Here is a 56,423-nt window from a genome sequence, read left to right as displayed (position 1 = left end):
CTGCGGGACAGTTGGCCTTCCCGATCCGCCGATTGGTCTACAGCTTCAACAACAACCAATTGCTGCTGGGCAGCGGCACCGGCAATCCGCCGACCCTGTCGGTGCTGGTGGACAATGTGCGGGCGTTCGACGTGACGTTCGGCGTGGCCGCCAGCGCAACGGACATCGCGGCCACCAGCTACACCGGCAACCCGAGCGACCCGGCGCTGATCCGCAGCGTGCGCCTGACGCTGACGCTGTTCGATCCCAAGAACGCCGTGCGCGAGCAGACCTTCAACGTGGTTGCCGCCTTGCGCAACCGGCTGCTATGAGGAGGCGATCGATGACTTCGACAGGTCTCAAGCACCGCCAGGGCGGCATGGCATTGCTGGTGAGCCTGGTGTTCTTGCTGTTGCTGACGCTGATCGGCCTGTCGTCGATGCAGAGCGCCACCCTCCAGGAAAAAATGACCAGCAGCGTCATGCAGCGCAACCAGTCGTTCCAGATGGCCGAGGCTGCGCTGAGGGTCGGTGAAAGCGCGGTACAGGCCGAGAGCTACTCGCTGCCGGTGTGCAACACCACGGCCCAGTGCGCGCCGCCGGCCGAGTCGGCGACGGTGGCGGCGGCCGGGCGCAATTCATCATCAGGAGTGCTCTGGGTGGCCGCCGCCGGAGGGTTTTATGGTGTGCAGAACATTGGCACCACGTTGGCGGCGGTCAATGTACCCGTCAATACCTCGGCGACGCTGTATCGGATCACGGCGGTGGCGGTAGTGGGCAATAACCAGCGCAGCGTGGTGGAGAGCATCTATGCGAAGTACTAACTGGCTAGGGGGCTGGCGACAGGCGTTTTGCGGGGTGTTGCTGAGCCTGTACCTGGCGGCCCCGGTCTACGGCTTCACCCCTTCGGAGTCGCCGCTGTTGAGCGCGGCGGCGGTGACGCCCAACGTGATGCTGCTGATTGATGATTCTGGGAGTATGAACAACATTATCTGGGCGGCGGGGTTTGATCCGGCGGTCTCGCAGCCTACCGTTTATACGTGTGAATCCACCACCAGCTGCAACAGCATTGCTAGGCTGAATATGGAGGACGGCAATGTTCTATTGGCAAGTCTGTCCCGTGGCGGCTGTTCCAGGGCTGGCAACTGGTATGGCTTTTATCGAAGCGACCTAGGGGAGGTTTGCCTGAGGTTGCCCGACCCCGTGGGCAACGGGAATACGCGCTACACGGCCAAATACCTGTCTTATTTGCTGACTTTGTCCAACGGTTCAAGCCGCGACTTCACCACCGGCTCAATCCCCACCGATTACCGAATCAACGTGGCTCGCGATGTTTCGGCCGACCTGGTCGCCAATAACCGCGCCCTGCGCATCGGCCTCGCCACGTTCAACCCGCCCAACAGCGGCAACTCCGGTCCAGGCGGTTACATCGCTCGGGCCATCACTGACCTGTCACCGGTCAGCGGCAGCGTCACCCAGACCCAGGCCAACACCAACTACAGCGCCCTGATCAGCGCCATCAACGGCTTGGGCGCCGTCGCCAATACGCCGTTGGCCGAGAGCTACTACGAAGTCACCCGCTACTTCCGGGGCATGGCGCCGTACTACAACGGCACACCCAGCACCTACACCAGTCCGATCCAATACCGATGCCAGAAAAATTTTGGCGTGGTGATCACTGATGGTTTACCCACCTTTGACCGAACGTTTCCTACCAATGACCCGCTAGGCGGAAACCGTCTTCCTAATTGGGATGGTATCAGCACCAACGATGGCGCCAATCCCGTTGGCGATGCGGAGGGTGACACGCTTTATCTGGACGACATCGCCAAGTTTGCCTTCGACATCGACATGCGCTCCACAGGCACTGACGTCACGGGGAAAAGCTGGGACGGCGCTGAGTTTCGTCGTCAGTACCTCAATACCTACACCGTAGGTTTTGCCGTCACGAACCAGATGCTTTCCGACGCTGCCCGCTACGGTGCAGGCAGGTATTATCCGGCGACCGACAGCGAAGGCCTGAACTCAGCCCTGTCGTCGGCCCTCAGCGACATCACCTCCAAGGCCGGCTCCGGGGGCGGCGGCACCAGCAATGGCGCCACGCTGTCCAGCACCTCCAGTTATTACCAGACGACGTACGATCCCAAGGACTGGCGCGGCACCATCAAGGCGTTCGGTTTCACCTCGACCGGAACGGTCAATACAGCGGCGCTGCAATGGACTACCGATACCGCCATCGTGCCCGGCGCCACTGCGCCGACCTACCAGTCGTGGAACACCGCAACCAACGTGCCGGTGACCCTGGCCTTTGGCAACTTTTCACCGGCCCAGCAAACCAGCCTGAGCCAGGGCTTGCCCACAGGGATTACTGGCATCGATCTGGTGCAGTGGAGCAAGGGCGTCAACAAGACCGGGCTGAAGGTGCGCAGCGTCTTGCTCGGGGACATCATCAACTCGCCGCTGGCCCTGGCTTCGCCCAACGACCAGACTGCCTCGGACCTGTTGAACGACACCAGCTACAGCACGTACCTGACCACCAAGGCGGCGAACATGAGCAGCAGCCTGGTGGTGAATGGCAATGACGGTTTTTTCAGCGTCATCAACAGCACGAATGGCACCCGGCGCTACGCCTATATGCCGTCGAGCGTGCTGCCCTCGTTGCAGCTCATCGCCGATCCCAGCTACATCAATGGCGTGAGCCACAAGTTCTTGGTGGACGGGCAGGTCGGCGTATTTGATGCGCAAATGGGTAGCGCCTGGAAAACCCTCGCCTTGGGCGGTACCGGGGCGGGCGGGCGGGCGTTTTATGCGGTGCAATTGTTCGACGCATCGGCCGGTAACGCGATCCGCGCGCTGTGGGAAATCAGCGCGCCGACGGTTGCCAACACGGCCAATGCCTTCAACGACCTGGGCTACGCCTACGCGCGCCCCGAAGTCGCGCGTTTGTCGGATGGTCGCTGGGCGGCGTTCATTTCCAATGGCTACGGCAGCAACACCGGCGTGGCGGCGTTGTACGTGGTGGACATTCGCGACGGCTCGCTGATTCGCAAGATTGTCATCAACAGCAGCGAGACCGATAACGGCCTCTCGTCGGTCAAGCTGCGGGTCAACTCGCAGAACGTGGTGCAAGCGGCCTATGGCGGAGACTTGAAAGGACGGATGTGGAAATTCGACCTCAGCGGCGCGTCTCCCAACACCTGGGGCCTGGCGTTTGCCGGCCAGCCGTTGTTCACCGCCCCAGGCGGAGCGACCCAGCCGATCACCGCCCAGCCCCTGCTGGCGGAAAATCCTCAAGGCGGCATCCAGGTATTTTTCGGCACGGGCAAGTTCAACGAATCGGTGGACAAGCTCAACAAGGACCTGCAGGGGTTCTATTCAATCTGGGATGCCACCGGTGGCGCCGGACAAATCACCGTGTCGAGCTTGCAGGCGCAATCGATCACCGGCATTTTTTCAGGCGCCACGGGTCAGTTCGTGACCACCAGCCAGAACGACGTGGCTTATCCCGCGCAGAAGGGCTGGTATTTGCCACTGATCTACAATAACGCGCTGACCGGCGAGAGGGTGATCAATCCAGCCAGCCTGGTGCTCGGGCGCGTTGTCTTCACCACCGCCGCCGTGGACACCACCGACCCTTGCGCCAGCTTCGGTACGGGCAAACTCATCGAAGTGGATGCTTTCAACGGTAAGATGCTCAACTATGCGGTACTCGATACCAACAACGATGGCGCGCTCAACAGTCTCGACACGATCTCCGCCGGCGTGGTGTTCACGGGCGGTATCCCGACCCTGAGCGCCGTCGTCAATGCCAACGGGGCCACTAACATGATCGTGAACGATTCCGGTGGCGGTATCACCGACCTGTTGGGCAAATCCGTGGGCGGCAGTCGCCGTATCATGTGGCGGCAAATACAGTGAGAGGTAAGACATGCGCAGATCCAACCGGGGTTTCACCTTGATCGAAATCCTGATCGTGATCGCGATCGTCGGTATCGTGATCACCATCGGCTATCCGAGCCTGAGCGAATACATGAAGAAAGGCCGGCGTACCGAAATCGCGGGGCTCTTGTCGGAGCAGGCGCAGATCCTTGAGCGACACTACTCGAAGAACAACGTCTATACCAACGCGACCGGCCTGAGCGGCGGCAACGACTTCTACACCATTACCGCGACGACGCTGACGGAACAGACCTATACCCTGACCGCCATGCGCAGGAGCGGTTCGTCCATGGCGACCGACAAGTGCGGTGATTTCACGATCGACAACACGGGCAAGCGGGGCAATGTCAACTCCGCTGCCGGCGTGACCGCCAAGGACTGCTGGGGCCGCTGAGTTTTATTTTCCGGGCGCATTCTTGCGCCCCCTGTCTTTGTGAGTCGAAACAGAACATGACCAGGCAACAACAAGTGGTGGTTGTCGGCGGCGGCGTCATTGGCCTGCTGACTGCGTTCAATCTCGCCTCCGAAGGGCTGCGTGTGGTGCTGCTGGACCGTTCCGGTGTTGGTCAGGAGTCGTCCTGGGCCGGTGGTGGTATCGTTTCGCCCCTTTACCCGTGGCGCTATACCCCGGCAGTTACCGCGCTGGCCCATTGGTCGCAGGATTTTTATCCACAGCTGGGCGAGCGCTTGTTCGCGGCGACCGGAATCGATCCGCAAGTGCACGTCACCGGCTTGTATTGGCTGGACCTGGACGATCAAGACGAAGCACTGGCCTGGGCCGAGCGGGAAGGGCGTCCGCTGCGGGCGGTGGATATCAGCGCGGTGCATGACGCTGTACCGGTGCTCGGTTCGGGGTTTTCCCGGGCCATCTACATGGCCGATGTGGCTAACGTGCGCAACCCTCGGCTGGTCAAGTCCCTCAAAGCTGCCTTGCTGGCGATGCCAAACGTCACGCTTCACGAGCATTGCGAAGTCAGCGGTTTTATCCGTGACGGTGGGCGTGTCGTCGGGGTTGAGAGTTCATCGGGGGAGGTCCGCGGTGATCAAGTGGTACTGTCCGCCGGCGCCTGGAGTGGCGAGTTGCTTGGGACATTGGGACTGAAGCTGCCGGTTGAGCCGGTGAAGGGCCAGATGATTCTGTACAAGTGCGCTGAGGATTTTCTGTCGAGCATGGTCCTCGCCAGGGGCCGTTACGCGATTCCCCGTCGTGACGGGCACATTCTGATTGGCAGTACGCTGGAGCGTGAAGGCTTCGACAAAACGCCGACCGATGCGGCGCTGGAGAGTCTCAAGGCTTCGGCGGTGGCGCTGGTTCCGGCGCTGGCCGATGCCGAGGTGGTGGGGCATTGGGCCGGGTTGCGGCCGGGGTCGCCGGAAGGTATTCCCTTTATCGGCGAGATGCCTGGGTTCGAGGGTTTGTGGTTGAACTGCGGGCATTATCGCAATGGGCTGGTGCTGGCGCCGGCTTCGTGTCGGTTGTTTGTCGATTTGATGTTGGGGCGTGAGGCGGTGATTGATCCGCGACCTTATGCGCCTGCTGGGCGGTTGTAAGGTTTTACCGGGGACATATCCGTTGTCGCGGTAACGGCCTCCTAAGGTTTCGCCCTTACGGCGAGTCACTTTCGAAGGGCGCGAAAGTAACCAAAGCGCCTTTGCCCCACCACTCGGTGCCTCGCCTAGGCTCGGCATGCCCGCACTCCGGCATTGTTCCGTGGGCCCGCCGCGAAGGGCCATCCATGGCCCAGCGCGGCTATCCCGGCATCCATGCCGGGATACCCACTCCACAATGCCTGCGTGCGGCCATCGTGGTTAACGGGGCGCCTGAGATCAACGTCCGTCGCGAGGCGGCCTGATAGCCGACCTGGTTTTGGGTGGGATTGCGTTTTTCCTGTGCGAGCCTGCTCGCTGCGGCACTCAAGAAAAACGATACCCCCGTGGCGAGGGAGCTTGCTCCCGCTGGGCTGCGCAGCAGACCCAGAACCATTCAGCAAGGTGTATCTGGATAATCGCAGTGTGGTTTTTTACGACTGCTTCGCAGTCGAGCGGGAGCAAGCTCCCTCGCCACGGTACCTTCGTCCCCCACGCCTGCTGACCCACCGTCATCGCAAAGAAGCCCGTATTCACAAGAGAAACGCGATCCCACCCAAAATCAGGTCGGCTATCAGGCCGCCTCGCGACGGACGTTGATCTCGGCGCCCCGTTAACCACGATGGCCGCACGCAGGCATTGTGGAGTGGGTATCCCGGCATGGATGCCGGGATAGCCGCGCTGGGCCATGGATGGCCCTTCGCGGCGGGCCCACGGAGCAATGCCGGAGGGCGGGCACACCGAGCCTAAGCGAGGTGCCGAGTGGTGGGGCAAAAGCGTTTTGCTTACTTTTGCGCTTCTCAAAAGTGAGACGCCGTAAGGGCGGAACCCTAAGCAGCCGTTACCGAAGAAACGGATCTACACCCCCCGACAATGTCGACCTCACCCCAACCAAGATTTGTGGGAATGTTCGGACAACAATCTAAACCAAGCCGACTTTTCCGACGAGTTCTGGCGGTTGCCGGGTGGGAAGAGCTCCGGCTAACCTTTTCCCGTCGCTGCCAATTCAGCGACCGGGCGTCGCGGCCCGCTAACTTGGTGCATAATTCCAGCCCACGACGGTGCTTCGGTATTTGTCGTTTTGTCATGGCTGGCTGTGCGTGGGATACCTTCGGGTATGCCGAGTCTCCAAGTTCGGTCCGCGAACCTGCGTACAGCTGCCACCTTCAATCGCGTCGCGGCGATCGGTGACAGCTCCAAAACTTGGAGATGCACGATGCTCAAAGTTACACCCAATCCTCCCGAAACAGATCCGTCGCCGACCGACGTCGATCCGGATCACCCAAAGCTCGATGAAGCCGCCAAACGCGTCATCGATTCTTACCTCGACCCAAAACCTGAAACCAAAAAGAAACCAGCCCCGTACCAGCTGTTCACCGTCGTGGACGGCATCGACGTCGAATGCCTGCTGACCAACCTCAGCGAAACCCTGGCCTCAGCCAACGCAACCATCAGCGACCTGGCCTTCGACCTGGAAGGCTCACGACGGCAGATTGCATTGGGGATACAACAACTGATTGAACTGAGTGAATTACTGGCCAATCGAGTGCTGGACGAACGGGTGCCGGTGGCGGAAGGCTAGAAGAGCTGCGAAAGCGAACGCCGAACCTGTGGCGAGGGAGCTTGCTCCCGCTGGGTTGCGAAGCGGCCCCCAACCTGAGACCTCGGTGCATCAGGTTGATCGAGTCGCTGCTTTTGGGGCTGCTGCGCAGCCCAGCGGGAGCAAGCTCCCTCGCCACAGGGGAATACATGGGCTTCGAAACCGTGGCTCAATCCAATCCCAGCTTCTTCAACCGATACCGCATCGACCGAAACGACAACTTCAATCGCTGCGCCGCCGCCGTACGGTTCCAACGGGTTTCTTCCAGTGCCTGGAGAATCACCTTGCGCTCGACCTCTTCGAGATAGCCGTCCAGATTGTCGACCTGCATCAAATCGGGACTGCCCGAGTCGCCAGCGCTACCGCCCTCGGCCAGCCGCAGATCTTCGGCCTCGATCTGTTGGTGTTCGCAGAGGGTATAGGCCCGTTCGAGCATGTTTTCCAGCTCCCGCACGTTGCCTGGGAAGCGGTAATTGCGCAGGGCGTCCAGCGCGCGTGGGTGCAGCTTGGCCGCAGGGCTGCCGGTGCTGGCGGCCAGGCGCTGGAGCACGTGGTTGGCCAGCGGCTCGATGTCTTCGCGGCGTTCACGTAATGGCGGGACACGGAGTTCGATGACGTTCAGCCGGTAATACAGGTCCTGGCGAAAACGCCCGGCGGCGACTTCCGCGTCCAGGTCTTTATGGGTGGCGCACAGGATACGCACATCCACCACCTCTTCCTGCTGGCCTCCCACGGCGCGCACGGCTTTTTCCTGGATGGCTCGCAACAGCTTGACCTGCATCGCCAATGGCAAGTCGGCCACTTCGTCGAGAAACAGAGTCCCGCCATGAGCAGCCTGGAACAATCCGGGCTTGTCCTCGATGGCGCCGCTGAAGCTGCCTTTTCTATGACCGAAAAACTCGCTTTCCATCAGCTCTGTCGGAATCGCCCCACAGTTGACGGGCACAAAGCGCTGGCTGGCTCGCGAGCCCTGCTCGTGGATCAAGCGGGCGACCAGTTCCTTGCCGCATCCCGATTCACCGCTGACGTACACCGGCGCCTGGCTGCGGGCGAGTTTTTCGATCTGTTTGCGCACGTTGCGCATGGGCGGGGAGTCGCCCAGCAGGCAGCGCTCGACGGTCGCTCCCGGTGAAGCGACGGGCGGCATGCGCAAGGCACTACCGACCAACTCCCGCAGGCGGGCCAGGTCGACGGGCTTGGTCAGGAAGTCGAAGGCACCAGCCTTGAGGGCGTCGATGGCGACTTCCAGGCTGCCATAGGCGGTGATCATCGCCACGGGCAGTTGGGGATGACGTTGCTGGATGTGTTGCACCAGTTCCAGCCCGGTGCCGTCGGGTAGGCGCATGTCGGTCAGGCACAGGTCGAAGGCTTCGCCCGCCAGCAGCGACTTAGCCTCGGCAAGGTTCTTGGCGCTGCGGGTGTCGAGTTTCATCCGTCCCAGGGTTATTTCCAGGAGTTCGCGGATGTCCGGCTCGTCGTCGACGATCAGGATTCGTTGCCGTGAGCGTGTATTCAAATCTGTTTCCGTCCGTGAGCAAAAGTGATGCGAAAGCAGCCGCCGCCTTGGCGTGGTTTGAAGTCTAGGCGGGCCTGGTTGCTTTCGCACAGCTCACGGGACAGATAAAGCCCAAGGCCGGTGCCCTGGCTGCTGGTGGTGAAGAAAGGCTCGAACAAGTGCGCCTGTTGATCGGGTGTTACACCGGGGCCGTTGTCGATGATGTCCAGCATGGCGAGCTGGCTGTGCGGCTCGATGAACAGTTTCAGCCAGGCCTCGGCCTGCCCATGAACCATGGCGCTGTGGCGCCAGGCATTGCGCAGCAGGTTGTCGAGCACTTGGGTCAGTTGGTCGGGATCCATCAGCGTGACGTACTCGCCCGGGTCGATGCTCAGGTGCAGATGCTGCTGTTCGGTCACGCTTTCGCGGGCCTGTTGGACGAACTGTTCCAGCCATGTGCGCAAATCCAGGCGTTGGGGCGCGGTTTGCTGGCGGCGAGACAGTTGCAGGACATTTTCAATGACGCGATTCATTCGTTGGGAGTGATCTTGAATAATCTGCGTCAGACGCCGGTCCGCGTCGTTCAGTTCCTCGGATTCGCGCAGCAATTGCGCGGCGTGGCTGATCGCCCCCAAGGGGTTACGGATTTCATGGGCGATACCGGCGGTAAGGCGCCCGAGGGAGGCGAGCTTGAGTTGCTGGGCGTGCTGGGCCACCTGGGCCAGGTCTTCAAGAAAAACCAGGATCTGCTGCTGGTCCTGCGGCCCCAGGACGATGAAGCTGGGTTGCAGTGTCAGGCCCGTACCGCTGATGGTCAGGCTTTGCGGCCGCAGGCTGGGATTGTTCAGCCATCCTTGCAGCCGTTCGACCAGGGCGTAGGAATAGTCGTCGATCCGCTGGCCGATCAAGTCGTGCATGCCCAGCAGGTTCAGGGCGCTTTCGTTGGCCAGTTGCACCTTGCGCTGGCGATCCAGCACGAGGATGCCGGTGCGCATGCGTTGCAGGATCAGCGCGTTGAGCGCTTCGAGGCTGAGTACTTCGCTGGCTCGTTGCTCGGCCAGGCTTTCGCTGACTTCCAGGCGCCGGGTCAGGCCTTGCACCAGCAACGCGGCGGCAAAGCACAAGGCACCCAGGGTGCCGGCCTGCAAATAACTGCTGGGGCGGCTCGAATCGCTGAGGCCGAGGAACAAGCTCGAACCGACGATACCAATCGTGGCGACGGCTGCGAGCAACAGGCCGATCCGCCCGCGCAACAAGGTATTGCCAATCGCCACCGAGACAATGATCAGGTTGCCGATGGCGCTGGGAGCACCGCCTGCAACAAAGAACAGCCACGACAGCAGCAGGACGTCAGTCAGTGCCAGGCCGAACAGCCGGGCGGGGCGTCGGGTGTTCTCAAGAAACACCACCAGCAGGATATTCAGCACCAGATACAACCAACTGCCACTGCGCAGCAGGTCGTCGTTTGCAAACTCCAACAAGCGGTTGTCCATGTTGCTGGAGATCAATAGCACCAGGGTGATGCCGATGCTCAGACGGTACAGGTGATAAAGACGCAGCAGGCGCTGCGCCTGTTTGACGTGAGGGCGTGAAGCCTCAGCGATCACGAGTGCCCGGGCCTTGCTCAAGGTGAGCCTGGCTGCAATACCACTGTTGCTGGAGCGTCAGCGCCCGGTCCCGCGGCAGATGAACGCCGCAATGAGCACAACGAACCATGGGCGGTGCGTCCTGTTCCCGGGGCGAGTTCGGTGCGGATGTGGGCCCCTTGAACTTGCGCCACAACCATATCGCGGCGGCAATCAGGACAATCCAGAACAGTAAACGAAGCATGATGGGCGGCTTTTCGGCTAGAGATCAGGCAGTTTAGCCAAGGACTGGAACGGCGCACAGCGCAATAAAATCCAGGCACAAAAAAGGAGACTCGCAGGTCTCCTTTTTCGTCAGGCCTGGTCTCAGTCAAACATGCCGAAGGTCATGTAGCTGAACCAGGAGCGGGCGCTGGATTCGCTCTCAGGCTCTTCTTCTTCGATCACGTCGCCATTTTCGTCCTTGGGCTTGAGCTCGTTCGGAATGGCTTCCTTGGCATCCTGGAACTGGCGCTGAACGTCCTGGTTGGCGCGGGTTTCGCCCGGCGGCAGCGGAGGACGGGATTCGATCAGGCCCAGGGTAGCCTTGCTCAGCCACGAACGGTTGTCGGCTTCGTCGACGCGCGGGGTGAACTGGCCGTCGGCCAGGGAAGGGTGGTCCGGGTAGTTCAGCTTCAGGGTTTCCAGGCTGGTGGCTGCGAGGTCATCCAGGTGCAGGCGCTGGTAGGCCTCGGTCATGACAGCCAGGCCGTCACCCACCGAAGGGGTTTCCTGGAAGTTTTCCACTACGTAGCGGCCGCGGTTGGCGGCGGCGACGTAGGCCTGGCGGGTCAGGTAGTAGTCCGCCACGTGAATCTCGTAGGCAGCCAGCAGGTTGCGCAGGTAGATCATGCGCTGCTTGGCATCTGGCGAATAACGGCTGTTGGGGAAGCGGCTGGTCAGCTGGGCAAACTCGTTGTAGGAGTCGCGCGCGGCGCCCGGGTCACGCTTGGTCATGTCCAGCGGCAGGAAGCGCGCCAGCAGGCCGACGTCCTGGTCGAAGGAGGTCAGGCCCTTGAGGTAGTAAGCGTAATCGACGTTGGGATGCTGCGGGTGCAGACGAATGAAGCGCTCGGCGGCGGACTTCGCGGCTTCCGGCTCGGCGTTCTTGTAGTTGGCGTAGATCAACTCCAGCTGGGCCTGGTCGGCGTAGCGACCGAACGGATACCGCGACTCCAGCGCCTTCAGCTTGGCGGTGGCGCTGGTATAGCTGTTGTTATCCAGGTCGTTCTGCGCCTGTTGGTACAGTTCGACTTCGCTCAGGTTTTCGTCTACGACTTCCTTCGACGAGCAAGCAGCAGTCAATGCGAGGATGGCGATCAGCAGCAGGTGTTTCACTTGCATGGCGGCTTGCGTCCCTATGACGGCCGCTGTCTTGGGCGGGGCCGTCCTGTTATGATGAGCGCCCCGTTGAAAGCCTCGGGGCAAAAGACGCCGTATTTAACCACAAGCGCGCAGCCGAAACCAAAGGCTGTGCCGACGCCCAGTCCGAGCATGTCCGATAAAATAGAACTTCGCGCAGAGGTGCCGTCCGAATTGGGCGGCCAACGCCTCGATCAAGTCGCCGCCCAACTCTTCGCAGAGCACTCGCGCTCGCGCCTTTCCGCCTGGATCAAGGACGGTCGCCTGACGGTGGACGGCGCGGTGATCCGCCCGCGGGACATTGTCCACGGTGGTGCCATCCTCGAACTCACCGCCGAACAGGAGGCCCAGGGAGAATGGGTCGCCCAGGACATCGCCCTGGACATCGTCTATGAAGACGATGACATCCTGGTGATCAACAAGCCTGCCGGCCTGGTGGTCCATCCGGCGGCCGGTCATGCCGATGGCACCCTGCTCAACGCCTTGCTGCACCACGTGCCGGACATCATCAATGTGCCACGCGCCGGTATCGTGCATCGCCTTGACAAGGACACCACCGGCCTGATGGTGGTGGCCAAGACCCTCCAGGCGCAGACACAGCTGGTCACACAGTTGCAGAGTCGCAGTGTCAGCCGCATTTACGAATGCATCGTCATCGGGGTTGTCACCGCCGGTGGCAAGATCAACGCCCCGATCGGTCGTCACGGCCAGCAGCGTCAACGCATGGCGGTGATGGAGGGCGGCAAGCAGGCGGTCAGTCATTACCGCGTGCTGGAGCGTTTTCGTTCCCACACGCATGTGCGGGTCAAGCTGGAAACCGGTCGTACCCACCAGATTCGTGTGCACATGGCCCACATCAACTTCCCGTTGGTGGGCGACCCGGCTTATGGCGGTCGTTTCCGCATTCCGCCGGCCGCCAACCAGACCATGGTCGAATCGCTGAAGAATTTCCCGCGCCAGGCGCTGCACGCGCGTTTCCTGGAGCTGGATCACCCGACGACCGGCAAGCGCATGAGCTGGGAGTCGCCGTTGCCGGATGACTTCGTCTGGCTGCTGACGTTGCTCAAGCAGGACCGCGAGGCGTTCATCGGATGAATGACTGGCTGACACCCGACTGGCCCGCGCCGGCCTGGGTCAAGGCCTGCGTCACCACCCGTGAGGGCGGCGTCAGCCTGGCGCCGTTCGACAGCCTCAACCTGGGCGATCATGTCGGCGATGAGCCTGCGGCTGTCGCCGAGAACCGTCGCCGCCTCACTGATCGCTTCGCCATGCGTCCTGCCTGGTTGCAGCAAGTCCACGGCACCGACGTGGTCGAGGCTGATCCGGCCCAGGTCGTCACCGCCGATGCCAGTTGGACCGCCACGCCGGGCATCGCCTGCACCTCAATGACGGCCGACTGCCTGCCCGTATTGTTCTGCGATCGCGCCGGTACCCGGGTCGCGGCGGCTCATGCCGGTTGGCGCGGGTTGGCGAACGGTGTGCTGGAAGCCACCCTTGATTGCCTTGCAGGGCCCGCCGGTGAAATCCTCGCCTGGCTCGGCCCGGCCATCGGTCCGCAAGCCTTCGAAGTCGGACCGGAGGTGCGTGAAGCTTTCATCGCGCACCTGCCCAAAGCAGAGCAAGCCTTCACGCCCAGTCACAACGCCGGCAAGTTCCTGGCGGATATCTACGCGCTGGCACGACTGCGCCTGGCGGTACGTGGCGTAACGGCCGTGTACGGTGGCGGCTTGTGCACCGTGACGGACCCACGCTTCTTTTCCTACCGCCGCAACGCCCGTACCGGTCGCTTCGCTTCCCTGATCTGGCTCGAACGCTAGACTCCCCTGATCTGTATCAACAGCGCACTGCTTGAATCCTCCAGAATCGACCACATCTATAGCGGTATCTGGCAGGTTTCTTCATTCAGGACGTTTCAAAGGTCCGGCCTGCTCAAAAGGAAGGTGACCCATGCGTATTGATCGTTTAACCAGCAAATTACAGTTGGCCCTCTCCGACGCCCAGTCCCTGGCCGTCGGCCTGGACCATCCCGGTATCGAACCGGCGCACTTGATGCAAGCCATGCTCGAGCAGCAAGGCGGTTCGATCAAGCCCCTGTTGATGCAGGTGGGCTTTGACGTCAGCAGCCTACGCAAAGAGCTGGCCAAAGAACTCGACCAATTGCCAAAAATCCAGAATCCGACCGGTGACGTGAACATGTCCCAGGATCTGGCGCGGCTGCTCAACCAGGCCGACAGGTTGGCCCAGCAGAAAGGTGACCAGTTCATCTCCAGCGAGTTGGTGCTGCTTGCCGCGATGGACGAGAACAGCAAGCTCGGCAAGTTGCTGCTCGGCCAGGGCGTGAGCAAGAAAGCCCTGGAAAACGCCATCAACAACCTGCGTGGCGGTGGTGCGGTCAATGACCCCAACCACGAGGAGGCACGCCAGGCGCTGGACAAATACACCGTCGACCTGACCAAACGCGCCGAAGAGGGCAAGCTCGACCCGGTGATTGGCCGTGACGATGAAATTCGCCGCACCATTCAGGTTCTGCAACGCCGCACCAAGAACAACCCGGTGCTGATCGGCGAGCCAGGCGTGGGCAAGACCGCCATCGCCGAGGGCTTGGCCCAGCGCATCATCAACGGTGAAGTGCCCGATGGACTACGGGGCAAGCGCTTGTTGTCCCTGGACATGGGCGCGCTGATCGCCGGCGCCAAGTACCGCGGCGAATTCGAGGAGCGGCTTAAATCCCTGCTCAATGAACTGTCGAAGCAGGAAGGGCAGATCATCCTGTTCATCGACGAGTTGCATACCATGGTCGGTGCCGGCAAGGGCGAAGGCTCGATGGACGCGGGCAACATGCTCAAGCCTGCGCTGGCTCGCGGCGAGCTGCATTGCGTCGGCGCGACCACGCTCAACGAGTACCGCCAGTACATCGAGAAAGACGCTGCTTTGGAGCGGCGCTTCCAGAAAGTGCTGGTGGAAGAGCCAAGTGAAGAGGACACCATCGCTATCTTGCGCGGCCTTAAAGAGCGCTACGAGGTTCACCACAAGGTGGCGATCACCGATGGCGCGATCATCGCGGCGGCCAAGCTCAGTCACCGCTACATCACCGACCGGCAATTGCCGGACAAGGCCATCGACTTGATCGACGAGGCCGCCAGCCGCATCCGCATGGAGATCGACTCCAAGCCCGAGGTGCTGGACCGCCTGGAGCGACGCCTGATCCAACTCAAGGTCGAGTCCCAGGCGCTGAAGAAAGAAAGCGACGAGGCAGCGAAAAAGCGCCTGGAAAAACTGCAGGAAGAAATCGTCCGGCACGAGCGTGAATACTCCGATCTCGAAGAGATCTGGAATTCGGAAAAGGCCGAAGTCCAGGGCTCGGCGCAAATCCAGCAGAAGATCGAGCAGTCTCGCCAGGAACTGGAAGCGGCCCGGCGCAAAGGCGATCTCAACCGCATGGCCGAGCTGCAGTACGGGGTGATCCCGGACCTGGAGCGCAGCCTGCAAATGGTCGACCAGCACGGCAAGAGCGAAAACCAGTTGCTGCGCAGCAAGGTCACCGAGGAGGAAATCGCCGAAGTGGTCTCCAAGTGGACCGGCATTCCGGTCTCGAAGATGCTCGAAGGCGAGCGCGACAAGCTGCTGAAGATGGAAAGCCTGCTGCACCAACGCGTGATCGGCCAGGAAGAGGCAGTGGTGGCGGTGTCCAACGCCGTCCGACGTTCCCGTGCGGGGTTGTCGGACCCTAACCGCCCGAGCGGCTCGTTCATGTTCCTCGGTCCGACCGGTGTGGGTAAGACCGAGCTGTGCAAGGCCCTGGCCGAATTCCTCTTCGATACCGAGGAAGCCATGGTGCGCATCGATATGTCCGAGTTCATGGAGAAACACTCCGTGGCCCGGCTGATCGGTGCTCCGCCGGGATATGTCGGCTATGAAGAAGGTGGCTACCTGACCGAGGCTGTGCGGCGCAAACCGTATTCGGTGATCCTGCTCGACGAGGTCGAGAAGGCTCACCCGGACGTGTTCAACATTCTGTTGCAGGTGCTTGAGGACGGTCGCTTGACGGACAGCCACGGGCGGACGGTGGACTTTCGCAACACGGTGATTGTGATGACTTCCAACCTGGGCTCGGCGCAGATCCAGGAACTGGTCGGGGATCGCGAGGCGCAACGTGCTGCGGTGATGGATGCGATTTCCACGCACTTCCGGCCGGAGTTCATCAACCGGGTCGACGAAGTGGTGATCTTTGAGCCGCTGGCTCGGGATCAGATCGCCGGCATCACCGAGATCCAATTGGGTCGCCTGCGCACCCGCCTCACTGAGCGCGAGCTGAAGCTGCAACTGAGCGATGAGGCATTGGACAAGCTGATCGCCGTGGGTTACGACCCGGTCTACGGCGCACGGCCGCTGAAGCGGGCGATCCAGCGCTGGATCGAAAACCCGTTGGCGCAGTTGATCCTGTCCGGTCGCTTCATGCCGGGCGAAACCGTAACCGGCACCGTGGAAAACGACGAAATCGTTTTCAACTGACAACCGCAACAGCCTGTGATTGGAATGGCCTCGTCTTGCGAGGCCATTTTTTTCATCAGGCCGTTGAACTCAAAGGAAAAGGCTTGTAAAGTGCGCCCCGCAGTACGTCACCCCGAGGGCAACTTCTCGTTGAGAAGGAAGCCAAAATAAGTTGCAAATCATTGTCTTGAAAGCAATTTAAAGGGTTGACAGAGGTTTTGAAGATTGTAGAATAGCGCGCCTCAGACACACGAACGCAGCGATGCAGACGGGTCGAAGAGGTTGAAGCTAGCTTCAATGCAGTTACTTGAAATATCAGTTCCGTGATAGCTCAGTCGGTAGAGCAAATGACTGTTAATCATTGGGTCCCAGGTTCGAGTCCTGGTCACGGAGCCATTTCAATCGGGGTATAGCGCAGTCCGGTAGCGCGCCTGCTTTGGGAGCAGGATGTCAGGAGTTCGAATCCCCTTACCCCGACCATATTTGGGTCGTTAGCTCAGTTGGTAGAGCAGTTGGCTTTTAACCAATTGGTCGTAGGTTCGAATCCCACACGACCCACCATTTTTGAAACCAGCTTCGCTGGAATCGAATCTTAAGATCAGAGGCCAAAAGCGCTGATCGAAGAAGGCGACTTGCGAAGGTCGCCTTTTTTTTACCGGGGTATAGCGCAGTCCGGTAGCGCGCCTGCTTTGGGAGCAGGATGTCAGGAGTTCGAATCCCCTTACCCCGACCATATTGAAAATCCTCGTATCGAAAGATACGGGGATTTTTTTTGTCTGCGAAAAAGCGGATTGGCTTAAGTCGTCGTACAACTCGCCGATAACTCACAGACAGGGGCATGGCCCCACTTCAGGCCAACAATAAAAAAGGCACTCCCTATGGTTCTTCGTCAGTTGAATATCGCCCCCCGTGCCGCGTTGGGCTTTGCCTTGATCGCCGTGCTGGTGGCGTTGCTCGGGGTGTTCGCGCTAGGGCAGATGTCGAGTATTCGTGACAGCGAAGTCGCGGTGGAAACCCAATGGCTGCCGAGCATTCGCGGCGGTGACGAGATTCGCGAGTGGATGTTGCGAATTCGCACCATTTCCCTGCGCATGGCCCTCGACCAGGACCCCAAGAACATTCCGGTGTATCGCGGGCAGATGGACACGCGCGACAAGGAGCTGAGCGAAAAAATCGCTGCCTACGAAAAACTCATCGTGACGCCTGAAGGCAAAGCCCTCTACGACCAGTTCAAGCAGACTTTTGCCGCTTACCGTGCAGGTATCGCGCAATCCTTCACCTTGGCAGAGCAGGGGCGCCGGGACGATCTGATCAAGCTGCTGCTGGTGGACATGAAGACCGTCGTGGACGGTTCCGGCAAGCAGCTCAATGATCTGGCCGAGCTTTTCTCCAAGCAGGTTTCCATCGAGAGCCACAAATCCCAAGAGCACTATGCCAAATCGCGGATGATTGTCAGCCTGTTTGTCGTGCTGGCCGCCCTCGCCACGGTGGCCTTGGCCATGTTGCTGACGCGCAGCATCGTCAAGCCCCTGGGCGAAGCGTTGAGTGCGGCGGAGAGCGTTGCCCGAGGTGACCTGACCCGGCCGATCGAGACCCATGGCAACGACGAGGTAAGCCGCTTGCTCAAGGCGCTGGCGACGATGCAGCGCAACCTGCGTGAGACCCTGCAGGGCATCAGCGGCTCAGCCTCTCAACTGGCCACCGCGGCCGATCAGCTGAACGCCGTCACCCTCGACAGCACTCAAAGCCTGCAGCAACAGAACAATGAAATCGAACAAGCCGCCACTGCCGTCACCGAGATGACCACCGCTGTCGAGGAAGTGGCGCGCAATGCGGTATCCACCTCCGATGCCACGCGTGAGTCCAGTGAGTCGGCTTCCCTTGGGCAACAACGGGTCAGCGATACGGTCGATGCCATCGGCGCCTTGGCCAACGATGTGCAGGTGACCGGCGGCTTGGTGCAGTCCTTGGCCAACCAGTCGCAGGATATCGGCAAGGTACTGGACGTGATCCGCGCCATCGCCGAGCAAACCAACCTGCTGGCCCTCAACGCGGCCATCGAAGCCGCCCGTGCGGGCGAGAGCGGGCGCGGGTTTGCGGTGGTGGCTGACGAAGTTCGTGCGCTGGCTTATCGTACGCAGCAATCGACCCAGGAAATCGAGCAGATGGTCCAAGGCATGCGCAGCGGGGCGACCCAGGCGCTGGATTCCATGCAGGCGAGCTCCACGCGCGCTGCCAGCACCTTGGCGATGGCGGAGCGGGCGGGGGAAGCGCTGCAGACGATCACGGTGTCGGTCAATGAAATCCACGAGCGCAACCTGGTGATCGCCAGCGCCGCCGAAGAGCAGGCGCAAGTGGCCCGCGAGGTGGATCGCAACCTGGTCAATATTCGTGATTTGTCGGTGCGCTCGGCCACCGGTGCGGACCAGACCAGTGCGTCCAGCCATGAGTTGTCGCAACTGGCGAACTCGTTGCGCACGATGGTGCAGCGGTTTCAGGTTTGATCGGGCGTTGTTCCCACGCAGCGCGATGATCGCTCCCACGCAGAGCGTGGGAACGATCGTCAGTAAGGCCTTAGTGCAACTTCAGCCGAGGCTCGGTCCCGCGCCCGATCTTGCTGCCGAGCATCAGCATCGCCGTGCGGAACATGCCGTACAGCGCCATCTGGTGCATGCGGTAGAGCGACACGTAGAACATCCGCGCCAGCCAGCCTTCGAGCATCACGCTGCCGGTGAGGTTGCCCATCAGGTTGCCGACCGCCGAGAAACGCGACAGCGAGATCAGCGAGCCATAGTCGGTGTATTTGTAGTGAGGCAGGGCCTTGCCCTCGATCCGCAGCTTCAGGGATTTGGCTAGCAGCGAGGCTTGCTGATGCGCGGCCTGGGCGCGGGGTGGGACGTTGCGGTCGCTATCGGGTTGCGGGCAGGCGGCGCAATCGCCGAAGGCGAAGATGCTTTCGTCGCGGGTGGTCTGGAGCGTAGGCAGCACTTGCAGCTGATTGATCCGGTTGGTTTCCAGCCCGTCGATGTCCTTGAGGAAGTCCGGCGCACGGATCCCGGCGGCCCAGACTTTCAAGCTCGCGTCGATCACCTTGCCATCCGCAGTGATCAGGCTGTCGGCGGTCACCTGGCTGACGGCAGCGTTGGTCAAGACCTTCACCCCGAGTTTTTCCAGGGTCTTGTGCACCGGCCCACCGATCCGCTCCGGCAGTGCCGGCAGGACCCGGGGCCCGGCCTCGATCAGGGTGATTTGCATGTTTTCCGGTTTGATCCGGTCCAGGCCGTAAGCGTGCAATTCATGGGCGGCGTTGTGCAGTTCCGCCGCCAGCTCGACGCCGGTAGCGCCCGCGCCGACAATCGCAACGCTGATGCGCTCGACAATGTCGGTCTGCCCCGCATGGGCGCGTAAATAGTGGTGGAGCAGTTGCTGATGGAAACGCTCGGCCTGTTTGCGGGTATCGAGGAACAGGCAATGCTGCGCCGCGCCCTCGGTGCCGAAATCGTTGGTGGTGCTGCCGACCGCGATCACCAGTGTGTCGTAGCCCAGCTCCCGGGCCGGCAGCAGCTCCAGGCCTGCTTCGTCATAAGTCGCGGCCAGCTGTATGCGCTTGCGCTCACGATCCAGGCCACTCATGCGCCCGAGCTGGAACTCGAAGTGGTTCCATTTCGCCTGGGCGACATAGTTGAGTTCGTCTTCGGAAGAGTTCAGGGACCCGGCGGCCACTTCATGCAACAGCGGTTTCCAGATGTGGGTCAGGTTCGCGTCGACCAGCATTACGCTGGCCGTACCGCGCTTGCCCAGAGTCTTACCCAGACGGGTAGCCAACTCCAGACCGCCGGCGCCGCCGCCAACGATGACAATACGATGAGTCATGGGGATATCTCGCAAGGCTAAAGGAATTCGGTGCCGTTACCTGCGCGAGCATCAATCGGCTCATAGCGTCAGGTAACTGATCAGTCGGCTCAACAGGCCCAGGCCAATCGTGATGGCCAGTACCACCACCAGGAGCATCCACGGCCGGAAAGGCCGGCGCTCGACTCGGTGCTGGGACAGTTGCAGGTACTCTTCGACATGCTTCTGGTCATCTGGGTTCAGGCGGCTGGTCATAAAGGCCTCGTCAGGTAGACGTTGCGGAATGTGAAGACGTTACAGCGTCCGGCTATCCGGCATTGAAAGCAGCATAGCCGCTCGCTGGGACGGGCTCGACGAGAAGGCTGTCATCCAGGCGAATGATTCCACTTTTTAACACCCGGGCGGTGATTCCGCCATGGCCGCGTACCGCCTGGAACGTGCCTTCGCCCAGGTTCCGCTCCAATCGGGCGCAGGGCTGGCACCAGCCGGTGGTTTCGAAGATGGCCTGGCCGATGCGAAAGCGTCGTCCCTTGAGGCTGAACAGATTGATGCCACTGACCACAATGTTGCGTCGCAGCTCGTGGGGCAGCACCGGTTGTTCCTCGGAGCGGCCCATCAGCGAGCTGATCACCGCCAGATGTTCCCATTGGATCAACGTCACTTGCCGCGCATTGCGCACGCCGGGCCGGGCATGATCGCCGGTCAGTCCAGCCTCTAGGCGGGCTTCCACGGCGTCGAGGACGATCATCGGCGCATGCCCCTCAGGGCGCACGCCAATCCAGCGCACGCGGCCCTGTTGCGGCACGGTGGCGATCAGCTCCTGCAGCGGGCTCACAGGCTGATCCCGACGTCGAAGACGATACTGCGGCCCAGATTGCCCCGCAGGAAATCCGGCGCGTCGGGATGAGCGAACAACACCCGGGCAAACGTCGGCCCTACCAAAGACAGCGAACGCCAGCCTTGGCGCAGGTATTCGGTGGGCGGTGGAAAGTGGCTGTTGAGGTCCAGCACTTCGCGCTTGAGGCTGGCGAAGGCGATGATGTCCAGTTCCCCCAAGTCCATGCCGCGCTCGGTGTAGTTATGGGCTTTCTTGCGCAAGGTCGGTGCCAGTCTCAGCAGGAATTCGTTGGCCGGGATGCGCCGGGGCTTGGCTTCACGGCGCACCAGTTGGCTCAGGGAAAAGGCGCTGCGGCGACGTTGCAACTCGTCGCGCCATTCATCGTTGAGGCGCCGGCCTTCATCGAGCACAAAAAACACCTCGAAATTGGCATCGCGAAACAACACGTCGGGTGGTTCCCCGGCGGGCGCGAACTCATCGGCGCGATAAGGCACGTTCAGCCCTTGCAACAGGCGCTGGCAGACCCAACGCTCACGCTCCCATTTGCGGGCATTGGAGAGAAAGGCGTTGGCTTGCTCAGCCGCGATGGTCAGCAAGCGTAAATAATCGGAGTCATCCATGGGCCCTAGCTTAGCGTTCAATTGCGACAAGCCCAAAGCGTTGCGTTGATAAATGGCGGTCGGGTGGGGTGTAGACTGCCGGCTTGAATCTCAGGCTCATGACGGGGTCTTTTGATGCAAGGGCAAGTCAAAGGAGTCGCTCGATGATCAGTGCCCAATTGCTCTCGACCCAGACCCTGGCGGCCGGCTGGCTGGTTTATGTGCCGGTTTTGGTCTGGGCCGTACTGCGGGCGCCGTGGGTCGAGTTGTTTACCGACAGCCGTCGCCAGCATTTGCTGTTCGGCACGGTGTTCGCGTTGTTCATGTTGTGGCTGGTACGCCGTGACTTCGACACCGGCGTTTCGTATCACTTCATCGGCATGACCGCCGTGACCCTGCTGCTGGACTGGCCGCTGGCGATCCTCGGCGGGCTCCTGGCCCAGCTCGCCTTGGTGCTGCTGGGGCGTCAGGACATGGCGGCGGTGGGGATCAATGGCGCGTTGCTGGTCTTGCTGCCGGTGCTGATCACCGAATGCTGCGCGATCCTGGTGGAGCGTGCCCAACCGCGCAATCTGTTCGTGTACATCTTTTGTTCGGGGTTCCTCGCAGCTGCGCTTTCGGCCTTGATATGCCTGCTGGTGGGGCTCGGCCTGTTGTGGTACGACGGCCTGTTCGCGATGCCTTACTGGCTGGAGGATTTCATTGGCTACCTCTGGCTGATTATTTTTCCCGAGGCGTTCATCAACGGCATGGTGATCAGCGCACTGGTGGTATTCAGTCCCGAATGGCTGGAGACCTTCAACCGCACGCGCTACCTGTCGGCTCCCTGGAATGACGACGACAAGCCTTGATTCACGTCAAGGCTGCACCGTCTGCCGCCCTCATGCTGTGGAACAACTAGTGATGGGAGCGAGGATTGAAGTCTTCGCTGAACAGCTCATCTTCGGCGTCCGGGGCAACCGGAATCTTGTGCTCTTCCGACGCCCAGGCGCCCAGGTCGATCAGCTTGCAACGATCGGAACAGAACGGCCGGAATTTATTCTCTGGGCTCCATTCCACGGGGGCGCCACAAGTTGGGCAGTCAACGGTTGGGGCTTGGCTCATGATTGGCCTCCACGCAAAGTCAGGTAAAAGTGATGCAGGCGCTCGACCTCGCTGTGCAGCCAGGCGAGGTCGCGGTCGTTGACCAACACGTCGTTGGCATGGCTCAGGCGGTCCTGGCGGCTGGATTGGGCCTTGAGGATCGCCTGGACCTGCTGCTCGCTGGTCTGGTCACGCTGCAAGGTGCGCTCGATCTGCAATTGCTCCGGCGCATCGATCACCAAGATCCGCTGGGTCATGGCGTACTGGCCTGACTCGATCAGCAGCGGCGAGACCAGGACCGCGTACGACGATTGTGCCTGGGCCAGATGATGGGCGATTTCCTCGGCAATCAAAGGGTGCAGCAGCGCCTCGAGCCAGCGGCGCTCCTCGGCATTTTCGAAGATCAGTTTGCGCAGCGCCGCGCGGTCCAGCGTGCCGTCTGCCTGCAATACGCCAGGGCCGAAGTGCTTGGCGATTTTTGCCAGCGCCGGGCGCCCGGGTTCGACGACCCAGCGCGCCGCATGGTCGGCGTCGATAACGTGTACGCCCAGGTCGATGAAATGCTCGGCCGCCGCGCTCTTGCCGCTGCCGATGCCACCGGTCAGGCCGAGAATCCAGGGTTTTTGTGCAGAGCTGTTCATTAGAAACCGACTGACTGCCAATAGAAGTCGGTTATTTGACCACCCCAGAGCAAGGCAATCCAGCCGGCAATTGCCAGATAGGGGCCGAAGGGTATCTGTGGCGACGTTGGCGCGTTGCGCAGGCGCAGCACAATGACCCCGATAACCGCGCCCACCAGCGAAGACAAGAGCAGCGTCAGCGGCAGGATTTGCCAGCCTCCCCAGGCCCCCAGCATCGCCAGTAATTTGAAATCGCCGTAGCCCATGCCTTCCTTGCCAGTGATCAATTTGAAGACCCAGAACACCGACCACAGGACCAGGTAACCGGCCACTGCGCCCCACAACGCCTGGTTCAGCGAAACGAACAGCCCGAAGCTGTTGGCGATCAAGCCCAGCCACAACAGCGGCAGTACCAGCGAATCGGGCAGCAGTTTATGTTCGGCGTCGATCAGGCTCATGGACAGCAGGCCCCAGCCCAGCACCATCACCATCGCGGCCTGCCAACCGAAGCCGAAGTGCCAGGCGACGAACGCCGACAAGACGCCGCAGGCCAATTCTGTCAACGGATAGCGTTTGCCGATGGGCGTGGCGCAACTGGAACAGCGGCCGCGCAACATCAGGTAGCTCAACAGCGGGATATTTTCCCAAGCCCGGATGCGATGGCCGCAGTGGGGACATTGGGAATGGGGCAGCATCAGGTTATAGGTCTGGCCGGGGGCTTCGGCAGGAAGTCCAAGGAGATCATGGGCCTGCAGGCGCCATTCGCGATCAAGCATCTTGGGCAGGCGCCACACCAGGACGTTGAGGAAACTGCCGATGACCAGCCCGAGCAACAGGGCCGTCAGCACGAAGGCTGCGGGGTAAAGCATGAAGAATTCGCTCAGGGGCATGTCAGATCGCAGAGCCGAGTTGGAAGATGGGCATGTACATCGCGACCACCAGGCCACCGACGACCACCCCCAGGACCGCCATGATGAAGGGTTCCATCAGGCTGGTGAGGTTGTCCACCAGATTATCCACTTCCGCTTCATAAAAACTCGCCACTTTGTCGAGCATGTCGTCCAGCGCACCGGATTCTTCGCCGATGGCGGTCATCTGGATCGCCAGGTTCGGGAAGATCCCGGAAGTACGCATGGAAAAATTCAGCTGCATGCCGGTCGAAACGTCTAGCCGGATGCGTTGCACCGCGCGTTTGAATACCACGTTGCCGGTGGCGCCCGAGACCGAGTCGAGGGCTTCCACCAGCGGTACGCCGGCCGCGAAGGTGGTCGAAAGCGTGCGGGCATAGCGGGCCACGGCGGACTTGTACATTAACGTGCCGATCAACGGGAGCTTGAGCAGCCATTTGTCTCGCCAGTCACGAAACGCTTGGGAGCGCCTGAGGGCGTATTTCACCCCGAAGAATGTCCCCACCGCTCCGCCAAGCAACATCCACCACCACTCTTGCATGAATTCCGACAGGCCGATGACCATCAGCGTGAAGGCCGGCAGTTCGGCGCCGAAGCCGGAGAACACCGATTCGAACTGCGGCACCACCTTGATCAGCAGAATGCTCGTGACCACGGCCGCGACGAGGATCACCGCCGCGGGGTAGGTCATGGCTTTCTTGATCTTGGCCTTGAGGGCTTCGCTCTTTTCCTTGTAGGTCGCGACTCGGTCCAGCAACGTGTCCAGGGCGCCGGCCTGCTCGCCGGCATCCACCAGGTTGCAGTACAAGTCGTCGAAATATTGTGGGCACTTGCGCAGCGAGGCGGCGAAGCTGTTGCCGGCGGCGACCTCCTGCTTCACCTCATCCACCAGCTTGCGCATGTTGGCGTTGTCGAAACCTTCGCCAATGATGTCGAACGCCTGCAGCAGGGGCACGCCGGCCTTGAGCATCGTCGCCATCTGCCGCGTGAAGAGGGCGATGTCCAGCGGCTTGATGCGCTTGCCCTTGCTGAATATCGACGTGGACTTCTTGCGCACCTTGCCCGGATTGATGCCCTGTTTGCGTAGCTGCGCCTTGACCAGCGCCGGGCTCTGGCCGGTCAGTTCGCCGGACATCTTCGTGCCTTTGCGGTCCTTGCCTTCCCACGTATAGACGTCGGTTTTTACTGCCTTGACCGCCATGTTCAATCCTTGGTGACCCGGTTGATTTCTTCGAGGCTGGTGATGCCTTGCATCACTTTGGCCAGCCCAGAGGTGCGCAGGTCATTGAAGCCGTCCTTGCGCATTTGCAGGTCGATTTCCAGGGAGTTGCCTTCGGCCATGATCAACCGTTGCAATTCCGGCGTGTTCTTCACCACCTCGTAGACCCCCAGGCGACCTTTGTAGCCGTTGTTGCATTGCTCGCAACCGACCGGCTCATAGATCGTGAATGAGCCGATGCGTTCCCGCGGGAATCCTTCCTTGAGCAGGGTTTCCTCGGGAACGTCGATGGCTCGTTTGCAATGGACGCAGAGCTTGCGCGCGAGGCGCTGGGCAATAATCAGGTGCACCGCCGTGGCGATGTTGAAGCCGGGGATGCCCATGTTCTGCAAGCGGACCAGGGTTTCGGCGGCGCTGTTGGTATGCAATGTGGAGAGCACCAAGTGCCCGGTCTGCGCCGCCTTGATGGCGATTTCGGCGGTTTCCAGGTCGCGGATCTCGCCGACCATGATCACGTCCGGGTCCTGGCGCAGGAACGAGCGCAGGGCATGGGCAAAGTCCAGCCCCTGGCGCGGGTTGACGTTGACCTGGTTGATACCTTCCATGTTGATTTCCACCGGGTCCTCGGCCGTGGAAATATTGATGTCCACGGTGTTGAGGATGTTCAAGCCGGTGTAGAGCGACACGGTCTTGCCCGAGCCGGTCGGCCCAGTCACCAGGATCAGGCCTTGCGGCTGCTTGAGGGCCGCCATGTACAGGTCTTTCTGTTCCGGTTCGTAGCCCAAGGCATCGATGCCCATTTGCGCGCTGGAGGGGTCGAGGATCCGGATCACCACTTTTTCGCCCCAGAGCGTGGGGAGCGTGTTGACCCGGAAGTCGATGGACTTGGTTTTCGACAGGCGCATCTTCAACCGGCCGTCCTGGGGTTTGCGTCGTTCGGAAATATCCAGGCTGGCCATGACCTTGAGGCGCGCGGCGATGCGGTTGGCCAACTGAATGGGCGGCTTGGCGACCTCGCGGAGCATGCCGTCGGTGCGCACCCGCACCCGGTAGCTTTTTTCATAAGGCTCGAAGTGCAGGTCGGAAGAACCACCCTTGATCGCGTCCAGCAGCATTTTGTTGACGAAGCGCACCACCGGCGCGTCGTCGCCGTCCTGGCCGGCGATGGCGTCCTGCTTGCGGTCGTCGATCGATTCGATGTCCAGGCCGTCGAGGTCGACATCCCCCATGCCTTCCAGGCCGGTGCTGCTGGATTCGAAGAACTTCTCGATGGCATCGCTGAGCTTGTCGTCCTCCACCAGGATGGCTTCGGTGGTCAGGCCGGTGCTGAACTGGATGTCATTGATGGCTTGGTGATTGGTCGGGTCGGAAATGCCTACGAACAGCTTGTTGCCGCGCCGCCACAACGGCAGGGCGTGATGCTGGCGCACCAGTTTCTCGCTGACCAGGCCGGCGGGCTGGGTGTCCTTGTCCAGGCTGTTGAGGTCGAGCAGGGCGATGCCGAAATGCTCCGAAGCGATTTCCGCCACCTGGCGGCTCTGGACCAGTTTGTTCTGCACCAGGTAACTGACCAGGGGCAGGCGATTGCGCTGGGCCTGTTGGTAGGCCTGCTGGGCACTTTGTTCGGTGATCAGTTCGGCCAGCACCAATTGCTTGGCCAGGCCGCTGAGAGCGATGTCATTCATGGGGATACCGGACGCGGGCTGTTCATGTCTTATAGCCTAGTCAAGCGTGAGCGCCTAACCAGCACGCAAGGATGACAAAAAACGTCAGATAGTGCGGTTGTTGAGGTAGGACGTTGCCGTTGTGCGGGTCCAACCCCCTTTAATGATGGGGCTTGAGGGTTGGCATGTGCCCTGCAATGGCGGTTTCAGGTCATGAGATTTCGACTCATGCATGGGAGATGTCTATGAGTAAGCAAAAGGGCTTTACGCTGATCGAGCTGCTGATCGTCGTGGCGATCATCGGCATTCTGGCGACGTTTGCGTTGCCGCAATATTCCAGGTACCAAGCGAGGGCGAAGGCTACCGCCGGGCTGGGGGAAATCTCGGCACTGAAGGTAGCGTACGAGGATCAAATGAATCAGGGAGTTACTCCAACGTTGGCCCTCATGAACGCTCCGACTACAACCAGCAACTGCACGATTTCGGTAACAGGCACGGCTACGACGGCAGGCTCTATCGTTTGTTCCCTCCTGAACGCCCCTGCCTCAATAGCGGGTAGGACGATCACCCTCAGCCGCGATGTGAACGGCGCCTGGACATGCGCATCCACCGCACCCAGGGAGTTCCTGCCGACCTCGTGCCCTGGCACCTAATACTCGGGCGGCGAGGGGGCCCGCTCCCTCACCGTGCAAACCCTTCTTGATTGATCAGCTTGGCGGCAAGGCAGGATCGGCATGTTGCATGTTGAAAAAGGGAGGCTCATGCAATTTGCATGATTCCGAATTTTGCCGCTTCGCTTAACTGATTGATTTATAAGAAATTAAACAATTTTTTAAAACTGGCACAACCTTCGCACTACTCCTGACAACCTGCCGAGATGCACTTGCGGCAGTTTCTGAGAAAAACAGGAGTTACTCGTATGAAGAAGTTCGCTATCACTGCCGCTGCTGCCACTGCACTGACCCTGTCCATGGCTAGCGCTTTCGCCGAGACCACTCAAGCTACTCAGGCCCCGATGATGCTGGCTGCGGGCGAAGTGACAGAGGCTAAGGAAGACGTTTCCGATACCTGGATCACCACCAAGGTCAAAGCTGACCTGGTTACCGAAAAAGGCATTCCAGGCAGCGACATCAAAGTCGAAACCAACAAAGGTGTTGTGTCCCTGTCTTCGATGACCAAAGTCACTGACGCACAAAAAGACACCGCTGTGGCAATCACCAAGAAAATCAAAGGCGTCAAGGCCGTATCGGCTGACGGCCTGAAAGCCGAGTAAGGCTAAGGCTTCTCGCCTGGACTGGGAGAAGGCACGGCAAGCGGGCTGAGATATACGTTTGCCGTTGCTTTGGAGTTCATGCGAAAGGCCACACGGACGTGGCCATTACAGGCCCCCGGCATTCGTGCCGGGGGCCTGTTCTATTCTGGGACGGGTAAAGGTGCATGTTGCACAGTGACGGTCAGCGCCCACGCTTGCTGGTGATCTCCACCAGCCGATTGCCCTCGAAGCGCAGGTATTGATACATGCCGCTATGGGGCCCGTAGGTCCATTCCTCCACTGGGTATTCTTCCCGGCGATTGACACTGCGCTTGTAGCCCAGGTCATCGCGCGCCGCGGGCTGACCGCATTTTTGCAGCACCTCGCTGGAGCGATCGCCAACGCTGATCAACTGGCTGCCGCAGCGCAGCGTATTGGCAGCCGACACGTGGCCAGCGGCCAATAACAAACCCAGGCCAAGTCCGCACAGGCGCTTCATGTCATTCGGCATCCAAGTGCATCGGTGTAATGACGGTACCGTCGCTCTCGGCTTGGCCGAGGCTGGCGTCGATGAAGTAGACGCGGTCGTCGGCCAGCTTGCCCTTGTCCACCAGGAAATCCTTGATGCTGCTCGCCCGCTCCTGACCCAGTTCGCGCAGCAGCAGGTCGCTGCCGCTCCAGAAATTGATGACGCCTTCACGGAGTTTGTCGATGCGGGCTTTTTTATCCAGTTGCGTCCATTCGGCTGGCGGTTGGGTCTTCAGGCGGGTGCGGTAGATTCCTTCCAGCAGCGGAGCCTTCTCATCCTCCGGCACTTCCAGCAACGAAGCCTTGGCCGGGACTTTGTCGCCCCGACGCTGGAGCATCTTGTAGTAGTTGTACTGGTATTCGCGCTCCAGGCGCTGGGCGGCGAGCAGCGGGCCATCGCTGCTTTGGGCGGCGGTGCCTTCGATCTCCAGCTTCAACTCCGGACGTTTGCCCAGGGCTTCGGCCAGCTTGAGCAACACACCTTCGTTTTCCTTGCTCAGCTCACTGGCCCCCGGCGCGAAAGCCACGCTGCCAAGGTCTTCCGAGCCACCGCCAGCCACCAACCCGCCGATGAGCTTGAACGGCGCTTGGGCCGCGCGCACCACCAGATTGCGCAGGGTCTGCCAGACGATAGGCATCACGCTGAACTGCGGGTCGTTGAGGTTGCCGGAAACCGGCAGCTCGATGGTAATCCGACCCTCGGAATCCTTGAGCAGGGCAACGGCCAGCTTGAGCGGCAGGCTCACGGCGTCCGGGCTGTCGACCTTTTCCCCCAGCTGCAATTGCTCGACCACGACTTTGTTGTCGGCCTGGAGCTGGCCCTTGGTGATTCGATAATGCAGGTCGAGATTGAGCCGGCCCTTGCGGATGCGATAGCCGGCAAATTTACCGGAGTAAGGCGTCAGGGTCGTCAACTCGACCCGCTTGAAGCTGGTGGCGATGTCGAGGCTGGCCATCGGGTCGAAGGGGTTGACCGCGCCCTTGATCGTCACAGGTGCGTAGCGGTCGACCTTGCCCTTCACGTCAACGGTGGCCGGCTTGGCCTGGCGGCTGTCGATGGTGCCGATCGCACCATTGAGCTGCTGCACGGCCGTGGCGAAGTTAGGCGTCAGGCTGAAGTCGGCGAAGTTGGCCGAGCCGTCGTTGATGGCGATGCCACCGATGTGAATGCCCAGCGGCTTTTCCTTCGAGGCCGGTTTGGCTCCGGTGGTTTTGGTCGCGCCGTCGGCCGGTTGCGGTATGAGCAGATCGTCGACGTTAGTGGTGCGGTCGTCGTTGATCATGAAGCGCGCGTACGGCTGGAAGAGGTTGACCTTGTTGATCGACAGGCTGTCGCCATGCTGGTAGTCGAGGCCCTGGATTTCCAGGCGCCCCCATTTCAGGAAGTCGCGGGTCTTGAGCGTGTCGAGGGTATGCAACTGATCGACCTGGGCACGGCCCGTGATGGCCAGCGCCAACGGCTCGGTGCTCTTGAGATCGACCACCAGGTCGCTGCCGAGCATCCCGGAGCGCAGTTCCAGGCGAATGAACGGGTTGATATAGGACTGGGCAACCCGCAGGTCGATGTCCTGGGTCTTGACGTTGAGCTTCGCCGTGACCGGATTCAGGTTGACCACGCCGTCGGCCTGGATCTTGCCCTGCTTGCCCACGCCGGTGTCGAGCTTGAGGTTGAAAGGCGAGCCGTTGAGCGTGTCGTAATTCTGCAAGTCGAGGTTCAGCGGGCCGACGTCCAGCGCCACGGCCGGTTGTGCCTGGCGGTCGGCCAGATGCACGTGGTAATCGCGCAGTTGCACGTCCTTCAACAGCACCTGCCAAGGTTTGCTCGGCGCTGTCGGCTCCGCTTTGGGCGAGTCGGCGGCTGCCGGCGCCGATGCCGGTTCAGCCTTGACCTGTGGTTTGGCCGGCTGGCTGGCGAAGAGTTTCTGCCAGTCCAGTTGCCCGTCCGCTTCGCGAGCGGCCCAGGTTTCCAGTTTCTGGCTGCGAATCTTGCCCACGATCACTTGCTGTTTGGCCAGGTCCAGCGACGCTTCGCTCACGTCCAGGCGCTCCAGCTTGACCAGCGGGCGGCCATCAGGCGCCTTGATGGCGAAGGGCGCGACACTGACGGCGGCGTTGCTGAGCAGCAGCTCCGTGCCTTTGGCGAGGTTGAGCTTATAGTCCGTGCTGAGGTCCAGCACACCGTTTTCCAACACCAGGGGCACCGCGTCACGCACGTAGGGCCAAAACGCCTTCATCTGGCCGCGAGTGATTTTCAGCGTGCCCTCGGAGGCGATCGGCGTGAGGCTGAAATTGCCGGTCCAGTCGAGTTGGCCGCCTTGCGGACTGACCGCCACCAGGGTCATGTCGGCACTGTCGTCGGGCAGGGTACTGAGGTTTTTCAGTTCGAAATCGAGGGTGTCGTAGAGGAACTCGATGGGCTCGCTGGGGCGCAAGTCCTGGAAATGCAGATAACCACCGGCCAACATGATTCGATCGACCCGCAGGGGAAACGGCTTGGCCTCGGGGTCTGCCGGCGTCGGTTCGCTGGCCGGCAGCTTGAACAGGCCCAGCAGGTTCAGCCGACCGTCCTTGGCGAACACCACTTCGGTCTTGGGCTTGTCCAGCTCGATGTCGGCCAGGTGCAGCGCACCGGACCACAGGCTGTCGATCTGCAGGTTGGCGTAGAGCCGCTCGAAGGCAACTTGCTCCTTGCCCGGCTCACCGATAACCAGGCCCCACAGGCTGACTTCAAGGCTGAAAGGATTGAGTTCGATGCGTTGGATCTGCGCCGGCACCGTCGCGTGGGTGGCCAATTGCTGATTGGCGATTCGCAAGGCAATGCCCGGCAATATCAGGAAACCCAACAAGCTGTAGAGGGCCAGTGCGGTCAACAGGGCGCCGAGCGTGCGAATCAATCCTTTGGACATGTATGGCTTCATCTGGTGTGAATCGGAGTGCCTTGGAGTATGGCATGCGTTTACGGTTCCGAAGCCACTGTGTTTTATGAGATTTGTCCGTTTTTTCCGTAGGATTGCCGAGACAGGGTCAGAACTGCAGGACCAGGGTTTTAAGCGGCGGTTGTTGATCTTGCGACGGGAAATCGCCGCCGGGCGCCAGCACGCTCCATTCGCGCGCCGGGCGGCCAGCCTTCTGTGCGCAACGCAACACCTGCTCGCGCCAGTCGTCCATGGACACTTTCGCCAGGTTGTTGCAACAGATCAGCACACCGTCTTCGGCGGTCGTGAGCAATGCCGGCTTGAGCAGGCTTTGATAGTCGCGCAACAGATCGACCGTGCCGAATGCGCTCTTGGCCCAGGCGGGCGGGTCGAGTAGCACGAGGTCGTATTGGCGTTGTTCCAGGCGCACGTAGCTGGGCAGTTTCTGTCCGCGCCGCTGGCTGATGGGCAGGCCGGCCAGCTGGCGGATCGCCGGGAAATAATCCGATTGCACGAACTCCATCGCCGGCAGATCGGGATTGAGCAGGCCATTCTCGCGGCCAACCGCCAGGTTGCCCTCGGCAAAATCCAGGTTGCACACCTCGCGCGCCCCACCCGCCGCCGCGCTGAGGCCCACCCCGCAGGTGTAGGCGAACAGGTTCAGCACACTTTTGTTGCGGCTGTGATCCTTGACCCAGCCACGGGCGTTGCGCAGGTCGAGGAACAGCAACGGATCCTGCCCGGCATGCCGTCCGCGAACGCGGTAATTGAGGCCCCATTCATGCCCGACCAAGTCTTGCAGCGCGGCCTCGTCAGCCTGATAGACATTGTCCTGGCGATCGACGCGCGAGTTGCCCCGGGCGCGGTCGTTATAGACAAGCAGGGTGTCCAGGCCCAGCCGTTCGTTGACGATGGCGTGCAACTGCAGCAATTCCTCCCGCGCCAGCGATTGGTGAAAACTCTGCACCAGCAGTTGCGGGCCGTAGCGGTCGACGGTCAGGCCCGGCGCGCCTTCCTGGCTGCCGTGGAAGAGGCGATAGCAGTCGGTGCCTTGCTGATGCAATTGGCCAAGCAGCGCCTGACGCTGGTCGAGGGCGGCGCGCAGCGCCAGATTCAAGGAAGACATGCCGGGCGCGCCTTAAGGAAATGAGGCGCGGGAGTTTAGCAGTTATGCATACTCGGGTATTGCCTGCAGGTTTGAGTCAGGCAGCGCTTTTGTGGCGAGGGAGCTTGCTCCCGCTGGGGTGCGAAGCGCCCCCCTGTTTTCCAAGGGGCGACAGCGATTTTGCGTCTGCTGCGCAGCCGAGCGGGAGCAAGCTCCCTCGCCACAGGTTCTTGTGTATGGCTTCAGCGGTTCAGGCGCGTGTCGATCAACCCTTCCACCACGCTTGGATCGGCCAGGGTCGAGGTGTCGCCGAGGCTGTCGAGTTCGTTGCAGGCGATCTTGCGCAGGATGCGCCGCATGATCTTGCCCGAGCGAGTCTTGGGCAGGGCCGGCGCCCACTGGATCAGTTCCGGCTTGGCGAAACTGCCGATCTCCTTGCTGACGTGGGCGAGCAGTTCCTTCTTCAGTTCGTCGTTGGCCTCGACTCCGTCCATTGGGGTGACGAAGGCATAGATGCCCTGGCCCTTGAGATCGTGGGGATAACCGACCACCGCCGCCTCGGCAATGTTGTCGTGCAGCACCAGGGCGCTTTCGATTTCGGCGGTGCCGATGCGATGCCCGGAGACGTTGATCACGTCGTCGATGCGTCCGGTGATCCAGTAATCGCCATCTTCGTCGCGTCGCGCACCATCGCCGGTGAAGTAATAGCCGGGGTAGGGCTTGAAGTAAGTGTCGACCATGCGTTGATGGTCGCCATAGACACTGCGAATCTGCGCCGGCCAGCTGGATTTGATTGCCAGCACACCGCTGCCCGGGCCGCTGATTTCCTTGCCAACTTCATCCAGCAACACTGGCTGCACACCGAACATCGGCTGGGTGGCGCAGCCCGGCTTGAGCCGAGGCGTGCTCACCAGGGGGCTGAGCATGATGCCGCCGGTTTCGGTCTGCCACCAGGTATCGACAATCGGGCAGCGCTGTTCGCCGACCACGTTGAAATACCATTCCCACGCCTCCGGGTTGATCGGCTCTCCCACACTGCCGAGCAATCGCAGGCTTTTGCGGGACGTGTCCTGCAACGGCCCGGCGCCTTCGCGCATCAGCGCGCGCAGGGCAGTCGGGGCGGTGTAGAAGATATTGACCTGATGCTTGTCGATGACCTGCCAGAAGCGCGAACTGCTCGGGTAGCTCGGTACGCCCTCGAAAATCAAAGTGGTGGCACCGTTGGCCAGCGGGCCGTAGACGATGTAGCTGTGGCCGGTGACCCAGCCGACGTCGGCGGTGCACCAGAACACTTCGTTGTCGCGATAGTCGAGTACGTATTTGAAGGTCATCGCCGCTTGCAGCAGATAACCGCCGGTGGTGTGCAGCACGCCCTTGGGCTTGCCGGTGCTACCGGAGGTGTAGAGGATGAACAACGGGTCTTCGGCATCCATCGGCTCAGGCGGGCACTCATCGCTCATCTCGTGCATCGCCTGGTGATACCAGAGGTCACGGCCTTCGACCCAGTTCACCTCGCCCTGGGTGCGCTCGACCACCAGCACGGTGCTGACGTTCGGGCAGCTTTCGAGCGCTTTGTCGACGTTACGCTTGAGCGGTATGAACCGCCCGCCGCGCACGCCTTCGTCGGCAGTGATGACGGTGCGGCAATCGGCGTCGAGGATTCGATCACGCAACGAATCCGGCGAGAACCCGCCGAATACCACCGAATGCACTGCGCCAATGCGAGTGCAGGCAAGCATGGCGTAGGCCGCTTCCGGAATCATTGGCATGTAGATGCAGACCCGGTCGCCTTTCTTCACGCCACGGCTTTTCAACACGTTGGCCAGTCGGCAAACGTGATGGTGAAGTTTTTTATAGGTGATTTCTGCCGATTCGGCGGGATTGTCGCCTTCCCAGATGATTGCGGTCTGGTCACCGCGCGTATCCAGATGGCGGTCGATGCAGTTGGCGCTGACGTTCAGCTTGCCGCCGGCGAACCAGTTGGCTTCACCGCTCTTGAGGTCGTAGCGCTGGACAGTCTGCCAGGGCGTCATCCAATCGAGAAAACGCGTGGCTTGCTCAGCCCAGAACGTGCTGGGGTGTTCGATGGATTCTTTGTAGAGCCGCTTGTACTCGTCCTGACTCAGTTGCGCAGCCCGGCGGACGGCATCGGCGTGGGGGTACTGGCTGATATCGAACATGACGGTTCCTTATTCTTGTTTTGCGACAAGACATAAAGATGCGCCGAGTGAATATCCAGTTCAAGTTGTACATGGAAACAGTGTGGGGCGAGCAAGCTCGCCCCCACCGCTATTTGATCACCATCAGCCGCGATGACGCCCGCGGAAGTAGTCGATCAGGCCTTGGGTCGAAGCATCTTCGGCGGCGGTTTCTTCGCTGCCCACCAGGCGGTTGTAGACGCCCTTGCCCAACTCCTTGCCCAACTCCACGCCCCATTGGTCGAAGGCGTTGATGCCCCAGACCACGCTTTGGACGAAGACTTTATGTTCGTACAGCGCAACCAGCGCGCCGAGGCGGCGCGGGCTGATGCGTTCGACCACCAAGGTGTTGCTCGGACGGTTGCCAGGAATGATTTTGTGGGAGGCCAGTTTCTGCACTTCTTCTTCGCTGGCGCCCTTGTCCCGCAGCTCGGCCTCGGCCTCGACGCGGGTCTTGCCGAGCATCAGCGCCTGGCTCTGGGACAGGCAGTTGGCGTACAGCCATTGGTGATGGTCGGAAACCGGGTTGAAGCTGACGATCGGCACGATGAAGTCGGCCGGGATGAATTGAGTCCCCTGGTGCAACAGCTGATGGTAAGCGTGCTGGCCGTTAGCGCCGACGCCGCCCCAAATCACCGGACCGGTGTCAGTGGAGACCGGCGTACCGTCCTGGCGCACGCTCTTGCCATTGGATTCCATGTCCAGTTGTTGCAAGTGCTTGGTGATGTTGCGCAGGTAATGGTCGTACGGCAGGATCGCATGGCTCTGCGCACCCCAGAAGTTACCGTACCACACGCCCAGCAGCGCCAGCAGCACCGGCATGTTCTGTTCAAACGGCGCACTCTGGAAATGCTGGTCCATGGAGTAGGCGCCGGACAGCAGTTCCTTGAAGTTCGACATGCCGATGGCCAGGGCAATCGGCAGGCCAATGGCCGACCACAGCGAGTAGCGCCCGCCGACCCAGTCCCACATCGGGAAGATATTCTCTTCGCGAATGCCGAAGGCCACGGCGGCGGCGTTGTTGCTCGATACCGCGATGAAGTGGCGGTAGAGCTCCGCTTCCGAGCCACCCTGGGCCAGATACCAGGCACGCGCCGCCTGGGCGTTTTTCAAGGTTTCGAGGGTGTTGAAAGATTTCGACGAGACGATGAACAGCGTGGTCTCGGCGCGCAGCTTCAGGGTCAGCTCGTGGAACTCGCTGCCGTCGATGTTCGCCAGGTAATGACAGCGAACGCCTTTATGTGTGTAGGACAACAGCGCTTCGGACACCAGCTGAGGGCCGAGAAAGGAGCCACCGATGCCGATGTTCACCACGTCGGTGATAGGCTTTTCGGTGTAGCCGCGCCATAGGCCGTCGTGGATGCGGCCCACCAGGTCGGTAATCTGGTTCAACACCTTGTGCACATCGGGCATCACATTGGAGCCGTTCACCAGCAGCTTGTCGCCCACCGGGCGACGCAGGGCGGTGTGCAGGGCGGGACGGTTCTCGGAGGCATTGACGATTTCGCCTTCGAACAGCGCCTTGATTGCGCCCTGGAGGTCGACTTCGTTGGCCAGGCCCACCAGCAGGTCACGGGTCTGGGCATTGATCAGGTTTTTCGAGTAGTCGAGAAACAAGCCACAGCTGGAAAGGGTGAAATGATTGAAACGCTGCGGATCGGCATTGAACGCTTCGCGCATGCTGAAATCCTGCATGGCTTTGCGGTGGTCATTCAGCGCTTGCCAGGCGGGCAGAGCGGTCACGTCTTGAGGAGTTCGGTAGTACGCCATCGCTGCGGGTTTCCTTTTTACTTGAACGACCTTTTGTACACTAAAAATTCCGGCGAGGCCCTCGGAGGGCGTCCGGACAACTGCGTCGACACGATCGCCGGGCACAGGGCGAATACAGTAAACCTCGCGTTGCGATCTGTCTTGACTTTGTCTGACCGTGTCCCGGTACTTTTTTATACAACCGGGCTGGGAATGGCCCGACAGGCGGGCTGGTCAGGCAACCTGGACCGGAATGGCGTTGCTGGTGTGGCTCAGTTCGTTGCCCGGCGCCATGTACAGCATGCGCGGCTTGAAGTTGAGCAGCTCCGCTTCGCTGTAGTGGGCGTAGGCGCAAATGATGACGCGGTCGCCCACCTTGGCCTTGTGTGCCGCAGCGCCGTTGACCGAAATCATCCGTGAGCCTTCTTCGCCACGAATGGCATAAGTGGTGAAGCGCTCGCCGTTGTCGACGTTGTAGATCTGGATCTGTTCGTACTCACGAATGCCCGACAAATCCAGCCATTCACCGTCAATGGCGCAGGAGCCCTCGTAATCGAGCACGGCGTGAGTGACTTCGGCGCGGTGCAACTTGGCCTTGAGCATGATGGCGTGCATGAGTGTTTCCTCTGGTCGGGTCCGAACGGCGCGCAGTTTGCCCGAAGGCTGGCAAGGCGGCAATAACGCGCAAAACCGCCTATGGAAGCGAGTGGCTTCGCTCCCATAGACGGCCTGGCTATCTCAGACGAGCGCGTCGAGGTCCAGGTGCAGGTTGTCGATCAACCGGGTGGTGCCCAGGAAGGCGGCAATAAGGATCACCAGGTCGCGATCCTCTTGGGTGGCCGGACGCAAGGTCCGGGCGTGACGGATTTCCAAGTAGTCGGGGCGCAGGCCGGCCGTTTCGAGTTGCTTGAGCTGCTCGGCGGTCAGCGCCGGATAATCCCGTTGTCCCTGCTTGATCGCCTCGGCTATCTGGCCCAGGGCGCGATAGACCACCGGCGCGACGGCGCGCTGTTCGGGGCTGAGGAAGCCGTTGCGCGACGACAGCGCCAGGCCGTCTTCGGCGCGCACGGTCGGCTCGCCGATGATCTGGATCGGCATGTTCAGGTCATGGACCAGAGCGCGGATCACCGCCAGCTGCTGGAAGTCCTTCTGGCCAAACACCGCGAGATCCGGCTGGACCATGTTGAACAGCTTGCTGACGACTGTCGCCACACCCTCGAAGTGCCCTGGCCGGCTGGCACCGCACAGTCCTTCGGACAGCTGTGGGACGCTGACGCGGGTCTGCCCGGCCATGCCGTCGGGATACATTTCCTCGACGCTTGGCGCGAACAGCAAATGGCACCCGGCCTGGAGCAGCTTTTCCTGATCGGCCGCCAGGGTGCGGGGATATTTGTCCAGGTCTTCGCCAGCACCGAATTGCAGCGGGTTGACGAAGATGCTCGCCACGACAAAGTCGGCCCGTTGCGCCGCCTTGGTCACAAGCGCCATGTGGCCGCTGTGCAGATTGCCCATCGTCGGGACGAAAGCGATACGTTTGCCTTCGCTGCGGGCACGGGCCACGGCGGCTCGCAGTTCGCGTACGGTCTTGACGGTGTTCATGCAGAGAATCCGTGTTCGGCGCCCGGGAAGGTCACGCCCTTCACTTCGGCAACATAAGCCCCGAGCGCGGCCTGGATAGTGCTTTGCCCGGCCATGAAGTTCTTCACGAACTTGGGCACGCGACCCGTGATCGACAGGCCGAGCATGTCGTGGAGCACCAGCACCTGGCCATCGGTGGCGCTGCCAGCGCCGATGCCGATCACCGGGATCTTCACCGCCTGGGTTATTTCTTCAGCCAGCTCGGTGGGTACGCATTCGAGCAGCAACATCGCGGCGCCCGCCTGCTCCAGGGCAATGGCATCGGCGCGCATCTGCCGTGCCTGGTTTTCATTACGACCCTGAACCTTGTAGCCGCCGAGGATATTCACCGCCTGCGGGGTCAGGCCCAGGTGCGCGCACACGGGAATGCCGCGTTCGGCCAGCAGGCGGATCGAGTCGGCGAGCCACAGCGCGCCTTCGACCTTGACCATGTGGGCACCGGCCTGCATCAGCATGGCGCTGTTGGTCATGGTTTGATCGAGGGTGGCATAGGCCATGAACGGCAGGTCGGCGAGGATCAACGCATCGGTGTTACCGCGTTTGACGGCGGCCACGTGGTAGGCCATCTCGGCGGTGGTTACCGGCAATGTGCTGTCGTGACCTTGCAGCACCATGCCGAGGGAGTCGCCCACCAGCAGCACTTCGACACCGGCCTCATTGCAGGCATGGGCGAAGGTGGCGTCATAGCAGGTCAGCATGGTGATCTTTTCACCTTTTTGCTTGAGACCTTGCAGCGTGGTCAGGGTAATAGCTGGCATGTAAAAGTCCTCATTAGGCGCTCGAATACAGGCGCACCCTCTATGCGTGGTGCTTGTAAGGCCCGGATTGCGCCCTTCAGCGCCGCGTTGGCGGCAACGGGACGCCTATAGTCGTGAGGAGTACCGGGGAAGTCAATTGGATGTGTTACCGCCGGGTGTTACCGAGGTTACTGATGCGTTTCAGCTGGGAGGCGCGCCCAGATTGTGACTGTCTGGTACCGCAACCTAAGGATGGTCCAGGCGCTCGAGGCCGAGAAACGGGCACTCGGCGAGCAAGTCCTTGAGCAGGCGGCCGTCGGCCAGGCGCAGGTCGGCGGGCGCCAACTCCGCCAGCGGATAGAGCACGAAGGCCCTGGCTTGCATGTGGTAATGAGGGACTTTGAGGCGGGGCTCGTCGATCAGCCGATCACCGAACAGGAGGATATCCAGGTCGAGGGTGCGCGGGCCCCAGCGCTCCAGGCGCTCGCGGCCCTGGCCGGTTTCGATGGCTTGCAGCGCATCGAGCAAGTCCAGCGGCGCAAGGCTGCTGTCCAGCGCGGCCACGGCATTGGTGTAGCGCGGCTGGCCGGGGAGCAGGGAGTCGCTTTGATAAAACGCTGAAACCCCCACCAGTCGAGTCTCGGACAGTCGCGCCAGGGCTTCGATGGCGCTGCGCAACTGTTCGGCGGGTTCGGCCAGGTTGCTGCCCATGCCGACGTAGATGCGTTCCATCGATTACTCGTCCGAGGCGCTTGGCACACCGGCACGTTTACGCTTGGCGCCACTGCTGCGCCGACGCTTGCGCGGGCCGCTGGCGCCGTCGTCCTTGCCGCTGAGCTCGCGGATCATGTCGCGGCGTTCGCTGTCGTTGGCATCCTGGTAATCAGTCCACCATTCGCCCAGGCCATCGGTCTGTTCGCCGGCGCTTTCGCGCAGCAGCAGGAAGTCATAGCCGGCGCGGAAACGCGGGTTGTCCAGCAACAGATCGGCACGTTTGCCGCTGCGCCGTGGCAGGCGCTCCTGCATGTCCCAGATCTCGCGGATCGGCATCGTGAAACGTTTGGGAATCGCGATGCGCTGGCACTGTTCGGCAATCAGCTGGTGGGCGGCTTCCTGCATTGCCGGGATCGGCGGCATGCCACGCTCCTGCAAGCGTAATACCCGGGCGGGCAGTGCAGGCCAGAGCAAGGCGGCGAACAGGAACGCTGGGGTCACCGGTTTGTTCTGCTTGATGCGCAGGTCGGTGTTGACCAGCGCTTCGCTGATCAAGGTGTGGGTGTAGGTCGGGTTGTATTCCAGCGCCTCGGCACTGGCCGGGAACAGTGGGTCGAACAACTGCAGGTCCACGAGCATTTCAAAAGTATCTGCGGCGTGGCCCGACAGGAACAGCTTGAGGACTTCCTCGAACAGGCGCGCCGAAGGAATCTCCCTCAGCATCGGGGCGAGTTCGCGAATCGGCATGGCGCTGTGCTTCTCGATGCCGAAATCCAGCTTGGCAGCGAAACGCACGGCCCGCAGCATCCGCACCGGGTCTTCCTGGTAGCGCTGCTTGGGATCGCCAATCAGCCGGATGAGACGGTTGCGGATGTCGTGTACGCCATTGGCGTAATCGAGAATGCGCTCGCTGACCGGGTCGTAATACAGGGCGTTGATGGTGAAGTCGCGGCGTTGCGCGTCTTCTTCCAGCGTGCCGTAGACGTTATCGCGCAGGATGCGTCCGCTCTCGTTGCGAGAAGACTGGTTGCTATCTTCTTCCTCATCGCTTTGCGGATGGTTGGCGCGGAACGTCGCCACCTCGATGATTTCGCGGCCAAAGTGGATATGCACCAGCTTGAAACGGCGCCCGATGATTCGCGCATTGCGAAACTCGGCCCGTATCTGCTCAGGCGTGGCGCTGGTGGCAACGTCGAAATCCTTGGGGGTGATGTTCAACAGCATGTCGCGCACGCACCCGCCGACCAGATAAGCCTGGTAGCCGGCGTTCTGCAGGCGTTCGACGATGTTCACCGCATAACGGCTGAATTGGGCCTTTTGCAATGAATGCTGGCCGCTGTTGAGCACTTCAGGCGTGCTGCGAATGTGTTGCGTACGACGCAAGGGAGAACGGAATGACTGGAACAGCTTCTTCAGCATGGGAGGCACTGTTTGAAGGAATATTCGGCCAAAAACAAAGAATGACCGCATGATGGGCGGGGATTCTAGCATTTAGTCGAGGGATGGTGTAGGACACAGGAGTTTTGAGCTGCAAGCTTTAAGCGACAAGCTCTGTAGGAGGCTTCGGGGCAGGGAATGACAGAAACCACAAGGGGAGCCGAAGCTCCCCCAGAATTAGTTGCGTACTCGTTTTTATTATTGGTTTCGGGCTTCTTGTTTTTGTTGAGTGCCCGCGCCACGAAGTTTTCCCTTCGTGACCCTCCCAATCGGGAGCCAAGAGCAAACGGATTGCTTTGGTCGCTGTGTTGCAGTGATCTATCGATCCAACCAGTTCAGGCACCTGTCTTGAGACAGTTTTTATTGTTCTCGGCCTGGTTGCGGGGCAAGCCCCAAATACAACGCCTCTCCAAAAGAATCAGTTAGCTGCGCCTCTCGCCGTCTTGTTTTTATTGTGCGTGAGTCGATTCGTCTTATTTTTATTGTCTTGTGCATTGCTTGTTATTGTTCTTGTACCAAAGCTATAGCAGGGTGCGTGCCAACTTTTGTCAGGCCCAGAGAAACCGGAGGTTCTATGGTTATGCCGGTTTTTTCAGGGCGAAAAAAAGCCGGGGTTTCGTTACCGTAAACCCCGGCTTCTGTTACGTGAAAAAGCTGCGGTAACAGTTTTTTCACATTCGGCGGTGTTACCCGCGCATCAGCTTTCGCTGGCGACCCCGGTCTTGCGCCGTGGTATGCCCAGGCGTTGGCGGCGTTCCCACAGGCATTTGCGACTCACGCCCAGCTTGCGAGCCAGCTCGGTCTCGGTCATGTGATCCTGGTGTTCCAGGACGAAATGCTGGAAGTAGTCTTCCAGTGACAGGTCTTCGGTGGGCTCGTGGCTGTTGTTGTTCGCACCGCCTTGCTGAGGTGCGAGACCGATGAACTCGTCATCGTCCAGGTCGCTCAATTCAATGTCGATACCCAGCAGGTCAGCGGAAATTTCCGGACTTTCGCATAGGATTACCGCTCGCTCCACAGCGTTTTCCAGTTCACGGACGTTACCAGGCCAGGCGTAGTGACGAATGGCCTGCTCGGCGTCCGGGGCGAATTTCAGGTCGGTGCGGTTGACGCGCGCGCTCTGACGGGCAAGAAAGGCACTGGCGATTTCGTTGACGTCCGCGCCGCGTTCGCGCAGGGGCGGCAGCTTCAGGGCGATCACGTGCAGCCGGTAATACAAGTCTTCCCGGAACTGGCCGATTTTCGCCAAGCTCTTGAGGTCCCGGTGGGTCGCCGCGATCAGGCGTACATCGACCTTTTGCGACTGGACCGAACCGACCCGGCGGATTTCGCCCTCCTGGAGCACCCGCAGCAATCGCGCCTGGGCTTCCAGCGGCAGTTCACCAATTTCATCGAGGAACAGCGTGCCGCCATCCGCCGCTTCCACCAGGCCGGCGCGTCCGGCGCTGGCGCCAGTGAACGCACCTTTTTCATGGCCGAACAGCTCGGACTCGATCAGGCTTTCCGGAATGGCTGCGCAGTTCACCGAAATCATCGGTGCCTTGGCCCGACGGGAAAGATTATGCAGCGCCCTGGCCACCAGCTCCTTGCCAGTACCTGACTCGCCCTGGATCAAGACGTTGGAGTCGGTCGGTGCCACTTTGCGGATCTTGCCGTAAAGGTCCTGCATGGGCGGGCAAGAACCGATGATGCCGATTTCACCGTTACTGTTGCTGGCGCCTGCCTTGCCTGGAGCCGCCTTGCCGTTCGTCGGTTCGGAGGGCTGGCTGATCGCCGTTTGCCGATCGCGCAGGATGCGGGCCACGGCCTGGAGCATTTCGTCGTGGTCGAACGGTTTGGCGATGTAGTCCACGGCCCCCATTTTCATGGAGTCGACCGCCGAGCGCAGGCTGGCGTAACTGGTCATGATCAGCACGGGCGTGCCCTGGCCGAGCTTGATCAGTTCGGTGCCGGGGGCGCCGGGCAGGCGCAGGTCGCTGACGATCAAGTCAAACGTTGGAATGCTGAAGCGCTCTTGTGCTTCCTGCACAGAACCGGCTTCGCTGACCTGGTACTGGTTGCGTTCCAGCAGGCGGCGCAAGGCGGAGCGGATAATTGTTTCGTCTTCGACGATCAAAATGTGCGGCATTGATTCGATTCTCTCGACGGTCTCAGTTCACAGCGGACGTCGCTTCGACATGACGTGGCAAGGTTACCCGGATACGGGTGCCGCGCTGGCTCTGAACATCGGCCGGGCTGTCGATGGTGATTTGTCCATAATGCTCTTCAACGATGGAATAGACCAGTGCGAGGCCCAGACCGGTGCCCTCGCCAGGATCCTTGGTGGTGAAGAAAGGTTCGAACAATCGATCCATGATGTTCTGTGGGATACCGCTGCCTTCGTCTTCGACGATCAGGTCGACCGTATGTTCGAAAGCTTCGCTCTTGACGCGCACCGCACTGCCGGCCGGTGAAGCGTCGCGCGCGTTGGACAACAGGTTGATCAGCACCTGGGCGAGCCGCTGAGGATCGCCATCGACCCAATGATCCGGATCGCACAGGTTGAAAAACTGGACTTCGAAATTGCGTCGGTTGAGCGCCAGCAGGCCGATGGCGTCCTGGGCCACTTCGGCCAGGCAGACCGGTTCGTCGTTGTGCTGGTGGCCGCCGGCATGGGCGAAACTCATCAAGGACTGGACGATGCGCGAGACCCGCTTGGTCTGCTCAAGGATCTGCCCGCTGATTTCCGTCAGTTCGCCGTCGTCCTCGCGCTCTTCGCGCAGGTTCTGGGCCAGGCAGGCGATGCCAGTGATCGGATTGCCGATTTCGTGGGCGACGCCGGCGGCCAGTCGACCGATGCTGGCCAGCCGCTCGGAGTGGACCAGCTTGTCTTCGAGCATCTGGGTGTCGGTCAGGTCTTCAACCAGCAGCACCAAACCGCTGTTACCGGGCGCCAACGGCTCGTCGATGGCTGCCTTGTGCAAATTGAGCCAACGGGTCTGGCCGTCGAGCGCCAGGTGTTGTTTATGCAGGTGTTCGTCGGGCAGGTCGATGAAGCCTTGCAGCAGGCCTTTCCACGGCTCGCCCAAGGTGCTCAAGCGCGAGCCGACCACGCGCTGGGCGGCGATTCCGGTCAGCTCTTCCATGGCCCTGTTCCACATGAGGATCTCCTGATCCTTGGCCAAGGAGCAGACGCCCATCGGCAGCTCCTGCAGGGTCTGGCGGTGATAGCGGCGCAGGGCATCCAGTTCGGCAGCCAGGCCGGTGAGGCGCGAATGGTAGTCCTCGAGGCGGCTTTCGATGAAGTGGATGTCTTCGGTCACGTAGTTTTCGCCGCCCGCCTTATAAGGCAGGAAGGTCTCGACCATGTCCTGGGCCACGCTGGGGCCCATCAGGCCGGACAGGTTGGCTTCGATCCGATCGCGCAAGCGGCGCAAGGCGTAGGGGCGGCGTTCATCGAATGGCAGGTAAAGGTCGCGCAGGGCCTGTTCGACTTCCTTTTGCGCGGCCTTGGCGCCCAGGGGCTTGGCCAGTTGCGTGGCGAACTCCTGGGGTGAGGCGGCATGCAATTCGCGGCGTTGCGGGCGGCGCACGTTATCCACCGCGCAGGCTTCGGCGGCGCTGGCTTCTTCACTGCTGGCGTTGGTGAACAGTGAAATCAAGGTAAACATCAGCACGTTCGCCGCCAGCGAGGCGATGGCTGCCATGTGCCAGCTGGTGTCGTCGAGCACGTAGATCATGTTCAGCAGCGGAATATAGAAACCTTGCAGGTTGCCGAGCAGCGGCAACAGCATGGCGACCAGCCAAACCAGGATCCCCGCCAACAGCCCGGCGATAAAGCCTCGACGGTTGGCGGTTGGCCAATACAGCACCGACAGTACGCCTGGCAGGAACTGCAAGGTTGCGACGAACGCGACGATGCCCAGGTTAGCCAGGTCCTGCCCGTCGCCCAGCATCAGGTAGAAGCCGTAGCCAGCCATGATGATCGCGACGATCAACGCCCGACGAGTCCATTTCAGCCAGCGGTAGATATTTCCCTCCGCTGGCGGCTGGTACAGCGGCAGCACCAGATGATTGAGGGCCATGCCCGACAGCGCCAGCGTGGTCACGATGATCAATCCGCTGGCCGCCGACAGGCCGCCTATATAGGCCAGCAAGGCCAAGGCCTTGTTGTTGGCGGCGATGCCGATGCCCAGGGTGAAGTATTCCGGGTTGGTACTGGCGCCCAGCTTCAGCCCGGCCCAGAGAATCAGCGGCACGGCCAGGCTCATCAACAGGAGGAACAGCGGCAGGCCCCAGCTTGCGCTGACCAGCGAGCGCGGGTTGAGGTTTTCGGTAAAGGTCATGTGGTACATGTGCGGCATCACGATCGCCGAAGCGAAGAACACCAGCAGCAGTGTGCGCCATGGGCCTTCTTGCAAGGGCGTGTGCAAGGCGGCGAGGGCGGTCTGGTTCTGCAGCAGCCAGAGCTCAAGCTGCTGCGGACCGTCGAACACACCATACAAGGCATAGAGGCCGACACCGCCGATGGCGATCAGCTTGATCACCGACTCAAAGGCGATCGCGAACACCAGGCCTTCGTGCTTTTCCCGGGTAGCGATGTGCCGGGAGCCGAAGAAGATCGTGAACAGGATGATCAGGACGCAGAAGCTCAACGCCACGCGATGCTGCACCGGTTCGCGGGTCAGGATACTGATTGAGTCAGCCACGGCCTGCATTTGCAGGGCCAGCAGCGGCAAGACGCCGACCAGCATGAAAATGGTGGTCAGTGCGCCGGCCCAGGTGCTGCGGAAACGAAAGGCGAACAGGTCGGCCAGCGATGAGAGCTGGTAGGTGCGGGTGATTTTCAGGATCGGATAAAGCAGCACCGGTGCCAGCAGGAACGCACCGGAGACCCCGAGGTAGCTGGACAGAAAACCGTAGCCGTACTGATAGGCCAGGCCAACCGTGCCATAGAACGCCCAAGCGCTGGCATACACGCCCAGCGACAGGGTGTAGGTCAGCGGATGGCGGATGATTGCCCGGGGGATCATGCCTCGTTCGCTGATCCAGGCCACGCCGAACAGCACCGCCAGGTAGGCGGCGCTGATCAGGATCATCTGGGTCAGGCTAAAGCTCATCGGCATCTTTTTGGCTCTGCAGGATGAAGGTCACGACGATCAGGATCAGCCAGAGCAGATACGGCCGATACCAGGCGCCCGTGGCGTCGATCCACCAATCCATGATGGCCGGGGAGAACAGGTAGATCCCCACTACCAGGAGCAGGACCAAGCGATAGATGTACATCCCGGCCTCTCTTGTTTATGCGCGTGCCCGAAAACGTGCGGCGATGGTAACGGATGGGCGCCAAGCTGCAAGGGCCGTCAACGTATTTGCGCTTCGGGCAAGGTCAGCGTGCGTGGGATCAGCGTCGCATCCCAGTGACGCGAGCCCCAATCCAGCAGCTCCCGAGGGTTGGCGTCGTCCATCTCGCAAGGCGGTTGTTGGCCCAGCGCCCTTAATGCTCGCAACAGCAGCGGCGCGGCCTGATCGGCGGCCAGCGGTGGCGAGCGGTAGCTTTTGCCGAGCTTGTGCCCGTCCGGCTGGGTAATCAACGGCACGTGCAGGTAGCGCGGTTGCGGCAATCCGAGCAGCTCTTGCAGGTAGAGCTGGCGCGGCGTGGAGTCCAGCAGATCGGCGCCCCGCACGATATCGGTGACCCCCTGCCAGGCATCGTCCAGCACCACGGCCAACTGGTAGGCATAGAGTCCGTCGCGACGGCGGATCACGAAGTCACCGGCTTCGCGACCCAGGTGCTGGCGGAACTCGCCCTGGACCCGGTCGATGAAATGATATTCGAGCTCGGGGACGCGCAGGCGGATGGCCGCGTCCTCGGTATCGTGGCCGGCGTTACGGCAAAGGCCCGGGTAAATGCCTTGATACGGTTCCAGTTGCTTGCGCGAACAGGTACAGGCGTAGGCCAGGCCTTGGCTGAACAAACGATCGATAACCTGCTGGTAGGTTTCATGGCGGTCGCTCTGGCGCACCATTTCGCCGTCCCATTCAAAGCCGTAGCTTTCCAGCGCCTTGAGGATTGCCACTTGCGCGCCGGGTTCTTCCCTTGGCGGATCAAGGTCCTCCATGCGCAACAACCAGCGCCCGCCCACCGCCCGGGCGTCGAGGTACGAGGCCAGCGCGGCGACCAGCGAGCCGAAATGCAGGTGGCCGCTTGGGGTGGGGGCGAAGCGCCCGATATAGGAGGCGGTAATGGTCATAGGGCGCAGGTTACTGAGTCCAAGCCGGTAGAAATACACATTTTGCGATCTGATTGTCCCCGACCGGGTTTTGCCTGCTGGCGAAACGTCGGAAACAAAAAACGGAGCGTATGAACGCTCCGTTTCAATGACAGCCCCGGCGATTATTTGCCGACCTGTTTTTCCTTGATTTCCGCTAGGGTCTTGCAGTCGACGCACATGTCAGCGGTCGGACGTGCTTCCAGTCGCTTGACGCCGATCTCGACGCCGCACGACTCGCACCAGCCATACTCTTCGTCTTCGATCAATTGCAACGTCTTGTCGATTTTCTTGATCAGCTTGCGTTCACGGTCACGGGCACGCAGTTCGAGGCTGAATTCTTCTTCCTGGCTGGCACGGTCGGCCGGGTCGGGGAAGTTGGCAGCGTCGTCCTTCATATGGTCCACGGTGCGGTCGACTTCCTGCATCAAGTCCTGTTTCCACTTATTCAGGATCTTGGTGAAGTGCGCGCGCATCGGGGCGCCCATGTACTCTTCGCCCGGTTGTGGGATATACGGCTCAAACCCGCTGAGCGACTGATTTTGATTCTGCTTTGCTTGGGTGGGCATGAATGGACCGCCTCTACTCTTGTAATCCACTACGCAGGATTGCTCCATCACCGACACCTGCCGGCCCTGCGGCTGCAAGCGGGCGAACTTACCAGATCAAATCGGGCCGCGCTACTCCCGGTTGTCGAGCCTGCAGCGGCCGGGCCCTGTAAAACGTGGCCGGGTTCGCGTCGGTGGGGATGCAATCCTGCTCAATGCTTGATTCTAGTCAAGCCTGGGCCAATCGCCGGAACCATTTCCAGCGATCTACGGGCTAGGACCGCTTTCGATTCGCGCTCGTTCCCGCACCGGTTCCGGAGTTGGGTAGAATCGGTTCTTTTCAGGCGAAGGAAGGCTAATGGCCCAGCCCTACAGTGCACGCAGCCGTGCCATCGAACCTTTCCATGTCATGGCGCTGCTGGCGCGCGCCAACGAATTGCAGGCCGCCGGGCACGATGTCATTCACTTGGAAATCGGCGAGCCGGACTTCACCACCGCCGAGCCGATCATCCGTGCCGGCCAGGCCGCCCTGTCAGCGGGCAAGACCCGTTACACCGCTGCGCGCGGCATTCCCGAACTGCGCGAGGCGATCGCCGGTTTTTATGCTCAGCGCTACGGCGTGGACATCGATGCCCGGCGCGTCCTGGTCACCCCGGGAGGTTCTGGCGCGTTGCTGCTGACCAGCGCCTTGCTGGTGGATCCAGGCAAGCATTGGCTGTTGGCCGACCCGGGCTATCCGTGCAACCGCCACTTCCTGCGCTTGATCGAAGGCGCGGCGCAACTGGTGCCGGTAGGGCCGGACGTGCGCTATCAGTTGACCCCGGACCTGGTGGATCGCCATTGGGACCAGAACAGCGTGGGGGCATTGGTGGCATCGCCGGCCAATCCGACCGGGACGATCCTCAGTCGCGATGAAATGGGCGGTCTGTCGAAGACCATCAAGGCGCGCAACGGCCATCTGGTGGTGGATGAGATCTATCACGGCCTGACCTACGGCACCGATGCCGCCAGCGTGCTGGAAGTCGATGATGATGCATTCGTCCTCAATAGTTTTTCCAAGTATTTCGGCATGACCGGTTGGCGGCTCGGTTGGCTGGTGGCTCCTTCGGCCGCTGTCGGTGAGCTGGAGAAACTCGCGCAGAACCTCTACATCAGTGCGCCGAGCATGGCCCAGTACGCGGCTCTGGCCTGCTTCGAGCCGGCAACCATCGAGATTTTCGAGCAGCGTCGGGCCGAGTTCGCGCGGCGCCGCGACTTCCTGCTGCCCGCCTTGCGTGAGTTGGGGTTCGGCATTGCGGTCGAGCCCCAGGGCGCGTTTTACCTGTACGCCGACATCAGTGCATTCGGCGGCGATGCCTTTGCGTTCTGCCAGCATTTTCTTGAAACCGAACACGTGGCGTTCACGCCGGGACTGGATTTCGGTCGCCATCAGGCCGGCCACCATGTGCGTTTCGCTTATACCCAAAGCCTGCCGCGGCTTCAGGAAGCAGTGGAGCGAATTGGACGTGGATTACGGAGCTGGCAAGGCTGATGCGTTTCTCTCCTGATTTGGAAGAGGGGCGGCTGATTCGACGTTACAAGCGTTTTTTGGCCGATATCGAGACCGTTCACGGCGAAGTGATGACGATTCACTGCCCTAACACCGGTTCGATGCTCAATTGCATGGCCGAGGGTGCGCGCGTCTGGTTCAGCCGCTCCAGCGATCCCAAGCGCAAGTTGCCCGGCACCTGGGAGATCGGCGAAACCCCACAGGGACGGTTGGCCTGCATTAATACGGCGCGGGCCAACGCCCTGATCGAGGAAGCGCTGCGCGCCGGTGTCATCCGCGAACTGAACGGTTTTACCGGGTTGAAGCGGGAAGTCGCCTACGGCGTGGAAAACAGTCGTATCGACTTTCGACTGGACTACGCTGATCACAGCTCGGCCTGGGTCGAGGTCAAGAGCGTCACCCTGGGTTTCGACGGTACAAACGTGGCGGCGTTTCCCGATGCGGTGACACTGCGCGGAGCCAAGCACCTGAGGGAGCTTGCCTGTCTGGCCCGGCAAGGCGTGCGCGCCGTGCAGTTGTATTGCGTGAACCTGAGCGGCATCGACGCGGTGCGCCCGGCGCAGGAAATCGATCCTGTCTATGCCGCCGCGTTGCGCGAGGCGGTGGCAGCAGGGGTGGAAGTACTGGCTTATGGCGTGACCTTGACGCCGCAGCAGATGTGGGTGGATTGCCGGCTTCCGGTGCTGTTGGAACCGCTACAGGTCGACCCAGAGGCCTTGATTGTCCTCCCGACTTTCTAGCGCCGCGAGGAATTGGCCTGCACAGGGCCCCGCGACGCATTCGCCGCTTTCGATCAGAAACAGCGCGCCATGGGTAGCGCATTGGATCAGGCTGGCGCTGGCGTCGAGGAACTGGTCGGGTTGCCATTCCAATGGCACGCCGCGATGCGGGCATCGATTCAAATAGACGTAGGCCTGGCCCGCACGGCGCACGGCCAGCAGCTTGCGCCCCTCGATGTCGAAGCCGCGACTGCCGTTGTCGGGCAGCTCGGCGGCGGCACACAGAAATTTCATGGCGTTCTCGAACGGTGAGCGGGCTCGCTCGATTTGGATGTGTCGGGAAGTGTCCGCGCTTGACGGTCAAATGAAAACAATTATCAAATGGCGCCTCCTTCGCAGGTGACAGGATACTGGGTCCGAAGGGTTCCATGTTCAGCCCTGCGAAAAACATCCTTGAGGAAGCTGCCTGATGCGCCTGAATGTTCGCGTTGCTGCGCTCTGTCTCGTCCTGCTCGCCAGCCAGCAAGCGCTGGCTGCCGATCTGCCGCAACGCTGGGTAAGCGCTGGCGGTGCCTTGTCGGAGTGGGTCAGTGCGCTCGGCGGGGAATCGAAACTGGTGGGGGTGGACACCACCAGCCAACATCCCGAATCGTTGCGGGCGCTTCCCAGTATTGGCTATCAGCGACAGCTCTCGGCGGAGGGCGTGCTGAGCTTGCGTCCGCAGATCCTGGTGGGTACTGAAGAAATGGGGCCGCCTCCGGTGCTGGCGCAAATCCGCAGCGCGGGTGTGCAAGTCGAACTGTTCTCGGCGGCGCCGAGCCTGGCGGCGCTGCAAGCCAATTTGCGGCACTTGGGACAATTATTGGGCGCCGAGGCCAAGGCCGCGGCCTTGTTCGAGGGTTATGAACAGCAACTCGCCGAGCACGGCGCCCGGTTAAACGAAGCCCGGCTCAAGCAAAAGTCGCCGGGCGTATTGCTGCTGGTGGGCAATGCTGGCGGCAAGACGCTGATCGCTGGCAAGGACACCGCCGCCGATTGGCTGCTGCAACAGGCCGGCGGTCAGAACCTGGCGACCCACAGCGGTTACAAACCTTTCTCCCTGGAAACCTTGGCCAGCCTGAATCCTGAAGTGCTGGTGTTCGCTGATCGTGCCTTGAGCGGAGAAGAAGCCCGCGTGGCGCTGTTCAAGGAAAACCCAATCCTATCTTCGACCCGGGCCGCCAAAGACGGGCGCGTCATGGCGCTGGATCCTACGCTGCTGGTCGGCGGATTAGGCCCGAGATTGCCGCAAAGCCTGGAGGCGTTGACGAACGGGTTCTACCCGGCCAAGAAGCCATGACGACATTGCTCAAGCCGCGCGCGTTGTTCATCGGCCTGGGACTGCTGTGTCTGTTGGCGATCTGGCTGTCCCTGGCCTTGGGGCCGGTGAGCTTGCCCCTGTTCGATACCGCGCGTGTCGCCTTGCGCCTGTTGGGACTGCCGGTTGACGCCGATGGGCTGGAGCAGGCCGAGCTGATCCTTGGCCAGATTCGCCTGCCGCGCACCTTGCTGGGGCTGGCGGTTGGCGGCGTATTGGCGCTTTCCGGCGTGGCGATGCAAGGGCTGTTTCGCAATCCCCTGGCCGATCCGGGGCTGGTGGGCGTATCCAGCGGCGCAGCGCTGGGTGCCGCTTTTGCGATTGTCGGTGGCTCGGCGCTGGGTGGGTTGCCCGAAGCGTTGGGGCCCTACGTGTTGTCGTTGTTTGCGTTTATTGGCGGCCTCGGGGTGACGGCACTGGTCTATCGCCTTGGTCGGCGCAACGGCCAGACGCATGTCGCCACCATGCTTCTGGCGGGTATTGCCCTGACCGCGCTGTCCGGCTCGGCGGTCGGCTTGTTCACTTACCTGGCGGACGATGCGACGTTGCGGACCCTGACATTCTGGAACCTGGGCAGCTTGAACGGGGCCAGCTATGCGCGGTTATGGCCTTTGCTGCTGGTCAGCGCGGGCGTGGCGATCTGGTTGCCACGTCGAGCGCGGGCGCTCAATGCATTGCTGCTCGGCGAGTCTGAAGCCGCGCACCTGGGCATTGATGTCGAACGGCTCAAGCGGGAGTTGGTGTTCTGCACGGCATTGGGCGTTGGGGCAGCGGTCGCGGCGGCTGGAATGATCGGCTTTGTCGGGTTGGTGGTGCCGCATCTGGTGCGGCTGATGGCCGGGCCCGACCATCGCATCCTGTTACCCGCCTCTGTGCTGGCCGGCGCGAGCCTGCTGTTGTTTGCCGACCTCGTGGCGCGCCTGGCGTTATCTCCCGCGGAGTTGCCGATTGGCATCGTCACGGCTTTCATAGGGGCGCCGTTCTTTCTTTATCTCCTGTTGCGAGGGCGCGCCTGATGTTGCGAGCGCAGGACTTGCACATTCATCGTGGTCGGCAAACGGTATTGGCGCAGGTCGACCTGGAACTCATTCCCGGCCAGGTGCTGGGCGTGCTCGGCCCCAACGGTGCGGGTAAAAGCACTTTGCTCGCCGGGCTCTGCGGCGAGTTGCGCCCGGCCCAGGGACAGGTTTGGCTGGATGACCGGCCTTTGGCCCAATGGGACGGTACCGAGCGTGCCCGGCGCCTGGCCGTGTTGCCACAGTCCTCGACGCTGGATTTTGCGTTCCGTGTAGAAGAAGTGGTCGGCATGGGGCGCCTGCCTCATCAGAGCGGCCAGGTGCGTGACGCGCAAATCGTCGAGTCGGCATTGCAGGCCGCCGACGCTGCGCATTTGCAAGGCCGCAACTACCTGAACCTGTCTGGCGGCGAGCGCCAGCGGGTGCACCTGGCGCGCGTGCTGGCGCAGTTATGGCCAGGAGAAGCGGGGCAGACCTTGTTGCTGGACGAACCGACCTCGATGCTCGATCCGCTGCATCAGCACACCATCTTGCAAGCGGTGCGTGAGTTTGCCGGTCGCGGCGCGGCGGTGTTGGTCATCCTGCATGACCTGAACCTGGCGGCGCGCTACTGTGATCGCCTGTTACTGCTCGCCTCGGGCCGTCCGGTGGCCCTGGACACGCCCCGGCACGTGCTGCGCCCGGAGCCGCTCAAAGCGGTGTTTGGCCTGGACGTGTTGGTGCAATCTCATCCTGAGCGCGGGCATCCATTGATCATTGCCCGCTGAGGTTACCTGGAGAACGCCGATGCGCCTGTTGCTTGTCCTGGCTTTGAGTCTGTTGGCGGCGTGTCAAACGGTTGCACCGCCAGCGGTTGACGGGCGGATCCGCGATTTGCAAAACGACCAATTCGTCACACCACAAATGCTGGTTGAACGGCTGGCAGTGGCTCATCGGGTGGTGCTGGGGGAGCAGCACGACAATCGTGACCACCATGCGCTGCAAGGTTGGTTGCTCAAGGCCTTGGCCGACCAGCGTGCCCAAGGCAGCTTGCTCTTGGAAATGCTCACGCCGCGCCAGCAGCCGCGGGTGGACGCGGTTCGCCGGTTACCGGCCTTGCCTGAGGATCTGCCCGAGGCACTGGATTGGTCGCCGGGTTGGGATTGGAGCCTGTATGGGCCAGTCGTCGAGTTCGCCCTGGCGCAGCCTTATCCGGTATTGGCTGCCAATCTTGATAACGATGAAATCCGACAGGTCTATCGCCGGGCTCCCGCCTTGAGCGGTGTTCATGCCAATACGGCCGCTGTGAGAACCGTGCTGCTGGAGCAAATCCGCGAATCCCACTGTGACCTGCTGCCGGAATCGCAAATGCCGGCGATGTTGGCTGTCCAGCAGCAGCGTGACCGGCGCATGGCCGAGCGATTGCTTGAGGCGCCGACACCGGCGTTGTTGCTCACTGGCGCCTGGCACGCCAGAAGGGATGTCGGCGTGCCGTTGCATGTGCTTGATCTGGGGGGCAGCGACGCCCCCGTCGTCCTGATGCTGGCCGAGGAGGGTAGTGAGGTCACGGCGGCCATGGCGGATTACGTGTGGTACACCCCGGCTACGCCCCCTCAGGATTACTGCGCTCAGATGCGCGAACAGCAGGAAAAGTGATTCTTGCGGGCAAAAAAAGACCCGGCAAAAGCCGGGTCAAATAACCGTGATTAGCCTGATGAGGAGATATCTGAGAGTCCGAACCAAGGGCTGTTCAAATATCGACCAGTCTCGCGACCGGATGTGCTAATCATAGCGATTCTCATTACCATGTCAAACACTGTTTTCCGATTTCTCGAAATCTTTGGCTGCAACACTGCGCATGGGTACAAAAATGGTCAGGCTTTGTGGCGCGCCGCCAGGGCGTCCAGCTGTTTATTAAGGGCTTCCTTGCGCTCAGGGGGAATATCGTTCCAATGCACGTCCATCAGCGCGCCCTCGATGGCGTACAGCAATACTTTGGAAGCGCGAAAGCCGCGAGTGCGAACGGCGCGATAGGCGTCCACCGCACCGAGCCGACGTAGGTCCGAGGCGCTGTGAATGCCGGCGGCGTGCAGCCACTGGGCTGATGTCTTGCCCAGGTTCTTTAGATGTTGCAGTTCGTCATTCATCGAGCCTCCTTGCGAACGGCCGACTGGTGCAGTGGGCAAGCTTCTCAGGAGTGTAGCGCTCAGTAGGAAAAGCGTGATTCTTTGGTGGGATGCGGCGCAAAAGCTTCTAATGCATTACGCACGATGGTCAGGATGACGGCAAAAGCCATCCTCCAGCGCGGGCGGGAGCGCTGGAGATTGTTTCTTGCTAGGGCACGGGGTGCCGCTAGTTCAGCGGGTGCGGTAGCGCAGGCGCGTGCCGAAATTCATCGACATCAGGATCTCGTCGGCGGACAGCTCGGGCGGAAAGTAGGCACCGGAAATCTGCGCGTGAGCGAGGCTCGCCCCTTCAAGTGACGACTTGCGAAAGTCGATGCCGCGCAAATCGGCGGAGCGGAAGTAGGCGTCAGTGAAATCCACGTCGTCTGCGTTCAGTTCCCGCAGGTCGAGGCCGCGAAAATCGCCGCCGCGCATGTCCACCGGGCCTTGAGGACGTTCACTGTTGAAGCCGGCAATATCATCCTTACGCAGCAAGGCATAAAGCGGGGTGTCGAGAAGCTTGGGATGACTCATGTCAGATCACCTGATGGTTTTATGACGCCAGTATAGTGCCATCACTTGATAGCCGTGAAGCCGGGCGTCGCTTCACGGCTGAAATAGTTGCTTACAGACCCGGCAAGCGTTGGCGAATCTGCGCAACCACGACATCCAAGGTACCACTTTCGTTGGTTTGGACCCGTTTGCTGCAGAGGATTTCAGCTGGCGTCAGGGCTTCGCGGCTGGCCTGCTGGGAGGCGATGACGCCAAGGTTTGCGTCGGATGGATCATTCTGGTCGGCTTGGCGCTGGGCGAGCCTGCTTTCGATCACCGCTTGCGGCGCGTCGCAATCGAGGATCAGGAACGGCGCGCCCGTGCCTTCGGCGATTTTGGCTGCGGCGTCGCGCTGATCATGCTTGAGGTAGGTGGCGTCGATCACCACCGGGAAACCGGCGTGCAGGATCGAATCGGCAATTTCATGCAGGCGGTTGTACGTGGCGCCGCTGGCATCGCTGCTATAAATGCCGGCTTGTGGGTCGTTCGGTACTTGCTGCTCACCGAACAGGCGCTTGCGCTCCACGTCCGAGCGCAGGCGAATCGCACCCAGAGCCTCTACCAGGCGCATTGCAACGTGGCTTTTACCGACGGCCGAAATGCCGTGGGTAATCGCAAGGAAGCGCGATGGAATGGTGCTGTAGCTTTCGGCCAGGTTGGCGTAGTTGCGGTATTGGCGCAGGGTGGTTGCGCGTTGTACCGGGTCGGCTTCGGCGGGCATGCTGAACAGCGCGACCTTGGCGCGGACCAGGGCGCGGTAGGCTTTATAGAAGTTGAGCAGCTCCAGGCCCCGGTAATCGCCTGTCAGTTCCAGATACTGGCTGACGAACCGCCGCGCCAACGACTTGAGGCCCCGGTCTTCCAAGTCCATCGCCAGGAAGGCGGTGTCGGCGTAGACGTCAGTGAAGCGGAATGGCTCGTTGAATTCGATGCAATCGAAAATCACCACGTTGCTGTCGATCAGGGTGATGTTGCCCAGATGGATGTCGCCGTGGCATTCACGGGTGAAGCCTTCGGCCTTGCGCTGTGCCAGCAGCGGCTTGAGGCGTTCGAAGCTGCTTTCGGCCCAGGCTTGCAGGGCTTCAAGTTGCAGCAGGTCTGCCTTGTCGCTGAGGAATGGACGGATCTGTTCGAAGTTCTGTCGCACCGGCGCC

Annotated in this window: 51 protein-coding genes, 4 tRNA genes and 1 pseudogene (2 of these 56 running past the window's edge); 24 read left to right on the top strand and 32 right to left on the bottom strand. The window is 61.2% G+C overall.

Annotation, left to right across the window (positions count from 1 at the left end; all coding sequences use genetic code 11):
• The 6 genes from J3P95_RS21645 to J3P95_RS21620 all read left to right on the top strand — a co-directional run.
• On the top strand, positions 1–311 hold the final stretch of the coding sequence (locus J3P95_RS21645) for a PilW family protein (RefSeq protein ID WP_434579719.1). Its footprint begins 406 nt before the window's first position; only the last 311 of its 717 coding nucleotides appear in the window; the start codon falls outside the window, past its left edge; its stop codon occupies positions 309–311.
• A complete protein-coding gene (locus J3P95_RS21640; protein ID WP_434558691.1) occupies positions 308–802 on the top strand; it encodes a pilus assembly PilX family protein in 495 nt (164 codons plus the stop codon). Before J3P95_RS21645 ends, J3P95_RS21640 begins: the two co-directional genes overlap by 4 nt.
• On the top strand, positions 789–3,896 hold the full coding sequence (locus J3P95_RS21635) for a pilus assembly protein (protein ID WP_434579721.1): 3,108 nt from the start codon (positions 789–791) through the stop codon (positions 3,894–3,896). The genes J3P95_RS21640 and J3P95_RS21635 overlap by 14 nt, the downstream gene beginning before the upstream one ends.
• Before the next feature lie 10 nt (positions 3,897–3,906).
• On the top strand, positions 3,907–4,311 hold the full coding sequence (locus J3P95_RS21630; protein ID WP_434558689.1) for a type IV pilin protein: 405 nt from the start codon (positions 3,907–3,909) through the stop codon (positions 4,309–4,311).
• A gap of 56 nt (positions 4,312–4,367) precedes the next feature.
• The gene (gene thiO / locus J3P95_RS21625) at positions 4,368–5,468 is read left to right on the top strand and encodes a glycine oxidase ThiO (protein ID WP_434558688.1); all 1,101 of its coding nucleotides are present in this window, start codon (positions 4,368–4,370) and stop codon (positions 5,466–5,468) included.
• A 1,252-nt stretch (positions 5,469–6,720) separates the two neighbouring features.
• Positions 6,721–7,086, top strand: coding sequence for a DUF6124 family protein (locus J3P95_RS21620; protein ID WP_434579723.1), 366 nt, complete (start codon positions 6,721–6,723; stop codon positions 7,084–7,086).
• A 187-nt stretch (positions 7,087–7,273) separates the two neighbouring features.
• Here the strand turns inward: J3P95_RS21620 and J3P95_RS21615 are convergent, their stop codons facing one another.
• From J3P95_RS21615 to J3P95_RS21600, 4 genes are all read right to left on the bottom strand, one after another.
• Complete coding sequence (locus J3P95_RS21615) at positions 7,274–8,620, bottom strand: sigma-54-dependent transcriptional regulator (protein WP_434579725.1); 1,347 nt, start codon at positions 8,618–8,620, stop codon at positions 7,274–7,276.
• Complete coding sequence (locus J3P95_RS21610) at positions 8,617–10,206, bottom strand: two-component system sensor histidine kinase NtrB (RefSeq protein WP_434579727.1); 1,590 nt, start codon at positions 10,204–10,206, stop codon at positions 8,617–8,619. Before J3P95_RS21610 ends, J3P95_RS21615 begins: the two co-directional genes overlap by 4 nt.
• On the bottom strand, positions 10,196–10,429 hold the full coding sequence (locus J3P95_RS21605; RefSeq protein WP_434558685.1) for a PP0621 family protein: 234 nt from the start codon (positions 10,427–10,429) through the stop codon (positions 10,196–10,198). The genes J3P95_RS21610 and J3P95_RS21605 overlap by 11 nt, the downstream gene beginning before the upstream one ends.
• A gap of 122 nt (positions 10,430–10,551) precedes the next feature.
• Positions 10,552–11,568, bottom strand: coding sequence for an outer membrane protein assembly factor BamD (locus J3P95_RS21600; protein WP_434558684.1), 1,017 nt, complete (start codon positions 11,566–11,568; stop codon positions 10,552–10,554).
• A gap of 150 nt (positions 11,569–11,718) precedes the next feature.
• Here J3P95_RS21600 and rluD point away from each other — a divergent pair, with 150 nt between their 5' ends.
• The 9 genes and pseudogenes from rluD to J3P95_RS21555 all read left to right on the top strand — a co-directional run bounded on the left by rluD (position 11,719) and on the right by J3P95_RS21555 (position 18,581).
• Positions 11,719–12,681 (top strand): 23S rRNA pseudouridine(1911/1915/1917) synthase RluD, encoded by a 963-nt coding sequence (gene rluD / locus J3P95_RS21595; protein WP_434558683.1) that lies wholly within the window; start codon positions 11,719–11,721, stop codon positions 12,679–12,681.
• A complete protein-coding gene (pgeF, locus tag J3P95_RS21590) occupies positions 12,678–13,403 on the top strand; it encodes a peptidoglycan editing factor PgeF (protein ID WP_434579728.1) in 726 nt (241 codons plus the stop codon). Before rluD ends, pgeF begins: the two co-directional genes overlap by 4 nt.
• A 130-nt stretch (positions 13,404–13,533) precedes the next feature.
• Complete coding sequence (clpB, locus tag J3P95_RS21585) at positions 13,534–16,098, top strand: ATP-dependent chaperone ClpB (protein WP_434558681.1); 2,565 nt, start codon at positions 13,534–13,536, stop codon at positions 16,096–16,098.
• Between the two features lie 299 nt (positions 16,099–16,397).
• A tRNA-Asn gene (locus tag J3P95_RS21580) sits at positions 16,398–16,473 on the top strand.
• 7 nt (positions 16,474–16,480) lie between these two features.
• A tRNA-Pro gene (locus tag J3P95_RS21575) sits at positions 16,481–16,557 on the top strand.
• Between the two features lie 5 nt (positions 16,558–16,562).
• Positions 16,563–16,638, top strand: a tRNA-Lys gene (locus J3P95_RS21570).
• Positions 16,639–16,733: 95 nt separating this feature from the next.
• A tRNA-Pro gene (locus J3P95_RS21565) sits at positions 16,734–16,810 on the top strand.
• A 145-nt stretch (positions 16,811–16,955) separates the two neighbouring features.
• Positions 16,956–17,726 (top strand): annotated as a pseudogene (locus J3P95_RS21560) (MCP four helix bundle domain-containing protein); the annotation flags it as partial.
• A complete protein-coding gene (locus J3P95_RS21555; RefSeq protein WP_434626707.1) occupies positions 17,718–18,581 on the top strand; it encodes a methyl-accepting chemotaxis protein in 864 nt (287 codons plus the stop codon). The pseudogene J3P95_RS21560 and the gene J3P95_RS21555, both read left to right, overlap by 9 nt.
• A gap of 70 nt (positions 18,582–18,651) precedes the next feature.
• Here the strand turns inward: J3P95_RS21555 and J3P95_RS21550 are convergent, their stop codons facing one another.
• From J3P95_RS21550 to J3P95_RS21535, 4 genes are read right to left on the bottom strand one after another with little or no spacing between them, the layout of a single operon-like run.
• Complete coding sequence (locus tag J3P95_RS21550; protein WP_434558679.1) at positions 18,652–19,950, bottom strand: NAD(P)/FAD-dependent oxidoreductase; 1,299 nt, start codon at positions 19,948–19,950, stop codon at positions 18,652–18,654.
• Between the two features lie 60 nt (positions 19,951–20,010).
• On the bottom strand, positions 20,011–20,184 hold the full coding sequence (locus J3P95_RS21545) for a DUF3094 family protein (RefSeq protein WP_039593877.1): 174 nt from the start codon (positions 20,182–20,184) through the stop codon (positions 20,011–20,013).
• Between the two features lie 52 nt (positions 20,185–20,236).
• Positions 20,237–20,764, bottom strand: a complete 528-nt coding sequence (locus J3P95_RS21540) for an MOSC domain-containing protein (RefSeq protein WP_434579731.1) — start codon at positions 20,762–20,764, stop codon at positions 20,237–20,239.
• Positions 20,761–21,387 carry a DUF1780 domain-containing protein gene (locus J3P95_RS21535; protein ID WP_003185538.1) on the bottom strand — a complete coding sequence of 209 codons (627 nt, stop codon included), beginning with the start codon at positions 21,385–21,387 and terminating at the stop codon, positions 20,761–20,763. The genes J3P95_RS21540 and J3P95_RS21535 overlap by 4 nt, the downstream gene beginning before the upstream one ends.
• A 143-nt stretch (positions 21,388–21,530) precedes the next feature.
• Between J3P95_RS21535 and J3P95_RS21530 the strand changes: the two genes are divergently transcribed.
• The gene (locus J3P95_RS21530) at positions 21,531–22,217 is read left to right on the top strand and encodes an energy-coupling factor ABC transporter permease (protein ID WP_434579733.1); all 687 of its coding nucleotides are present in this window, start codon (positions 21,531–21,533) and stop codon (positions 22,215–22,217) included.
• 46 nt (positions 22,218–22,263) lie between these two features.
• On the opposite strand, the gene yacG is transcribed toward J3P95_RS21530, so the two are convergent.
• Genes yacG through pilB form a run of 5 tightly spaced genes read right to left on the bottom strand, consistent with a single transcriptional unit; the run spans position 22,264 to position 26,881 of the window.
• On the bottom strand, positions 22,264–22,470 hold the full coding sequence (gene yacG / locus J3P95_RS21525) for a DNA gyrase inhibitor YacG (protein WP_434558676.1): 207 nt from the start codon (positions 22,468–22,470) through the stop codon (positions 22,264–22,266).
• The gene (gene coaE / locus J3P95_RS21520; RefSeq protein WP_434558675.1) at positions 22,467–23,090 is read right to left on the bottom strand and encodes a dephospho-CoA kinase; all 624 of its coding nucleotides are present in this window, start codon (positions 23,088–23,090) and stop codon (positions 22,467–22,469) included. Before coaE ends, yacG begins: the two co-directional genes overlap by 4 nt.
• On the bottom strand, positions 23,090–23,959 hold the full coding sequence (locus tag J3P95_RS21515) for a prepilin peptidase (protein WP_434579735.1): 870 nt from the start codon (positions 23,957–23,959) through the stop codon (positions 23,090–23,092). Before J3P95_RS21515 ends, coaE begins: the two co-directional genes overlap by 1 nt.
• A gap of 1 nt (position 23,960) precedes the next feature.
• A complete protein-coding gene (locus J3P95_RS21510; protein WP_434579736.1) occupies positions 23,961–25,178 on the bottom strand; it encodes a type II secretion system F family protein in 1,218 nt (405 codons plus the stop codon).
• Positions 25,179–25,180: 2 nt separating this feature from the next.
• A complete protein-coding gene (gene pilB, locus J3P95_RS21505; RefSeq protein WP_434558672.1) occupies positions 25,181–26,881 on the bottom strand; it encodes a type IV-A pilus assembly ATPase PilB in 1,701 nt (566 codons plus the stop codon).
• Between the two features lie 224 nt (positions 26,882–27,105).
• Between pilB and J3P95_RS21500 the strand changes: the two genes are divergently transcribed.
• Both J3P95_RS21500 and J3P95_RS21495 read left to right on the top strand, forming a co-directional pair.
• Positions 27,106–27,513 carry a pilin gene (locus J3P95_RS21500; RefSeq protein WP_434558671.1) on the top strand — a complete coding sequence of 136 codons (408 nt, stop codon included), beginning with the start codon at positions 27,106–27,108 and terminating at the stop codon, positions 27,511–27,513.
• 266 nt (positions 27,514–27,779) lie between these two features.
• Entirely contained in the window at positions 27,780–28,133 is a 354-nt protein-coding gene (locus J3P95_RS21495) for a BON domain-containing protein (protein WP_434558670.1), read from the top strand.
• Between the two features lie 181 nt (positions 28,134–28,314).
• Here the strand turns inward: J3P95_RS21495 and J3P95_RS21490 are convergent, their stop codons facing one another.
• From J3P95_RS21490 to dksA, 15 genes are all read right to left on the bottom strand, one after another.
• The gene (locus tag J3P95_RS21490) at positions 28,315–28,611 is read right to left on the bottom strand and encodes a DUF2845 domain-containing protein (RefSeq protein WP_186613100.1); all 297 of its coding nucleotides are present in this window, start codon (positions 28,609–28,611) and stop codon (positions 28,315–28,317) included.
• A 1-nt stretch (position 28,612) separates the two neighbouring features.
• Positions 28,613–31,546, bottom strand: coding sequence for a DUF748 domain-containing protein (locus J3P95_RS21485; protein ID WP_434558669.1), 2,934 nt, complete (start codon positions 31,544–31,546; stop codon positions 28,613–28,615).
• A 118-nt stretch (positions 31,547–31,664) separates the two neighbouring features.
• Positions 31,665–32,681: a class I SAM-dependent rRNA methyltransferase gene (locus J3P95_RS21480; RefSeq protein WP_434579739.1), complete on the bottom strand. Its 1,017-nt coding sequence runs from the start codon at positions 32,679–32,681 to the stop codon at positions 31,665–31,667.
• Between the two features lie 221 nt (positions 32,682–32,902).
• Positions 32,903–34,840, bottom strand: a complete 1,938-nt coding sequence (gene acs, locus J3P95_RS21475; RefSeq protein ID WP_434558667.1) for an acetate--CoA ligase — start codon at positions 34,838–34,840, stop codon at positions 32,903–32,905.
• A 123-nt stretch (positions 34,841–34,963) separates the two neighbouring features.
• Positions 34,964–36,628 carry a glucose-6-phosphate isomerase gene (gene pgi / locus J3P95_RS21470; RefSeq protein ID WP_434558666.1) on the bottom strand — a complete coding sequence of 555 codons (1,665 nt, stop codon included), beginning with the start codon at positions 36,626–36,628 and terminating at the stop codon, positions 34,964–34,966.
• A 213-nt stretch (positions 36,629–36,841) separates the two neighbouring features.
• Entirely contained in the window at positions 36,842–37,222 is a 381-nt protein-coding gene (gene panD / locus J3P95_RS21465) for an aspartate 1-decarboxylase (protein ID WP_003228271.1), read from the bottom strand.
• A 123-nt stretch (positions 37,223–37,345) separates the two neighbouring features.
• A complete protein-coding gene (panC, locus tag J3P95_RS21460; RefSeq protein ID WP_434558665.1) occupies positions 37,346–38,206 on the bottom strand; it encodes a pantoate--beta-alanine ligase in 861 nt (286 codons plus the stop codon).
• On the bottom strand, positions 38,203–39,003 hold the full coding sequence (gene panB / locus J3P95_RS21455; RefSeq protein ID WP_434579741.1) for a 3-methyl-2-oxobutanoate hydroxymethyltransferase: 801 nt from the start codon (positions 39,001–39,003) through the stop codon (positions 38,203–38,205). Before panB ends, panC begins: the two co-directional genes overlap by 4 nt.
• A 225-nt stretch (positions 39,004–39,228) precedes the next feature.
• Positions 39,229–39,714 carry a 2-amino-4-hydroxy-6-hydroxymethyldihydropteridine diphosphokinase gene (gene folK / locus J3P95_RS21450; protein ID WP_434579743.1) on the bottom strand — a complete coding sequence of 162 codons (486 nt, stop codon included), beginning with the start codon at positions 39,712–39,714 and terminating at the stop codon, positions 39,229–39,231.
• 3 nt (positions 39,715–39,717) lie between these two features.
• Positions 39,718–41,115 carry a polynucleotide adenylyltransferase PcnB gene (locus J3P95_RS21445; RefSeq protein ID WP_434558662.1) on the bottom strand — a complete coding sequence of 466 codons (1,398 nt, stop codon included), beginning with the start codon at positions 41,113–41,115 and terminating at the stop codon, positions 39,718–39,720.
• Between the two features lie 715 nt (positions 41,116–41,830).
• A complete protein-coding gene (locus tag J3P95_RS21440; protein WP_434558661.1) occupies positions 41,831–43,261 on the bottom strand; it encodes a sigma-54-dependent transcriptional regulator in 1,431 nt (476 codons plus the stop codon).
• 22 nt (positions 43,262–43,283) lie between these two features.
• Positions 43,284–46,238, bottom strand: coding sequence for a sensor histidine kinase (locus J3P95_RS21435; protein WP_434558660.1), 2,955 nt, complete (start codon positions 46,236–46,238; stop codon positions 43,284–43,286).
• Positions 46,222–46,398, bottom strand: a complete 177-nt coding sequence (locus tag J3P95_RS21430) for a hypothetical protein (RefSeq protein WP_003176118.1) — start codon at positions 46,396–46,398, stop codon at positions 46,222–46,224. Before J3P95_RS21430 ends, J3P95_RS21435 begins: the two co-directional genes overlap by 17 nt.
• Positions 46,399–46,475: 77 nt before the next feature.
• A complete protein-coding gene (gene gluQRS, locus J3P95_RS21425; protein ID WP_434563931.1) occupies positions 46,476–47,360 on the bottom strand; it encodes a tRNA glutamyl-Q(34) synthetase GluQRS in 885 nt (294 codons plus the stop codon).
• 149 nt (positions 47,361–47,509) lie between these two features.
• Complete coding sequence (gene dksA, locus J3P95_RS21420) at positions 47,510–47,953, bottom strand: RNA polymerase-binding protein DksA (RefSeq protein WP_434558659.1); 444 nt, start codon at positions 47,951–47,953, stop codon at positions 47,510–47,512.
• Between the two features lie 337 nt (positions 47,954–48,290).
• On the opposite strand from dksA, the gene J3P95_RS21415 reads away from it, so the two are divergent.
• Together J3P95_RS21415 and sfsA are read left to right on the top strand one after the other, a co-directional pair.
• A complete protein-coding gene (locus tag J3P95_RS21415; RefSeq protein WP_434626115.1) occupies positions 48,291–49,463 on the top strand; it encodes a pyridoxal phosphate-dependent aminotransferase in 1,173 nt (390 codons plus the stop codon).
• Positions 49,463–50,221: a DNA/RNA nuclease SfsA gene (gene sfsA / locus J3P95_RS21410; RefSeq protein ID WP_434558657.1), complete on the top strand. Its 759-nt coding sequence runs from the start codon at positions 49,463–49,465 to the stop codon at positions 50,219–50,221. Before J3P95_RS21415 ends, sfsA begins: the two co-directional genes overlap by 1 nt.
• On the opposite strand, the gene J3P95_RS21405 is transcribed toward sfsA, so the two are convergent.
• A complete protein-coding gene (locus tag J3P95_RS21405) occupies positions 50,177–50,494 on the bottom strand; it encodes a Rieske (2Fe-2S) protein (protein ID WP_434579748.1) in 318 nt (105 codons plus the stop codon). The genes sfsA and J3P95_RS21405 overlap by 45 nt on opposite strands.
• Positions 50,495–50,669: 175 nt before the next feature.
• Between J3P95_RS21405 and J3P95_RS21400 the strand changes: the two genes are divergently transcribed.
• From J3P95_RS21400 to J3P95_RS21385, 4 genes are read left to right on the top strand one after another with little or no spacing between them, the layout of a single operon-like run.
• Positions 50,670–51,539, top strand: a complete 870-nt coding sequence (locus tag J3P95_RS21400) for a heme/hemin ABC transporter substrate-binding protein (protein ID WP_434579750.1) — start codon at positions 50,670–50,672, stop codon at positions 51,537–51,539.
• 50 nt (positions 51,540–51,589) lie between these two features.
• A complete protein-coding gene (locus J3P95_RS21395) occupies positions 51,590–52,573 on the top strand; it encodes a FecCD family ABC transporter permease (RefSeq protein ID WP_434581158.1) in 984 nt (327 codons plus the stop codon).
• On the top strand, positions 52,573–53,340 hold the full coding sequence (locus J3P95_RS21390; RefSeq protein ID WP_434579752.1) for a heme ABC transporter ATP-binding protein: 768 nt from the start codon (positions 52,573–52,575) through the stop codon (positions 53,338–53,340). The genes J3P95_RS21395 and J3P95_RS21390 overlap by 1 nt, the downstream gene beginning before the upstream one ends.
• A 19-nt stretch (positions 53,341–53,359) precedes the next feature.
• Entirely contained in the window at positions 53,360–54,208 is an 849-nt protein-coding gene (locus J3P95_RS21385) for a ChaN family lipoprotein (protein WP_434558653.1), read from the top strand.
• A gap of 218 nt (positions 54,209–54,426) precedes the next feature.
• Here J3P95_RS21385 and J3P95_RS21380 read toward each other — a convergent pair whose 3' ends face one another.
• The 3 genes from J3P95_RS21380 to J3P95_RS21370 form a co-directional block, all read right to left on the bottom strand.
• Positions 54,427–54,699 carry a TfoX/Sxy family protein gene (locus J3P95_RS21380; protein ID WP_434579754.1) on the bottom strand — a complete coding sequence of 91 codons (273 nt, stop codon included), beginning with the start codon at positions 54,697–54,699 and terminating at the stop codon, positions 54,427–54,429.
• 210 nt (positions 54,700–54,909) lie between these two features.
• Positions 54,910–55,251, bottom strand: a complete 342-nt coding sequence (locus J3P95_RS21375) for a pentapeptide repeat-containing protein (RefSeq protein ID WP_434558652.1) — start codon at positions 55,249–55,251, stop codon at positions 54,910–54,912.
• A gap of 91 nt (positions 55,252–55,342) precedes the next feature.
• On the bottom strand, positions 55,343–56,423 hold the 3' portion of the coding sequence (locus tag J3P95_RS21370) for an AAA family ATPase (RefSeq protein WP_434579757.1). Its footprint extends 476 nt past the window's final position; only the last 1,081 of its 1,557 coding nucleotides appear in the window; its start codon lies off the right edge, out of view; it ends in the stop codon at positions 55,343–55,345.

Source organism: Pseudomonas sp. Z5-35 (genome assembly GCF_051131945.1).
Lineage (GTDB): Bacteria > Pseudomonadota > Gammaproteobacteria > Pseudomonadales > Pseudomonadaceae > Aquipseudomonas > Aquipseudomonas marvdashtae.
The sequence above is the reverse complement of the archived record's forward strand: the minus strand, read 5'-3'. Positions and strand labels throughout refer to the sequence as shown.

Excerpts from the sequence above, each read along its gene's own strand:
- J3P95_RS21640 (WP_434558691.1), top strand. The coding sequence starts at position 308 with ATGAGGAGGCGATCGATGACTTCGACAGGTCTCAAGCACCGCCAGGGC.
- J3P95_RS21635 (WP_434579721.1), top strand. The coding sequence starts at position 789 with ATGCGAAGTACTAACTGGCTAGGGGGCTGGCGACAGGCGTTTTGCGGG.
- J3P95_RS21630 (WP_434558689.1), top strand. The coding sequence starts at position 3,907 with ATGCGCAGATCCAACCGGGGTTTCACCTTGATCGAAATCCTGATCGTG.
- thiO (WP_434558688.1), top strand. The coding sequence starts at position 4,368 with ATGACCAGGCAACAACAAGTGGTGGTTGTCGGCGGCGGCGTCATTGGC.
- J3P95_RS21620 (WP_434579723.1), top strand. The coding sequence starts at position 6,721 with ATGCTCAAAGTTACACCCAATCCTCCCGAAACAGATCCGTCGCCGACC.
- J3P95_RS21605 (WP_434558685.1), bottom strand. The coding sequence starts at position 10,429 with ATGCTTCGTTTACTGTTCTGGATTGTCCTGATTGCCGCCGCGATATGG.
- J3P95_RS21600 (WP_434558684.1), bottom strand. The coding sequence starts at position 11,568 with ATGCAAGTGAAACACCTGCTGCTGATCGCCATCCTCGCATTGACTGCT.
- rluD (WP_434558683.1), top strand. The coding sequence starts at position 11,719 with ATGTCCGATAAAATAGAACTTCGCGCAGAGGTGCCGTCCGAATTGGGC.
- pgeF (WP_434579728.1), top strand. The coding sequence starts at position 12,678 with ATGAATGACTGGCTGACACCCGACTGGCCCGCGCCGGCCTGGGTCAAG.
- clpB (WP_434558681.1), top strand. The coding sequence starts at position 13,534 with ATGCGTATTGATCGTTTAACCAGCAAATTACAGTTGGCCCTCTCCGAC.
- J3P95_RS21555 (WP_434626707.1), top strand. The coding sequence starts at position 17,718 with ATGCAGCGCAACCTGCGTGAGACCCTGCAGGGCATCAGCGGCTCAGCC.
- J3P95_RS21550 (WP_434558679.1), bottom strand. The coding sequence starts at position 19,950 with ATGACTCATCGTATTGTCATCGTTGGCGGCGGCGCCGGCGGTCTGGAG.
- J3P95_RS21545 (WP_039593877.1), bottom strand. The coding sequence starts at position 20,184 with ATGACCAGCCGCCTGAACCCAGATGACCAGAAGCATGTCGAAGAGTAC.
- J3P95_RS21535 (WP_003185538.1), bottom strand. The coding sequence starts at position 21,387 with ATGGATGACTCCGATTATTTACGCTTGCTGACCATCGCGGCTGAGCAA.
- J3P95_RS21530 (WP_434579733.1), top strand. The coding sequence starts at position 21,531 with ATGATCAGTGCCCAATTGCTCTCGACCCAGACCCTGGCGGCCGGCTGG.
- yacG (WP_434558676.1), bottom strand. The coding sequence starts at position 22,470 with ATGAGCCAAGCCCCAACCGTTGACTGCCCAACTTGTGGCGCCCCCGTG.
- coaE (WP_434558675.1), bottom strand. The coding sequence starts at position 23,090 with ATGAACAGCTCTGCACAAAAACCCTGGATTCTCGGCCTGACCGGTGGC.
- J3P95_RS21515 (WP_434579735.1), bottom strand. The coding sequence starts at position 23,959 with ATGCCCCTGAGCGAATTCTTCATGCTTTACCCCGCAGCCTTCGTGCTG.
- J3P95_RS21510 (WP_434579736.1), bottom strand. The coding sequence starts at position 25,178 with ATGGCGGTCAAGGCAGTAAAAACCGACGTCTATACGTGGGAAGGCAAG.
- pilB (WP_434558672.1), bottom strand. The coding sequence starts at position 26,881 with ATGAATGACATCGCTCTCAGCGGCCTGGCCAAGCAATTGGTGCTGGCC.
- J3P95_RS21500 (WP_434558671.1), top strand. The coding sequence starts at position 27,106 with ATGAGTAAGCAAAAGGGCTTTACGCTGATCGAGCTGCTGATCGTCGTG.
- J3P95_RS21495 (WP_434558670.1), top strand. The coding sequence starts at position 27,780 with ATGAAGAAGTTCGCTATCACTGCCGCTGCTGCCACTGCACTGACCCTG.
- J3P95_RS21490 (WP_186613100.1), bottom strand. The coding sequence starts at position 28,611 with ATGAAGCGCCTGTGCGGACTTGGCCTGGGTTTGTTATTGGCCGCTGGC.
- J3P95_RS21485 (WP_434558669.1), bottom strand. The coding sequence starts at position 31,546 with ATGTCCAAAGGATTGATTCGCACGCTCGGCGCCCTGTTGACCGCACTG.
- J3P95_RS21480 (WP_434579739.1), bottom strand. The coding sequence starts at position 32,681 with ATGTCTTCCTTGAATCTGGCGCTGCGCGCCGCCCTCGACCAGCGTCAG.
- acs (WP_434558667.1), bottom strand. The coding sequence starts at position 34,840 with ATGTTCGATATCAGCCAGTACCCCCACGCCGATGCCGTCCGCCGGGCT.
- pgi (WP_434558666.1), bottom strand. The coding sequence starts at position 36,628 with ATGGCGTACTACCGAACTCCTCAAGACGTGACCGCTCTGCCCGCCTGG.
- panD (WP_003228271.1), bottom strand. The coding sequence starts at position 37,222 with ATGCACGCCATCATGCTCAAGGCCAAGTTGCACCGCGCCGAAGTCACT.
- panC (WP_434558665.1), bottom strand. The coding sequence starts at position 38,206 with ATGAACACCGTCAAGACCGTACGCGAACTGCGAGCCGCCGTGGCCCGT.
- panB (WP_434579741.1), bottom strand. The coding sequence starts at position 39,003 with ATGCCAGCTATTACCCTGACCACGCTGCAAGGTCTCAAGCAAAAAGGT.
- folK (WP_434579743.1), bottom strand. The coding sequence starts at position 39,714 with ATGGAACGCATCTACGTCGGCATGGGCAGCAACCTGGCCGAACCCGCC.
- J3P95_RS21445 (WP_434558662.1), bottom strand. The coding sequence starts at position 41,115 with ATGCTGAAGAAGCTGTTCCAGTCATTCCGTTCTCCCTTGCGTCGTACG.
- J3P95_RS21440 (WP_434558661.1), bottom strand. The coding sequence starts at position 43,261 with ATGCCGCACATTTTGATCGTCGAAGACGAAACAATTATCCGCTCCGCC.
- J3P95_RS21435 (WP_434558660.1), bottom strand. The coding sequence starts at position 46,238 with ATGCCGATGAGCTTTAGCCTGACCCAGATGATCCTGATCAGCGCCGCC.
- J3P95_RS21430 (WP_003176118.1), bottom strand. The coding sequence starts at position 46,398 with ATGTACATCTATCGCTTGGTCCTGCTCCTGGTAGTGGGGATCTACCTG.
- dksA (WP_434558659.1), bottom strand. The coding sequence starts at position 47,953 with ATGCCCACCCAAGCAAAGCAGAATCAAAATCAGTCGCTCAGCGGGTTT.
- J3P95_RS21415 (WP_434626115.1), top strand. The coding sequence starts at position 48,291 with ATGGCCCAGCCCTACAGTGCACGCAGCCGTGCCATCGAACCTTTCCAT.
- sfsA (WP_434558657.1), top strand. The coding sequence starts at position 49,463 with ATGCGTTTCTCTCCTGATTTGGAAGAGGGGCGGCTGATTCGACGTTAC.
- J3P95_RS21405 (WP_434579748.1), bottom strand. The coding sequence starts at position 50,494 with ATGAAATTTCTGTGTGCCGCCGCCGAGCTGCCCGACAACGGCAGTCGC.
- J3P95_RS21400 (WP_434579750.1), top strand. The coding sequence starts at position 50,670 with ATGCGCCTGAATGTTCGCGTTGCTGCGCTCTGTCTCGTCCTGCTCGCC.
- J3P95_RS21390 (WP_434579752.1), top strand. The coding sequence starts at position 52,573 with ATGTTGCGAGCGCAGGACTTGCACATTCATCGTGGTCGGCAAACGGTA.
- J3P95_RS21385 (WP_434558653.1), top strand. The coding sequence starts at position 53,360 with ATGCGCCTGTTGCTTGTCCTGGCTTTGAGTCTGTTGGCGGCGTGTCAA.
- J3P95_RS21380 (WP_434579754.1), bottom strand. The coding sequence starts at position 54,699 with ATGAATGACGAACTGCAACATCTAAAGAACCTGGGCAAGACATCAGCC.
- J3P95_RS21375 (WP_434558652.1), bottom strand. The coding sequence starts at position 55,251 with ATGAGTCATCCCAAGCTTCTCGACACCCCGCTTTATGCCTTGCTGCGT.